At 35.2% G+C, this 57671-nt stretch carries 44 protein-coding genes and 1 pseudogene (2 of these 45 cut by a window edge); 16 read left to right on the forward strand and 29 right to left on the reverse strand.

Features of this window, described 5'->3' with window-relative positions:
• The 7 genes in view from H602_RS0114455 to H602_RS19720 are tightly spaced (at most 24 nt apart) and all read right to left on the reverse strand, a layout consistent with a single transcriptional unit that may run on beyond the window.
• Positions 1–207, reverse strand: partial view of an alpha-ketoglutarate-dependent dioxygenase AlkB family protein gene (locus H602_RS0114455; protein WP_026978646.1) — the start only. The gene continues 411 nt to the left of window position 1, outside the view; the window shows 207 of its 618 coding nt (coding positions 1–207); its start codon is at positions 205–207; its stop codon lies off the left edge, out of view.
• A 6-nt stretch (positions 208–213) separates the two neighbouring features.
• Positions 214–3651 (reverse strand): BREX-1 system adenine-specific DNA-methyltransferase PglX, encoded by a 3438-nt coding sequence (gene pglX / locus H602_RS0114460; protein ID WP_026978647.1) that lies wholly within the window; start codon positions 3649–3651, stop codon positions 214–216.
• 24 nt (positions 3652–3675) lie between these two features.
• On the reverse strand, positions 3676–4719 hold the full coding sequence (locus tag H602_RS0114465) for a hypothetical protein (protein WP_026978648.1): 1044 nt from the start codon (positions 4717–4719) through the stop codon (positions 3676–3678).
• Positions 4716–8222: a BREX system P-loop protein BrxC gene (brxC, locus tag H602_RS18955; RefSeq protein ID WP_051224566.1), complete on the reverse strand. Its 3507-nt coding sequence runs from the start codon at positions 8220–8222 to the stop codon at positions 4716–4718. Before brxC ends, H602_RS0114465 begins: the two co-directional genes overlap by 4 nt.
• Positions 8219–8803, reverse strand: a complete 585-nt coding sequence (locus tag H602_RS0114475) for a DUF1788 domain-containing protein (RefSeq protein WP_026978649.1) — start codon at positions 8801–8803, stop codon at positions 8219–8221. The genes brxC and H602_RS0114475 overlap by 4 nt, the downstream gene beginning before the upstream one ends.
• Before the next feature lies 1 nt (position 8804).
• Positions 8805–9410, reverse strand: coding sequence for a DUF1819 family protein (locus tag H602_RS0114480; protein ID WP_026978650.1), 606 nt, complete (start codon positions 9408–9410; stop codon positions 8805–8807).
• Positions 9410–9586, reverse strand: coding sequence for a helix-turn-helix domain-containing protein (locus tag H602_RS19720; protein WP_084404265.1), 177 nt, complete (start codon positions 9584–9586; stop codon positions 9410–9412). Before H602_RS19720 ends, H602_RS0114480 begins: the two co-directional genes overlap by 1 nt.
• 486 nt (positions 9587–10072) lie before the next feature.
• Between H602_RS19720 and H602_RS0114490 the strand changes: the two genes are divergently transcribed.
• The 4 genes and pseudogenes from H602_RS0114490 (at position 10073) to H602_RS0114505 (ending at position 16280) form a co-directional block, all read left to right on the forward strand.
• Positions 10073–11482: a hypothetical protein gene (locus H602_RS0114490; RefSeq protein WP_157505091.1), complete on the forward strand. Its 1410-nt coding sequence runs from the start codon at positions 10073–10075 to the stop codon at positions 11480–11482.
• Between the two features lie 82 nt (positions 11483–11564).
• The gene (locus H602_RS0114495) at positions 11565–13322 is read left to right on the forward strand and encodes a recombinase family protein (protein WP_026978652.1); all 1758 of its coding nucleotides are present in this window, start codon (positions 11565–11567) and stop codon (positions 13320–13322) included.
• A 16-nt stretch (positions 13323–13338) separates the two neighbouring features.
• Positions 13339–13608 (forward strand): annotated as a pseudogene (locus H602_RS0114500) (DUF2400 family protein); the annotation flags it as partial.
• Between the two features lie 173 nt (positions 13609–13781).
• Positions 13782–16280, forward strand: a complete 2499-nt coding sequence (locus H602_RS0114505) for a cation-translocating P-type ATPase (RefSeq protein WP_026978654.1) — start codon at positions 13782–13784, stop codon at positions 16278–16280.
• 84 nt (positions 16281–16364) lie between these two features.
• Here the strand turns inward: H602_RS0114505 and H602_RS0114510 are convergent, their stop codons facing one another.
• Both H602_RS0114510 and H602_RS0114515 read right to left on the reverse strand, forming a co-directional pair.
• Positions 16365–17150 carry a sulfite exporter TauE/SafE family protein gene (locus tag H602_RS0114510; RefSeq protein WP_026978655.1) on the reverse strand — a complete coding sequence of 262 codons (786 nt, stop codon included), beginning with the start codon at positions 17148–17150 and terminating at the stop codon, positions 16365–16367.
• Between the two features lie 121 nt (positions 17151–17271).
• Entirely contained in the window at positions 17272–19311 is a 2040-nt protein-coding gene (locus tag H602_RS0114515) for a dipeptidyl-peptidase 3 family protein (protein WP_026978656.1), read from the reverse strand.
• Positions 19312–19521: 210 nt separating this feature from the next.
• On the opposite strand from H602_RS0114515, the gene H602_RS0114520 reads away from it, so the two are divergent.
• The 6 genes from H602_RS0114520 to H602_RS0114545 all read left to right on the forward strand — a co-directional run bounded on the left by H602_RS0114520 (position 19522) and on the right by H602_RS0114545 (position 25411).
• Positions 19522–19989, forward strand: a complete 468-nt coding sequence (locus tag H602_RS0114520) for a hypothetical protein (protein ID WP_026978657.1) — start codon at positions 19522–19524, stop codon at positions 19987–19989.
• A gap of 10 nt (positions 19990–19999) precedes the next feature.
• Positions 20000–20518, forward strand: coding sequence for a hypothetical protein (locus tag H602_RS0114525; RefSeq protein ID WP_026978658.1), 519 nt, complete (start codon positions 20000–20002; stop codon positions 20516–20518).
• A gap of 2 nt (positions 20519–20520) precedes the next feature.
• Positions 20521–21006, forward strand: coding sequence for a nuclear transport factor 2 family protein (locus tag H602_RS0114530; RefSeq protein ID WP_026978659.1), 486 nt, complete (start codon positions 20521–20523; stop codon positions 21004–21006).
• A 66-nt stretch (positions 21007–21072) separates the two neighbouring features.
• Entirely contained in the window at positions 21073–23334 is a 2262-nt protein-coding gene (locus H602_RS0114535) for an acyl-CoA dehydrogenase family protein (RefSeq protein WP_026978660.1), read from the forward strand.
• Between the two features lie 78 nt (positions 23335–23412).
• Entirely contained in the window at positions 23413–24807 is a 1395-nt protein-coding gene (pepT, locus tag H602_RS18960) for a peptidase T (protein ID WP_084404266.1), read from the forward strand.
• Positions 24808–24949: 142 nt separating this feature from the next.
• A complete protein-coding gene (locus H602_RS0114545; protein WP_026978661.1) occupies positions 24950–25411 on the forward strand; it encodes an Lrp/AsnC family transcriptional regulator in 462 nt (153 codons plus the stop codon).
• Position 25412: 1 nt separating this feature from the next.
• On the opposite strand, the gene argH is transcribed toward H602_RS0114545, so the two are convergent.
• From argH to H602_RS0114630, 17 genes are all read right to left on the reverse strand, one after another.
• Entirely contained in the window at positions 25413–26726 is a 1314-nt protein-coding gene (gene argH / locus H602_RS0114550) for an argininosuccinate lyase (RefSeq protein ID WP_035759742.1), read from the reverse strand.
• The gene (locus tag H602_RS0114555) at positions 26723–27784 is read right to left on the reverse strand and encodes a M20 family metallo-hydrolase (protein WP_035759745.1); all 1062 of its coding nucleotides are present in this window, start codon (positions 27782–27784) and stop codon (positions 26723–26725) included. Before H602_RS0114555 ends, argH begins: the two co-directional genes overlap by 4 nt.
• The gene (gene argB, locus H602_RS0114560) at positions 27781–28572 is read right to left on the reverse strand and encodes an acetylglutamate kinase (RefSeq protein WP_026978664.1); all 792 of its coding nucleotides are present in this window, start codon (positions 28570–28572) and stop codon (positions 27781–27783) included. Before argB ends, H602_RS0114555 begins: the two co-directional genes overlap by 4 nt.
• A gap of 2 nt (positions 28573–28574) precedes the next feature.
• Positions 28575–29525, reverse strand: coding sequence for a Rossmann-fold NAD(P)-binding domain-containing protein (locus tag H602_RS0114565; protein WP_026978665.1), 951 nt, complete (start codon positions 29523–29525; stop codon positions 28575–28577).
• An 8-nt stretch (positions 29526–29533) separates the two neighbouring features.
• Entirely contained in the window at positions 29534–30658 is a 1125-nt protein-coding gene (locus H602_RS0114570) for an aspartate aminotransferase family protein (protein ID WP_026978666.1), read from the reverse strand.
• Positions 30659–30678: 20 nt separating this feature from the next.
• Positions 30679–31647, reverse strand: coding sequence for an N-acetyl-gamma-glutamyl-phosphate reductase (gene argC, locus H602_RS0114575; RefSeq protein WP_026978667.1), 969 nt, complete (start codon positions 31645–31647; stop codon positions 30679–30681).
• Entirely contained in the window at positions 31634–32848 is a 1215-nt protein-coding gene (locus H602_RS0114580) for an argininosuccinate synthase domain-containing protein (protein ID WP_026978668.1), read from the reverse strand. Before H602_RS0114580 ends, argC begins: the two co-directional genes overlap by 14 nt.
• Positions 32827–33432 carry an N-acetyltransferase gene (locus H602_RS0114585; protein ID WP_211224093.1) on the reverse strand — a complete coding sequence of 202 codons (606 nt, stop codon included), beginning with the start codon at positions 33430–33432 and terminating at the stop codon, positions 32827–32829. Before H602_RS0114585 ends, H602_RS0114580 begins: the two co-directional genes overlap by 22 nt.
• 414 nt (positions 33433–33846) lie before the next feature.
• Complete coding sequence (gene acs / locus H602_RS0114590) at positions 33847–35754, reverse strand: acetate--CoA ligase (protein ID WP_026978670.1); 1908 nt, start codon at positions 35752–35754, stop codon at positions 33847–33849.
• A gap of 46 nt (positions 35755–35800) precedes the next feature.
• Positions 35801–37702, reverse strand: a complete 1902-nt coding sequence (locus H602_RS0114595; protein ID WP_026978671.1) for an AMP-binding protein — start codon at positions 37700–37702, stop codon at positions 35801–35803.
• 60 nt (positions 37703–37762) lie between these two features.
• Positions 37763–38125 (reverse strand): response regulator transcription factor, encoded by a 363-nt coding sequence (locus H602_RS0114600; RefSeq protein WP_026978672.1) that lies wholly within the window; start codon positions 38123–38125, stop codon positions 37763–37765.
• Between the two features lie 20 nt (positions 38126–38145).
• The gene (locus H602_RS0114605) at positions 38146–40857 is read right to left on the reverse strand and encodes a sensor histidine kinase (RefSeq protein WP_035759748.1); all 2712 of its coding nucleotides are present in this window, start codon (positions 40855–40857) and stop codon (positions 38146–38148) included.
• Positions 40850–41044 carry a hypothetical protein gene (locus H602_RS0114610; protein ID WP_026978674.1) on the reverse strand — a complete coding sequence of 65 codons (195 nt, stop codon included), beginning with the start codon at positions 41042–41044 and terminating at the stop codon, positions 40850–40852. Before H602_RS0114610 ends, H602_RS0114605 begins: the two co-directional genes overlap by 8 nt.
• 171 nt (positions 41045–41215) lie before the next feature.
• Entirely contained in the window at positions 41216–42970 is a 1755-nt protein-coding gene (locus tag H602_RS0114615) for a sodium:solute symporter family protein (protein ID WP_026978675.1), read from the reverse strand.
• Between the two features lie 40 nt (positions 42971–43010).
• Positions 43011–43268 (reverse strand): DUF4212 domain-containing protein, encoded by a 258-nt coding sequence (locus H602_RS0114620; RefSeq protein ID WP_026978676.1) that lies wholly within the window; start codon positions 43266–43268, stop codon positions 43011–43013.
• 23 nt (positions 43269–43291) lie between these two features.
• Positions 43292–44671 carry a hypothetical protein gene (locus H602_RS0114625; RefSeq protein ID WP_026978677.1) on the reverse strand — a complete coding sequence of 460 codons (1380 nt, stop codon included), beginning with the start codon at positions 44669–44671 and terminating at the stop codon, positions 43292–43294.
• Positions 44672–44775: 104 nt separating this feature from the next.
• On the reverse strand, positions 44776–45195 hold the full coding sequence (locus H602_RS0114630) for an IS1/IS1595 family N-terminal zinc-binding domain-containing protein (RefSeq protein ID WP_026978678.1): 420 nt from the start codon (positions 45193–45195) through the stop codon (positions 44776–44778).
• Between the two features lie 344 nt (positions 45196–45539).
• On the opposite strand from H602_RS0114630, the gene H602_RS0114635 reads away from it, so the two are divergent.
• Positions 45540–48080, forward strand: coding sequence for a zinc-dependent metalloprotease (locus H602_RS0114635; protein WP_026978679.1), 2541 nt, complete (start codon positions 45540–45542; stop codon positions 48078–48080).
• A gap of 142 nt (positions 48081–48222) precedes the next feature.
• On the opposite strand, the gene H602_RS0114640 is transcribed toward H602_RS0114635, so the two are convergent.
• The 3 genes from H602_RS0114640 to H602_RS0114660 all read right to left on the reverse strand — a co-directional run bounded on the left by H602_RS0114640 (position 48223) and on the right by H602_RS0114660 (position 51649).
• A complete protein-coding gene (locus H602_RS0114640) occupies positions 48223–49470 on the reverse strand; it encodes an FAD-dependent oxidoreductase (protein ID WP_026978680.1) in 1248 nt (415 codons plus the stop codon).
• A 195-nt stretch (positions 49471–49665) separates the two neighbouring features.
• The gene (locus H602_RS0114645; protein WP_026978681.1) at positions 49666–50118 is read right to left on the reverse strand and encodes a ferritin-like domain-containing protein; all 453 of its coding nucleotides are present in this window, start codon (positions 50116–50118) and stop codon (positions 49666–49668) included.
• 1105 nt (positions 50119–51223) lie between these two features.
• Positions 51224–51649, reverse strand: a complete 426-nt coding sequence (locus H602_RS0114660) for a response regulator (protein WP_026978683.1) — start codon at positions 51647–51649, stop codon at positions 51224–51226.
• Between the two features lie 277 nt (positions 51650–51926).
• Here H602_RS0114660 and H602_RS0114665 point away from each other — a divergent pair, with 277 nt between their 5' ends.
• The 5 genes from H602_RS0114665 to H602_RS0114685 form a co-directional block, all read left to right on the forward strand.
• Complete coding sequence (locus H602_RS0114665; protein WP_157505093.1) at positions 51927–53720, forward strand: DUF4209 domain-containing protein; 1794 nt, start codon at positions 51927–51929, stop codon at positions 53718–53720.
• 315 nt (positions 53721–54035) lie between these two features.
• Entirely contained in the window at positions 54036–54575 is a 540-nt protein-coding gene (locus H602_RS0114670) for an REP-associated tyrosine transposase (protein ID WP_026978685.1), read from the forward strand.
• 439 nt (positions 54576–55014) lie between these two features.
• A complete protein-coding gene (locus tag H602_RS20240) occupies positions 55015–55374 on the forward strand; it encodes a hypothetical protein (protein ID WP_157505095.1) in 360 nt (119 codons plus the stop codon).
• Positions 55375–55546: 172 nt separating this feature from the next.
• Positions 55547–56425, forward strand: a complete 879-nt coding sequence (locus H602_RS0114680) for a DUF3891 family protein (RefSeq protein WP_084404267.1) — start codon at positions 55547–55549, stop codon at positions 56423–56425.
• A 276-nt stretch (positions 56426–56701) separates the two neighbouring features.
• Positions 56702–57671, forward strand: the 5' portion of a protein-coding gene (locus tag H602_RS0114685; protein WP_026978688.1) for an MBL fold metallo-hydrolase. It continues 449 nt past the right edge of the window; only the first 970 of its 1419 coding nucleotides appear in the window; its start codon is at positions 56702–56704; its stop codon lies beyond the right edge, outside the window.

Below are 57671 nucleotides of genomic sequence, written 5' to 3' on the forward strand. Positions count from 1 at the left end.
TGAAGTAAGTCTGGGAAACAACACTTGCTTTCCATACATATTCATGCTTTGTTGTTGCCATTCAATATTGTTTTTGAATGCCTCTAAATAGCGGTCAGCAGTTTTTGTGCCTAAGAAATTTGGAATGTAAATGTATTCTCCGTTTTGTAATACAGTGCTGTCTCCGTTATTGGGAGTTTCTTCTCCAAACATATCTAACTGGCTCATATTTTTCTATTTTATCATTGTTACATCAATCCAATCAAACTCCCTAACCTTCTTCTTTGTTTTAGCATCATTCAATCCAGCAACTGCTTTAATTGCAGTTCCAAACTTATTGTAATTCACCAAAACACCGTCATCTAAATCAATACTAATACGGTCAATGGCAAGCGGACGAATTACATCACGCTCATAATCGATGAGCTCGATGATGACCAATTTAATTTTGTCTTTTTCCTTTTCTGCTTTTATTTTTTCAACAGAACTTCCCGTAACTATCACATGGTCCAAGTGCTCGATACGTGTATTTAGTTTTTCACGATACTGAATCAAATAACTGTTTAGTATTTTATTTAGTGTATCTGGAGTGTAACGGTGCATATACACCAAGACATTAAACGAACCTTTCGGTGAAGAGAACATCCAGTAAATAGGTCTTTTCTTGTAGCGTTTAATGTGGTCTACATAAAAGTCTTTTACAAAATATTTGCGAATATCTTTACCCAAACATTCTTCTACAAAAGCCAAGTTCTTATCAAAATTTGCCGTACCAAAACTCGCTTTTAAAAACGCATAGAAACGACCTGTAATATCATCTTCAAACCATTCATCATCTAGAACAGGAATGATGTTGTCTGCATCTGGAGTAAAACTTAATTGGTCTTTTGATAAAACTACTTTCTCTAAATAATCCTCAAGTGTTTCCCCTTGGTTAGCCAAAATTAAACCTTCTTTATCTAAAGAATAACGACCAAACATACAACCCACAGCATAACTTATAAATTGAGCAAACACTTCATTGGCATCAAACACCAATTGATTGTTAACTATACTGGTTTCTTCTTTTAGAATAGTTATATCTTTTAATGGAACATCTGGGGTTAACTCTTCTTGTAAACCATAGATTTCAATAAACTGACGGTTGAGCTCTTCTTCATTTTTGTGAAGTTGAAAGAATTTATTTTTCCAATATTGTTGGTATAAATCATAGGTTTCTTCGAGGTCTTGAGATTTATGATTATTTAATTCATTTTTTAGGAAACCCCAGGTGTTTTCTTTTTGAAACCATTCCTTTTTTGAGATTTCTATATTATCAATAACTAAATCTTTTATAAAGTTCTGTTTTGCTGAATTCTGAATAATTGGAAGACGGTTAATATCACCCACTTGAAAAGCTAATGTAGGATTAATTATTTTTAAAAATTCGTGTGAGATTTTTGATGATAAAAAGCCTAAGTAATATTCTTTTTGAATATCATCATTTAATAAAAACATACTCATACCATTTACGTCAAAGACAGCTCCTTCGTCTAAAGTTCTTACCCCAAAATATGATGAACTTAATAATGTCCAAGTAATGCCTTCTTTAAAATAAAAGTCAGTATTTCTTAATATTGATTTTTTATATTTTTTAATTTCTGAACCATTATGTTTCCAATCAAGAACATCTATAATGTTTCCGTACCATTTTCTAAAATCACCACCCTTATTGTATGGCACCCACTCATTAATATATTTTGAGGTATCATTTTTACTTTTTCTCGAAAGGTTCAAATATTTGTTATTTACTTCAAACCATTTCTTTAAAAATTTATCGTTTAAACCTGTTGTCATACCATTTCTCGAAGTTGTTGACTTAGAAATAGAAACATTCTTTTCAAAAATTGAAAAAATATTTTCAGTCAACCAATATCCAATTGGACTACCAAGAATTTTTTTAAAATTCTTTTGATTAGCTTTATAAAACCAACCACATTTATTGTTTTTAATAGCCTCAAGTGTTTTTGGTGCTTGATTTTGTGAACCTTTAAAATCACTCAAACGTATGTAACTCCCTTTTGCATTTTCAACATTTCGATGTCTTAATGTGAATGTGCAAATTGGTACTGTTGCACCATCAAAACCAGAATATTCTAATTGAATAAGGTTATTAATGAAATGCTTATCAATAATTATTTCTCTTAATTTTTCATAACTTGAAATAAACATCCATACAAAAGGTGTCATGTATCCTGTTAAGCCATCGTCATTACATAACTCCAAACAACGTAAAATGAATGTAGCAAATAAATCAGATTTAGTTTCTGGATAGATTGCTTCTACATATTGTTTCAAACTTCCTTCCATACGTGATGAACTGATGTAAGGTGGATTTGTAACCACTACGTCATAGCGTTGTCCTAATAGTTGATACAATTTCTTAACTTCTTCTTGTCTCTCACCAAAAAGCGAGTTTTCGTCAACAACTAAATTTTTCAAATCTTCAGCATCCACTCTAATTAAAGAACCTAAAGCGGTTGCGTTTTTAAATTTGTTATCAAATTCAAAGTCTTGGTAGTACGAAATATTAGGTTGAATATTTTTGGTTTCTACAGCACGAAGGAAGCGTCTGTTTTTTTGCCTTCCTTTCATTACCAAGACAAACGAAGCTAGTTGAGAAGCACGTTGGTCGATATCAACACCAAATAAGTTTTTTGTGATGATGAGTTCTGGAATCTCTGTTGGGTTGTAACCTTGCTCTTCATAGATTTTGTAAAACACATCAAAAGCGTAAGCTAAAATGTGTCCAGAACCCACACAAGGTTCAAAGAATTTTACTTCTTCAATACTTTTGATTTCTCGTTTTTGAACTTGCTCCAAGTAGGCTGGTTTGATGTAAAACTCTAAATCAGCAGTTACTTTTGTTGCTGGATTTAATTCAGACCAAACTTGACCAAGCGTATTATCCACCATGTATTGCACAATCCATTTTGGCGTAAACAATTGTGATGCTGGTGCAAGTTCGTCTTTTTTATAGACCTTTTTGGAGCTAATCAATTCTTCATTCTTCTCTGAAATATAAAATTGATACAACCAACCAATAATTTCTACTTCAGCACAATCTTCAAGGGTCATTCCATCACGAATGTCTTGAAGGATGGAAAGTTCAGAAGTTAAATCGTCTGGTAAAAGTAATTCGGTGTAATCATTGATGCGTTCAAACAAGAAAGGTAAAACTTGGTTCAAGTGGTTACAAGCTCCAATAAGCAATTCTCTAAACGCTTCGTTTTGTCCGTTCGTACTTGGAATTTTACCATCAATTAAATCAAAAATTCGTTGGCGGTTTACTTTCAGTTCGTCATTGACATGACCTTGTTTGGCATCATCTAAAATTTCAGGAAGTGTATAACCGTCCTTTGGCGTAATTACTTTTACTCCCAAAGGTTGGTATTCATTCACATCCATAAAACGCAACGCCATGAATCGGTTGAACCATGTGTAAGCCACCTTATCAACCAACTGCTTTTTTGTAGTTTGCGTTAAGGTTTCTTTCAGTTTTTTAACCTGTTCTGCTTTCTCACGAAGTTCTGGAGTATCGGAATGAAGTACAAATTCAAGCTTGGCTTCAATCTGGTCTAGAAGTTTAATACGAGCTTGCTGGGCGAATCTTTTAAGTAAATTTGTATTCATTTAATTCTTTTCTTATTTTAGGTTTTAATAATCTTCTAATCGACAATGTCTTACATACGGACGAGATTCGAATAAACCTGAATTATGAGATTGATGATGTTGATTTGAGAAACAAGCATATTCATTTCTATAATAATGTCGCATTTTAAGTCCATTAGAATGAGCAACCACACAAGATTTAACATTATGCCAATTCGCATGATTAGTAAAATGAGTTCCATGATGAGCTGATAAAATAATCTCATACTTAAATGGATTTTGGAATTTCGCATCAAATAAATTCCATAAAGCTCTTCTACTCAAATCTCCTAGTGATAAAAATTTATATTCAATATTTTGAAAAGCTAGACAATTGTCATTTGCAACATTTATTAATCTTGCGTTTGCATTTTTTAGCAATAATCTTTGACTTTTCGTTAGTTTTATTTGAAAGGGTCGTAACTCATCTAGCTCTTCCACAACAACATTATCAATCTCTTCATTAAGAAAATCCGATTCTAATACCTCATTGTAAAATGTATTAAACTCATCATTTTCTTCTAATATGATTGCAATATTTGTAACAGCAATTTTTACCGATGGAATATTGCTAATAAACATAGGGTCAGGCCAAATTACATCGAATTCAATATTTGATGCCATAAAAGAATCGTTAAGACGTCTTCTATTGACAATAAAATTGATTCTGTTTTTTCGTTTTATAATATTTAATACATCAGTTTCATAAAATCCTGTTTTTTCAGCAAGATAGAAAAGTTGAATAGCCACAAATGACTTTATTCCAATTGCCATCAAAGCATCAAAAGGTAATTTAGGAATAATTAAGCTTTCAATTCCTAAACTCTTGTCATTAATTTTACTTAAACCATTAAAATGGTCTCTGTGAAAATGACTAATTAGTAATGTTTTTGAGTCAGAATATTCACTTGAATTAACTCCTCTAAATAAACCTGCATTTGAATAGCCAAAATCAAAGATGCTTTTATATTCAACCGCAGTATTTTCAATTCTATTTAAAAGCACAGACAATAAGGCATCACCAACTTGAAAAACTTTATAATTAATCATAATGAAATCCTTTTATTGTCTCTAATCTTCTCTAACAGTGCGTTTTTGAGTGCTTCTATATATTCGTTTACATCTTCCTCGGTACGAAGTTCTGATTTACGGAAATTTGCTTTGATAGCGTTGTTTCTAATATAATGCACCACTGGCTCATTTACAACGTCATCATCATTATCATCTTTTGCGGGAGTAGAGAGAGTCATCATTTGATTCAACTGCTGTTGAAATAATTGTTCAGTTACATTTCTTGTTACATTTCGCATGTTACCAATGTAGCGTTGCGAATGTAATTTTTCTATTTCATTTCTAAAAGGCTCGGTAAGCTTGCTTTGATTTGTTTTATCCAAAGTCTTAAATTCTTCCTTTTCTTGAATGTTTTCAATTACATCCTGAATCTTTGTAATCGCTTTGCTTTTTTCTTCTGCAATTTTATCCAGAACGTTTTTAGACAAGGCATCAAGAGCTGACTTTGCATCCCGAATTATAGTTCCTTTATAAGGTGCTGGATTTTCAAGCGTCTCCTTCATCAATTTGAATTCTTCGCCTTCTACGTAATCCAAATTAGAAAGGTCACCTTTTACAAAAGCATTGATATTTTCGTAAATTTTGATTTGGTCACCAGTAACAAATCGTTTTATAGGGTCCAGAATTTCTTCTTTGGTATCCAAAATTACATCTTCAAAATCTTTAAGATTAGAAAGGAAGAAACTGTAATCACGGTCGGTCCATTTACCCAGTTTTTCTTTAAAATCAGCTAACGAAGCAACGAATGGAAGTGAACTTTTGCGAGCAAGTAGTTCAGATACTTCTTGATGCATGCCTTTCAATTTTTCCTTGAAGGCATTAGCAACATCTTTTGCATCGTTGAAAGGACAAGTTTCGTCAAATGCATCCGCATAAACTTGTTTTAAGTCTTTGACTAATTTAGGGTCGATAACCGCTTGAGGCTCAATTAAAACATTCGCATAATTTGCAGAGTTTAATAGAGCTTGAACCACATCCATATCTTCAAGGATGTTAGAATCTTTTTTGATTTCTATTTTTCCTCTTTTATAGAGCTTGGCTACGATAGTAAAGACAGCATTCTGATACCAACCGTAAGGTTTCTTTGCAAGAACAGTCTTTAAATCGTTTAATGAAGTTCTATCCGATTGATTTTTTCTACGGTTGACAAGCGTCAAAATTTCTGATTCGGCTTCGCTCATTGTGGCATCGTCTCCACCAAACAAGCCGTCCATATTACCAGCAACTACTCGCTTGAAAGTGTCTTCGCTAAATTGAGTGGAACCTAACATTCTTAAATTGACGTAAACCGTTTTAATTAAGTTTTGAAATGCATTTACCACCAATGTTTTTCCATCAGAAGAACTACCAGTGTGTATTTTTTCACCATTCAAATATACATCACCAGAAGCCAAAGCTTTGTTCGCTAGAAGGAGTAAATTTCTTCTTCGCTCAGCGTTCTGAATCACTTTTTCCTGAAGGATTCGTTTGACTTCGTTTCTGTTGGATGTGGATTGATTTTGTTTGTTGTATTTATCCGTTCTCAAATACATTTTCAAATCCTTGATGAAAGTTGCATCTGAAGGCAACACAATCTTCATCCCCGAACTACCAATAGTTTGGGATTGAATGAAAGTTAGATTCGAATAATCGGTATAGTTTTCTGTAAGGATTTCAATTTCCAACTCCTTTTCACGACCTAAAATTACTCCATCAATCTTGCTGGTAAATTCGTAGTCTTGTTTATTTTCTAGGTATTTTATCTTATTGTCACGGATGATTTCATCAAAGAAAATTTCCTTTAATAAATTCGTAACCGCTTGTTCATCAATGTCGGTGTTTTTGATTTCCTGCTCAACATCTTTTTCGTCATCAGTCAAAAACTCATAGATGTCACCGCTTCTTTGAATGTAGCTTTGATTCTCCAGTAGGTTTAAAGCTTCATCGATATTTTGCTCATGTTTTTTAAGGTCAATATCAATGGCATCAATCATTAGCACTGATATGTTTCTTTTAGTAGTTTTGAAATTACCAAAGTACTTCACCAGAAACAGGGCTTTCAATAGTTTAATCGCAAATTTATCATCTATCTGACGTTCTGCGAGAGTAATAGTATTTTGAATTTGTCCTTTCAATTCATTTCGAATTCCATCGAACATCATATCAAAACTTACTATTGATTTTTCGCCACGTTCTTCTATGTTTTGGATAACCTGTTGGAATACACCCAGCATGCTTCGTTCTCCAACAGAGGCATGTTTTCCTTGAAATGCATTGTGAGATGCAAGTGCAATCCTACACTGCTGGAATAAATCAAACTGGTAGGGCACAAAAGGAAGTTTATTGGCAAAATCAGTTTCGTTTTTAAATCCTTTAAATTGCACCCCTGAATCAGAGAAGCTCAACAAGGTATCTAAAAGAGCACTTTCATTCTTGAAAGAAGAAGCCAAATGAGATTGTGCTGAAGGACTTTTTTTCAACAATCTCTTTTCAATAACTTCGTCAACGTTTGCAGAAGTCAACGGCACTTTAATCTGGAATCGAGCTTGAATACGAGAGAAGTCATTTTGCTGGCTTCTGTTCATGTCGCCAACCACTTTTTCCATGTCCTCTTGCGAAGTAACTAGAATCCAAGAACCACCTCTAGTTGTGGTTGCTAACGTTTCAGCGATTGTCTGAAGGTTTAGCATTAACTTGGTGTTGTCAGAAATGTATTGACCCACTTCATCCACAAAGAAGTTTAGTCTGAAACCTTTTGGTTTCATTTCAATGTAATCCTGTACTCGTTGACAGAAATCTTTGATAGACTGCTTTTGTTTATCTTCTAATGAATCAAGTATCGTTTCGTATTTGGATGCATCTGTGTTGAATATTTCACCTAAAACATTGGCAACAGAAGATGTAACCATTGGGTCAAAATAATCCACTCGAGCATTTTCCCAAGAACCACTAAATTCAGATTGAAACTTTTCTTGGAATAAAGAATACTTGCCTTGTTTGTCCAACCACATTTCAAATTCAGCCACGTGCGGTTGAAAACCGTAGTAGCCCAGATGGTCGTAAAAAACTTTGTAAAATACCGAAAGGATGGCATTAGCATCTGTTTTACTTGTAATCTGTGCTTGTTGGTCAATGTTAAACAAAATTGATTCCGATGGAATCCGTGTTGCCGACATTACATCAGCTCGGAGTAGCTCGTCATCTTCAATTTTTTCAGCGAACAGTTCACCGCTTTTGTACCCATTGAATTCTTTGTTCTCTAAGACATAAGAAATAATTTTTAGCAGGTGGGATTTACCACTTCCAAAAAAACCAGAAATCCAAACTCCGTTTGCACCGCTGTAATCGGTATAATTTTGAAAGAGCTCTCGTATCTTCTTCGCAATCTCTTTGGTGATTACGTATTCAGCCACCTCTGTTGAAATATTATCTCTATCGTCTGCTTTTATTACCGTCTCAATGGTACGGTTAATGTCATTCTCGAAAAAATCTTTGATTATCATGCTTTTGGGTCTATATGGTCTATATTGAATGCTCTATAATAATTGTCGTCTTTCATTAATCCAAAAAGATTAAGTGAATGACCGTTGTATTCCCCTGGAAAAAAAGTAACCGTTGGTGAATCCTTGGCTACGTTCTGAAGGTTGTTTAAAATGTTGTGGGAACGAATATAAGGAAAAACCATTCCGATTCCTGTCAAGAAATAAACTTTTGATGGATTATCGGCAATCATTTTCTGAATTTTCGGCATTAATATTTGATGGATGTTTAATGTGGATTGTAAAGCACTCAAGAATTTATCCTTCGATTTTACCTTTTCAATCTTAGCCATTCTGTCTACGCCACCTTTTTCTTCAAGAATATCACACACTATATCATAAAGATTCAACTCCAGAACTGAAACACCGTTTGTTTCTAATTTGTTTTTCAATAGCTTAATTCCATCGCTAACTTGTAGCTCTTGTTTGGCATCATAAGCAGTAATAAAAAATGGTATTTCACCACCCAATGCTTCCTTTTTCAAAAATCTTTGAGTTGATATCACATCGTATAGATGCGAGAACTTCTTTGTAATATCTTCCATTTTACTTCATTGCTTTTTTAATGTCCATATCTGAGACCAGAAGGACTTTTAACCAATTGGGATTATCATTGATAAGAACTTTAATGAGATTTTCATCCAAAAACTGCGGTTGAATAATGCGTTCCTTGATGTTATTTATGATGCCAGATTGCTCTAAGATTTTGAAGGTTACTTGCTTGATTTTCTTTTGAGTAAGCTCCGTTAACTTCTCCATTTCATCATGTAGCTCCGTCTTTCTCCTGTAGAAAGAAATGAAATCACCATCCGAGATTTTGTAGTCATAAACGAGTAGCTTCTCTCTAACAACTTCTATGATGAAATCTCTAATAAAAGCGTAAGCTTTGCAAACAGCAACCAGTGCAATTTGCCTTCGAGTAGTTAAATCGCTTTGGACCAACGTAGTTAATTGAGCTGGAGTAAGAAACGAAATTCTCTTGTTAAACTCCGAAAGCATTTTTCTTCCAGTTGCAGATTTTCCACCGCCCAAATCGTTTACAAAATCAACTTCTTTACCCTCTGTCGTTGCAGTAGCAACAACCACCATTTCATTTAACCTCAGTGAAGAAGTGGTGAATGAAAAGTCGTATTTTTCTAGTTCTTGGGTCATTAATTTATTATTTCTTTTGGTGAAATGTTCAGTACTTCACACAATTTATCCAAGTGCTTTTGCGATGGAACAGTTTTTTCTTTTACCCAGTTACTTACTGTTACTTCGCTAACACCAACTTTAGATGCAAGCCATTTTTGCTTTACACCTTTGGTTTTCAATATCTCTTTTAGCATTTGTTCTTTAAAAAAAATTAAAGTTTTCCTTCTGGTAAATTTAACAAAAAAAGCCTTGGATTAAATTTTAATCTGAAATTTTACCAGCAGTGAACGAGACACTTCATTGATGCGTGATGTAAGTAATTGATTACCAGCAATTCAGTTCTAATACTTCCCTGTGCTTTACGGGGGCATCACGATAATGTTTTGTACGTAAAAGTGATAGTAACTGGGGTTTTTTCTTCATTATAAAGAACACCCAGTAGGTAGAAATACCAGTTTTATGTTGTTAGTTCTACTCTGTAATTCGGATGTAATTCCTTTTTTTTTTATTTTATTTTCACTTTCTTTTCCGATTTTACTTGATTTTTTTTATTCTGTTAGTATATTTATCTGGATTGGTTTTCGGGTCAGTCTGCTGGGTTCCACTTGAGTTGCTTCTTGTGGTTCTCGCCCCAGCTTAATCAAAACGAGACAACCATAACAAAGCGAGAATACCTATTAATGAAAACGAAACCCAAAACAACCTATCAAAAGTATAGGACCTTTATTCTACCAAAAGAAATGGTAGACCTTCTGCTTGTCACATCAAATCAATCACCACTCAATTCTGAAAATAGGAAAGCTGAAGTCACCATTGGTTTATCCATTATCAATGAAATTATCACCAAATCATCCATGTTCAATCGAGATGAAGATTATCCATTTCATTGTATTCCGATGCACTCTAAGTATCTTAAATTGAAATATGGTGATGATTATTCACCTTATTTAAAGTGGTTAGTTATCCATTCTGTACTATGGAAAGATTTCTACCATAAAGGGTATAGTAATCATTATTATCTTCAATCAATTCCTACCTGCGTGAGCTTGATAAAATCAAAGTTAATGGATTTAGAAGAAGATATAAATAGTATAATAACTACCTATTGTGTATTGAGTAGTACTAATATTACTCTTGAAATCCACGGTATCACTGATTCAAACGCAGATGCAAAAGATGGGATATTTTACGATTGGTATAGAATTCAGATTCCAATAGATAAAGAAAATAAGAGATACTTAACAACAGATTATGAGAAGGATTCGAAATACATAAACAATTCAGCAAAACATTTAAAGAAGATGGGAAGCTATTTCAGAAATATAGATATAGATTATGAAGCAGCGATAAATCATACAAGAAATAGATTCAGTGAGCAAGTTTTAAATGCAATAAACGAAGACTATAAATATAAGGCTCATCGAGAATATTCCAGTAGAATCGCTACTATACATCAGTTTGTAAATGGTCGAATGAATAAAACATTACGCTTCCACAGGAACTCAACAAATAATAGGTTAGATACGAATCTCACCAACATGGCAAGTGATTTAAGGCCATTTATAGTAGGTTTTAAAGACATGGTAAATCTTGACCTAGTTAATTCTCAGCCCGTGCTTTTTAACGTCATGTTGAGGAGTTATAGGAAGAATGCTTCAGATGAAGAGTTGAAGGAACTAGACTTATATTTGGAATCCACAACTAGCGGAAACTGGTATGAAACCATAATGGAAATTTACGGTATTGATAGAGCCAAGGCAAAGAAAATTTGGATGGAGTTAGCCTATAGCAAGAACAGTTCCTACAAGTCTGAGAAAAACATATTCAAAAAAGAATTCCCTTTCATTTACAAAATTATAGAGGATAAAAAAGAAAAGTACCATGCTGCCTTCTCGGTAGAGCTTCAAAAAATTGAGAGCAAGGTTTTCATAGATAAGATTTGCAAAGACCTTGTTGGTGAAGGAATTATTCCACTTACTCTTCACGATGGGTTACTGGTCCCGAAAAAAGATATGGAGCGAACGAAAGAGATAATGTTGTCGAATTTGGTAAAAGTGATTGGAAGGGAGCCACAGATAAATGTGGAGTAATGCAAATCAAACAAGTATATTTTAATCTGCCATCCTATTTACCCGTAGCAGTCTATTTATTATATTTGTAAAAAATATATTTATGCTTGCAATTTATTGCCGTACTTCAAAGAATAAAGAAGAAGGAACTGATTATTCAATTGAAACCCAACAGCAAGGCGGATTAAAATTAGCTGAACAATTGGGTATAGAACATAAGTTCTATATTGATGAAGGAATGAGCGGAACTTTAGCTATTGAGGATAGACCTTCACTAGCTGATATGATGAGTGATTTAACAAAAGGTATTCTAACTTGCGTTTATTGTTTTGACCAATCTAGGATTGAACGTAACACATTAGTTTGGGATATTTTCTCTGCTGAATGCATTACGCATAAGTGTAAATATTATCCTAATGGGAACGAATTTGATTTGACGAACGAAGAAAGTGTTTTCAATTCAAAACTTATGTCATTAGTAAATTCATACTATGCAAAAATTACATCAAGGAAAGTAAAACTAGCTAATCATAATAAAACTTTAAAGGGTAAAACACATGGTATGAAACCTTATGGTTATAAACGTGATATGGAAAATAATTTTGAAATTTTTGAGGAAGAGGCAAAGTATGTTCGCAAAATGTTTGATTTATCACTTCAAGGAGTTGGTACTTATACAATTGCTAATATTTTAAACGAGGAAGGGGCACCAACCAAATTTAATAGGTTCAAAGGAAAAATAAAGAGGAAAGACGAATATACTAACGCCATTACATTTTATGAAAAAAGCGATGTTAAATGGAGAGGTAATGTTATTCACGACATTTTAAAAAACCCAATCTATAAAGGAATTCGTGTTTGGAATAAAAACAATATAGAAAGAAGAATCGAAGTCAAATTAAATGTTCAAATACTTAATGATGATTTATGGGATAAGGTAAATGAGAATCTATCCAAAAATATTAAGAATGTTGGTAAGAGAGCAGTGTACAAATATCTATTAAATGGAATAATCATTTGTGGCCACTGCGAAAATGAAGTATTGGGTAAGAAGAGACCAAATGGAAATGATAACTCCTATAAATGCAAAGGAAAGAGACCACCACATAAAGATTGCCAAAATAGTAGGGCAATTTCACTTCCTAAATTAGAAAATTTTATTATCCACCATTTATTCAAAACAAAAAACTTAAAGGAATTGTTGATTGAAGCTCCAAAAAGCAGTGCCTCAATTCCGCTTCGACAAACGCTCGAAGATAAAAAAAGTGAACTAATTTTTTTAGATAAGCAAGTAAAACATTTAGCAAAACTTATAAAAAACCCTGATTTAGCGGACGATGAAACGTTCATAAAGGACTATAAAATTTCAAAGGAGAAAAAAGAGAAAACAGTAATATACGTCAATGAGTTGCAAGCTAAAATTTTAGAAATTGAAAATGAGACAAGGAATGATAGAACCAAAACATTGATAGAAAGCTATACTGATAATATACAGTTTGATGAAATTAAAAGGTTGGTGCATTCATTGATAGAGAGTATAACGATAAAGCATACGGAAGAAAATAAATCAGGATTTTACTCATTAATAATCAAGTATAAAAATTACTCTGAATACTCGGTTTTCATGACAAATTGGAAAGCTCTAGATTGGCTATGGCATTCTTACTATCGAGAAAAAGCAGTTTCAGAACAACAACTTGCCGAAGACATTGAAGGTTTAAGAGCTGCATTTGCCTTTAAAGGAATTCCATTTGATGAAGAAAAAGATTTAATTGATTACGAAGGAGACGAAATAGTATCTTCCATGCTTGGTGATGACGGTATCAAACTAAACCCAGCTGAGTTTATATTATTTGATTAATGCCATCCTAATTACCCGTACTTACATGTTTCTCCGCTGGATGGTCAGAACTGATAACGCTGGCGTAGATTTTGGCCTTTGGAAAACTGTTTCTCCGGCTTATCTCTCGTGTCCACTTGATGTGCATTCTGGAAATGTAGCTCGCAAACTTGGTCTGCTCACGCGAAAACAAAATGATGCTAAAGCCGTCTTTGAATTGGATACGCAATTGCGCATTTTAGACCCAAATGATCCTACAAAATATGATTTTGCACTGTTTGGATTAGGCGTTTTTGAAGGTTTTTAATTTCAGCAGAAACATACGCTATTTAGAAACTTTAAAGATTCATTTTTAACTACATTTGATTGACATTGCGAATTCGCAGTAAAAATAGATTTTGGATTGAAGCATTATACTAAATAGGTTTGATGTGAACTATCTTGTAAATGAAAAGCTAAATTCTTTAAATTTTTTTGGTCATGTCTGTAAATAATTTTGATATCAAAGGTTTAACAGATGAAGAAATACTTCAGTCACGAGAGAAATTTGGTAAAAACGAACTGAATTTTAAGAAGGAAAATGGTTTCATCGAAGCGCTAAAAAGTCTTGCTAAGGAACCCATGATTATTCTTTTGCTCCTTGCCGCACTAATTTATTTTATAAGCGGAGATCATGGCGACGGATTATTTTTACTTTCTGCAATACTTATTGTCTCCGTAATTTCATTGTATCAAGATTCAAAAAGTAGAAATGCGTTACAGAAGTTAAAAGATTTCACGCAACCCCATTGCACCGTAATTCGGAATGGCGCAACTATTCAAATAAAAAGTGAAGATGTAGTCCTTGGCGACAGCTTAATTGTAGAAGAAGGAACCTCCATACCGGCCGATGGAATTATCATTCATTCTAACGATTTTTCTGTTAATGAATCGATCCTGACAGGCGAATCCTTTGCTGTTTTCAAAGATAAACTTCAAGATGATCATGCGATTTACAAAGGAACAACTGTGGCAACTGGTCTCGCAATTGTAACAGTAACGCATATTGGCAATCACACCAAGCTGGGGAAAATTGGCGAAAGCCTGGAACGCATCCAAGTTGAAAAAACACCTTTAGAAATTCAAATTAACAGTTTTGTAAAAAAACTCGTGATCGCTGGAGCAGTTGTTTTTTTAATTGTTTGGGCTATCAATTACTCTAACTCGCATCAATTTCTAGATAGTTTACTAAAAGCCTTGACATTGGCTATGAGTATTTTACCCGAAGAAATTCCGATGGCATTTACGGCCTTTATGGCAATTGGAGCTTTACGTTTAATGAAAATGGGCGTTGTAGTAAAACAAATGAAAACAGTGGAAACATTGGGGTCTGCAACTGTTATTTGTACCGATAAAACAGGTACAATCACCGAGAATAAAATGACGCTTGCTAAAGTTTTTGCTCTTGAAACTTTGAAGATTTCAAATCCTGAAGATGCGGACAAGGCTGAAAAAGAAGTACTGGAATTAGCAATGTGGTCTAGCGAACCCATCCCTTTTGATCCGATGGAAATGGCCCTTCATCAGGCTTACGCCAAATTTATGCAAATAGATGACAGGCCTAATTTTCACATGATTCATGAATATCCATTAGGTGGAAAACCGCCAATGATGACGCATCTTTTTGAAAATGAAAAAGGCCAAAGAATCATTGCTGCAAAAGGAGCTCCGGAAGCTATAATGAATGTCTCCAATTTAACAGCAGCCGAAGTAGAACAAATAAATAACGCAATCAAGTCCATTACTTCTCAAGGCTATCGTGTTTTGGCTGTTGGTAAAAGTACTTTTTCTGGATTTGATTTTCCAAAAACACAGCAAGAATTCAAATTTACATTTAAAGGAATCGTCGCTTTTTACGATCCACCAAAGCAAAACATAAATCAAGTTTTAAAACAGTTTTACAACGCAGGAATAAAAGTCAAAATTGTAACCGGCGATAATGCAGAAACTACTACAGCAATTGCAAAGCAAATTAATTTTAGAGGTAGTGAACACAGCATGACCGGTGATGAACTGATGCAACTTTCTGACGCTGAATTACAAGAAAGAGTGAGCGTTACAAACATCTTTACTCGCATGTTTCCTGAAGCAAAATTGCGCATCATTAACGCTTTAAAAGCAAATAACGAAATCGTAGCAATGACAGGAGATGGCGTTAATGATGGTCCTGCTTTAAAAGCTGCACACATTGGCATTGCCATGGGAAAAAAAGGTACTGAAATTGCCAAACAAGCCGCTTCTTTGATTTTAATCGACGATGATTTATCCAAAATGGTCGATGCAATTGCAATGGGAAGAAGGATTTACACTAATTTAAAGAAAGCAATTCAGTACATAATTTCAATTCATATTCCGATAATTTTGACGGTTTTTATCCCGCTTGCTTTAGGTTGGATATTTCCAAATATTTTGACTCCTGTACACATTATTTTTCTAGAATTAATTATGGGACCTACGTGTTCTATTATTTTTGAAAATGAACCGATGGAGGAAAATACAATGTTGAACAAACCGCGACCTTTTGTCACATCATTCTTCAATTGGAGTGAATTAACCACGAGTATTATTCAAGGATTGGCAATTACTGTTGGAAGTTTATTCATGTATCAATATGCGGTTTATCAAAATCTTGGAGAAGATGAAACTAGGACATTGGTTTTTCTTACTTTAATTTCAGCAAACATATTCTTAACGTTAGTCAATCGCTCTTTTTATTATTCCATTTTGACCACATTGAAGTACAAAAATAATTTGGTACCATTAATGATTGGCATCACAATCTTAATAACTTCCTTGCTTATATTTGTTCCAGCTCTACGCACATTTTTTGGATTTGCAGCACTTGATTTAATGCCTCTTTTACTTTCTATTTTAGTGGGATTTAGTACTGTAATTTGGTATGAAATTATAAAAATCAAAAAGAGATCGACTACTAAATAGCTCTTGATTTTTTAGTAATAGCAAAAAAGTTATATATAAATAGGAGTATTTTTTGAAAGACAGAATAAATATTTTTTTAAAGTTTTAAAGGAACAGCTCTTTGGCAATGATATAGATTCCCATCACCAAAACAAACCATCCAAAAATAGGTTTGAGTTGTGCTCCATCCATTTTTTTTGACAAATAAGTTCCAATGAAGATACCAATTCCAGCGATGAAAGCAATTGTCAATAAGAACATGTAATCAATTTCTACACCATTAAGAACGTCTCCGGCAAATCCTAAAAGCGAATTAAATGCAATGATTAATAATGAAGTTCCTACGGCTTGCTTCATCTGCATTTTTGCAAAAAAAAGTAATGCTGGTATTATGAGGAAACCTCCACCCGCACCTAAAAATCCAGTTATAATTCCCACTGCAGCTCCAATAAACATTAATTGAATCGGCTTAATTTGACTCAAGGTATTCACGAAATTTTGCTTTTTAATCATCGAATATGAAGCCAAAACCATTAAAATTGCAAATAAGACCATAATCAGTAATCCGCGATTTACAGTGTAAGAAGATCCAATTGGAATCAATTCTGGAATACGAAGTAAGATGATTTTTCGTACTAAAAGCAGTGTAATTAAAGAAGGAATTGCAAAGTACATTGCCGACTTTACTTTAATATTTCCCATATTATAATGTCGAATTGCACCAAAAGCAGCCGTCAATCCCACAATAAATAAGGAATAGGTTGTAGCTAATTTTGGATTAACATCAAACAAATAAACTAAAATGGGAACGGTCAAAATACTTCCGCCTCCACCGATTAATCCGAGCGAAATTCCAATAAATAAAGAAGCAATGTAACCTATAATTTCCATAATGGCTTTTATTAAATGAATTATACAAAGATGCGTAAAGTTTTGCGCTTGTTCTGTCACTTTTATTACATAAAAAAAGGCAAACCGAAGTCTGCCTTTAATTGCACTCTATAATTTGATTTTAATTATCCATTGGTAAAAAACTGAAGTTTTTAGAATAATACAACATTTGTTCTGCAAACGACTTTGGTTGTGTTACTTGGATATCAATAATTTTTCCGCTGTCATCCATTTTTGGCACCAATAAAGGATTAATGAAACCACTGTATGGAGCCGATTTGAATTTAGCATTACGCTCCAAAACCTCTTTGTGTATTTTCTGATCTACTTTTACTCCGTAGGTATCTACTAAAGCTTTACCTGCTTTATAATCACCTTCAGATTTAATGCGTTGGGTTTCTTTCAATAATTGGCCAAATAAACCATGTAGTTTTTCATAGTTTGTTATGTTGAAATAGGTTTTTCCATCTCTAACAATTTTCTCAATTACATTGTCCTTTTTTCCTTTTTCAAACACCCAAGCACTTACCCATTGACGGTTTCTCATGTGCGATTCCTCAATGTCAGCTCCTGGCTCTAAACGAACCAATTGCGTCATCAAACCGTTTCTGATGTAACTATCATAGGCTGCCATTCCAGTATTTTTCCAATTGTCTGTCAATCCCAACTCTTGAATTTTAGAATTATATAAATAAAATAATCCGACTAAATCTGCTCTTCCTTCTTCCAAAGTTGAAGCGTAACTTTTTAAAGTTTCGTTGGTGGTTCCTACTCCAGAATTAATTTGTCCCGAAGCATGACCGACAACTTCATGCAAAGCCGTATGTAATTTATCCGCTTCCTCACCGTACTTTTCCTCCAAGGCAATTTCTTCTGCATCATTGGCAAATTCCTTTAAACGATCTGAACCACCCACATTATTGTAAGCTTCAACAATATTACCTAAAGAAACAGATTTTGAACCGTGTTCCGCACGGATCCAATCTGCATTTGGTAAATTAACACCGATTGGCGTACTTGGTGAAGAATCCCCACCTTCTCCAGCAACAATAACCGTTTTATAAGAAACGCCTACTACTTTTTTCTTCTTATGTTCAGGAAACAATGGAGAATTGTCCTCGAACCATTGTGCTTCGTGACCAATTTTTTCCATTTTTGCCGACATGTCAAAATCTTTAATTTGCACTACACTCTCGTAAGAACCTCTAGCTCCTAAAGGATCATTGTAGACTTCAATAAATCCGTTGATGTAGTCAATATTTCCTTCCGTAGCTTGTAACCATGCGATATTATAATCGTCCCAAGTTTTCAAATCTCCCGTTTTGTAATACTGAATTAATAATCCTAAAGCATCGCCTTGCTTCTGATTTTCAGCAACCGTTTTTGCTTTTTCCAGCCAATAAATCACCTTATCAATTGCAGGACCATACATTCCGCCGCTTTTCCATACCTTCTCTTCAATTTTTCCAGCCGCATTTCGAACTAGTTTTGAATTTAATCCATAAGAATAAGGACGTTTTGGATCGATAGGTTTTATTGCTTTATAAAAATCTACCGCTTCCTTATCAGAAATTCCGGCATCATAAAAATTGATAGCAGATCCAGCAATCAATCCTAAATCTTCGTTTAAGTTTACTTTTTTACTGTCTTTATCATTAAACAATACGGCAACTACTTCTGAATTTAAAGAAGTTTTGGTTTCTTTTAAAAGTGTTTCAAAATAGGCTTGGCTAAAATCTGGTTTAATTTTTTCCATGGAATAGTGATGGTGAATTCCATTAGCAAACCAAACTCGCTTTAAATAAATCTCAAAATTCAACCAATCTTTATTATTTTTATCGCCCGAATACGTTTGATAAATTTGCTCTAAAGCAGCACGAATTTTCAAATTGTGCTTGTAGTTTTGATCCCACATCATATCACGTCCTGCAGTTCCAGCTTGCGTCAGGTAGTAAACCAATTCCTTTTCTTTGAGTGTCAAATTTTCAAAGTTGTTGATTTTGTAACGCAACACTTTAATGTCTGCAAATTGTTCTGCAACATAATCAAAGGGCATTTCTGACGTAGTATTCTGATCATCCGCTTTCTTGCTTTCTTCTTTCTTACAAGAAACAAATAAAGTGGCTGCTGCAAAAACGCCAGCAATTGTGTGTAATTTCATAATGTAAAAGTGTTTTTTCGATAATTAATAGAATACAAATATAGTTAACTTGCCGCACGGAACATATTTATGAGTTTAAGATTTCTTATCTTGGTGCTGCATTTACATCAGTTAAGGCTATCTATTCACAAATAAAAGTTATAAAATAAGTATTCACGCGGTCTTCAATCAAAATAGTATACATTTAGAAGATCTAAAACTCACATGAACATGAGAAAAGTTTTAATTATCGGTTGTATTTTTTTATTAATAGGTTGTAAAACAAAGCAAAGCGCTACGTCCACATCTTCACTTTCAGGAATGTCTGTGGTTGCGACAGAAGAAATTCCTGCAGATTTAAAATCCAAAGCGTATTCTTTAGGTAAAAGGGTTTTAATGACATGCAATACTTCACGCTTTAAACCTTTTACATCAGATGAAGCAACGGCTTCTGTTATTAAAAATACCACTCAAGAACGTTTATCCAAAGTGTGCCATAAATTCAGAGTAAAATATGGTGACTTTAAAGAAATCAATCTTGCCGAAGTGATAAAAAATAATGACGATGGTAGCTACATTTTTCGATATAAGGCAACGTACCAAAGAGATTTTGCCAATAAAGAATTACGCGTTACTATTGATGAAAATAAAAAAGTGTCAGCTATTAAATCTACAGATTGGGTTGACATTATGAATTAAATTAAAACAAATGCCAAAAATTTTTATTTCAATAATCTTATTACTACTAACGTCAACTATTTTTTCTCAAGAAAAAATGCTGGTGAACGATCAAAAAACAATTGAAGCTACAGAATTGTGGAGCTTTTCAAACGACACATATACGTATTCGGGTGATTTAAAAGTCCAAATTGGTAATAACGGAAACGGTGGAACATTACTAATTCAAGTTGAAACATCAGATCCCAGCTTTAAAATCAGTGGCACAGTCTATTTATTTTTAGATGACGCAAATGTCATCACCTGTACGGACAAAAATAGTAGAACTGTTTCGGGCAAGATGATACAGTCGTTCTATATTTTAACAGCTTCGGAAATTAATTTGTTGAAGAAAAATAAAATCACCGACGTGCGTTTCAGAATTACAGGTAATGAGACCCAGTTTTCAAGTCCCACGGGCTTTTTTACAGCAAAAAACAAAATATTGAGCTTTAGTTCAATACCAAAGAGTTATGATACAGTTTCTGCAATAAATCAAATTTTTAAGTAAATATGAGGAATCTCCATGAACAAATAATAGAGGAGTTTTATTCTGGGTTTGCAGATGCAAACAGTACTACAATGAACAGTTGCTACCATAAAGAGGCAACTTTTGAAGATCCTGTATTTGGTCTTTTGGAAGGCGATGACGTTCGAGATATGTGGGAAATGTTGATTGAAAAGAGCCAAGGCCAACTGAAAATTTGTTTTTCAAATGTAGCTGCTCCAGGCACCAAAGGATTTGCGGAATGGAAAGCCAGCTATATTTTTAGCAGTACAAACCGACCCGTGGTCAATGTCGTTCAAGCTACATTTGAATTTAAAGACGGTCTAATTGTCAGTCACAAAGATGCATTCGATTTATACGAGTGGTCCAAACAAGCTTTAGGTTTAAAAGGAAAATTATTCGGCTGGACGTCATTTTTTCAGAAAAAAATCCAGCAGAAAGCGGTGCAATCTTTACGTCATTTTCAAAGTCAGAAATATAAAAATCTTTAATTAACAGTTCTTTAAAATGGTTAAACAAATTATTGTGTAATTTTAAGCAACACTAAAATTACACCGATGTTTACTTCCAAATCACGACTGTTTTTACCGCTACTTTATATTGTTTGGTCTGATGACTTACTAACGGCAGATGAATTTAATACACTTTCTACTTTCATAAAAAATCAAGCTTGGCTTTCCGAAGATGAAAAATCATTTTTGGAAAGCCATCTCAATTTAAGCATACCTCCTACCCGATCTGATCTAAATGCGTGGCGTAAAGAAATTGCCGAGATGGTGGCTGTCAACCCTACTTTTTTAAGTTTTTATGATTTACAATTAAAAGTTTCCGCCGATACTTCTTTAGACCAATACAAATCACTTTTTGAAAAACTAGAACAAGATTTAGGTATTCTAGGTTCGGAAGCATTACTTAATTTTACAAAAAATAATACCAATCAGACGTATAATTACGAAACCAATTCAAGCTTTGACGTTGTCAAAATGACTGCAATTTTGGATGGAAACGTCGCAAATGCAATTAACGAAGTAAAAAAGGTAATCAGTTCACCTGAATTTGCTTATGAAAATACGACTGATGTTCACGTTTACAGAGAGAAGGTATTGGAATGGTGTCATATTTTAGCACAGAAAAATTTAGGAAATAGAGCGTATCCCAAAAAATACGGAGGTGGAGAAAATCTAGCAGAATATTTTGCCATTATGGAAACTTTGAGTTTTCACGATTTAAGTCTGGTCATAAAATTTGGCGTTCAGTTTGGGCTTTGGGGGATGAGCATTCAATCTTTGGGTACAGAAAAGCATTATGAAAAATACTTAAATAAAGTTGGAAAATTAGAGCTTCCAGGTTGTTTCGCTATGACGGAAACCCACCACGGTTCCAACGTTAAGGGGTTGCAAACTACTGCAACTTATAATCACGACGACCAAACATTTACCATCAATACACCAACGCCAAAAGACCAAAAAGAATATATTGGTAATGCCGCAGCACATGGTCAAATGGCGACGGTTTTTGCAAAATTGATTATTGACGACACCGATTATGGTGTCAATGCATTTATTGTTCCTATTCGGGACAAAAATAATAAATCCTTGTCAAACGTTGAAATCAATGATTGTGGCTTGAAAATGGGTTTAAATGGTGTAGATAATGGTACTATTTCTTTTCACAAAGTGGTAATTCCGAAAGAAAATATGCTTGACAAATTTGCATCTGTAAATAAAGAAGGCGTGTTTGAAAGTCCGATTCCAAGTGATAACAGACGTTTTTTTACCATGTTAGGCACATTAGTTGGCGGCAGAATTGGCATACCTCGATCGGCTTTGGCTGCAGCCAAATCAGGATTAGCCATCACCATAAGATACAGCGATCAACGCCGCCAGTTTGGACCGGAAGGTGGTTCAGAAATTCCGATTTTGAATTACAGAATGCACCAGCGAAGATTAATTCCACCAGTAGCAAAAACCTATGCTTTTCATTTTGCACTTCGGTATTTGACCCAACGCTATATCGACAAAAAACCAGAGGAAATGCAGGAAATTGAAGCGCTCGCTGCAGGATTAAAAGCGTACACCACGTGGCATACTACAGCTACTTTGCAGGAATGCAGGGAAGCATGTGGTGGAAAAGGGTATTTATCCGAAAATAGAATTGACCGTTTGAAAAATGATACCGAAGTCTATACCACCTTCGAAGGTGACAATACAGTTTTAATGCAGCTGGTAGCCAAGAACCGTTTATCCGTTTTTAGAAAATCGGTGTCTGAAATGGATTCCATGGATAAAGTAAGCTATGTTTGGAATCAAACAAAAGTTTATTTATCCGAAAGAAATCCTTTTGCAACTCGCGACACAAGCGATACCCATTTATTAGATGCTGCTTTTCACTTGAATGCTTTTTACTATCGAGAACACGAAATAACGGTTTCGGCAGCCAAAAGAATTAAGAATTTAATTGACTCAGGTTTAAATGCTTACGATGCTTTTAATGTAGTACAACATCAAATGATTGATGTGGCCAAAGCGTATCTAGATCGCGTAGTTTTAGAGCAGTTTTTACATAAAATTGAAACCATCAAAGAAGTTGCTACAAAGTCAATGTTGCAAAAATTAGCACAAGTATTTGCCTTACATAAAATGGAAGAAAATAGAGCGTGGTATTTGGAAAACAATTACATGGAAGCAGTAAAGTCAAAAGCGATTCGGAAAATGGTGAATCAGTTGTGTTGGGAAATCAGACCTGATGCAGTAGCTTTAGTCGATGCATTTGGAATTCCAGAATCCTGTTTGGCAGCTCCGATTGCAAAGAAAATTTGATAATCTTAACATCCTTAAACCGCTGATTGTGTATCTTTGTACTTCAACAACATTATAACTATTTTTAACCTTATATTTATGCAAAATTTAATCGACCGTTTTATCAGCTACGCTATTATTGATACAGAAGCGGATCCAAATTCGAATACCACACCAAGTTCAAAAAAACAACACGTTCTAGCTGATTTATTGGTAAAAGAATTAAATGAAATTGGCATGACCGACGTTTCTAAAGATGCTAACGGTTATGTAATGGGAACTTTAGAAAGCAATGTAGAACATGAAGTTCCTACCATTGGTTTTGTTTCCCATTTTGACACAACTCCTGATTTTACAGGATTAAATGTAAAACCACAAATCGTTGCGAATTATGACGGTGGCGATATTATTTTGAATGCAGCACAAAACATCGTGCTTTCTCCAAATTATTTTGAAGATTTATTGATGTACAAAGGGCAAACCATTATCACTACAGATGGAACAACGCTTTTAGGTGCAGATGATAAAGCGGGATTGACAGAAATTGTTTCAGCGATGGAACATTTAATTAAAAATCCACAAATCAAACACGGAAAAATTAGAGTTTGCTTTACTCCCGACGAAGAAATTGGCCGAGGAGCTGATTTATTGGATGTAGAAAAATTTGGTGCAAAATGGGCTTATACCATGGACGGAAGCCAAGTAGGTGAATTGGAGTACGAAAATTTTAATGCTGCTGGAGCCAAATTGACTTTCAAAGGAAAAAGCGTTCATCCAGGTTATGCCAAAGGTAAAATGATCAACTCGATGTTACTTGCCAACAAGTTCGTCAGTAAATTACCAAAAGGAGAAACACCAGAACAAACTGCTGGTTATGAAGGATTTTTTCACGTTCATCATCTTGACGGTAGTTTGGAAGAAACAGTGGTTCAATTAATCATTCGTGATTTTGATGCAAAAAGCTTTGAAAAAAGAAAGAAAACCGTTCAGAAATTAGCCGATAAGATCAATGAAAAATACGCAAAGCAGTTTGGCGAGAACATTGTGGATGTAGAAATTACAGACCAATACTTTAACATGCGCGAAAAAGTAGAGCCTGTAAAATACATTGTAGATTTGGCTGAAATGGCTATGAAAGATTTGGGTATCAAACCGCTTATTAAACCAATTCGTGGAGGAACAGACGGTTCTAAATTGTCTTACATGGGATTGCCTTGTCCTAATATCTTTGCAGGTGGACATAACTTCCACGGAAAATACGAATATCTTCCAGCAGAAAGTATGCAAAAAGCAATTGATGTGATTATCAGAATTGCAGAACTGACCGCTTCAACTGATTTGGAAGCTTTACAAGCCAACAGCAAATTGGACGAGAAATCTTCAAAAGACAAAAAGTCCAAAGGCAAAAAAGATAAGAAAACGAAAAGTGAAAAGAAAGATAAAAAATCAAAAAATAAAAAGAAGTCAAAAAAAATGATTTTGAAAAAGAAATAGTTTATCCTATAATTTTAATGCATTTAGCGTGAAGGTCTTAAAATCTTTGCGCTATTTTTTTGATATAATAATAAGAATTCAAAAGTGTAGATTACAAGTGCTTTTCTATAAAATTTCTTACATTAGCTGAAATAATCATGTCATGGATAAGTTAGATCTAAAAATTCTGAACATTTTACAGAGAAACAGCAACATTCCGGTTAAGGAAATCGCTGCTCAAATTGGTTTATCCTATTCGCCAACCTACGAACGCATCCGTGTGTTGGAAGATACGGGTGTGATAAAGTCACGAGTGGTAATTTTAGATCCTAAGAAAGTGGGTATCAAACTTTTTGTGTATTGTAACATCACTTTAAAAGAACAATCCATTCAGTTTTTAAAAGATTTTGAAAAATCGGTGATGCAAATTCCAGAGATTATGGAAGTCAGTAGTTTATCGGGATCTTACGATTACATGATAAAAGTAGCCACAACAGATATTGAAACGTATAATGACTTTGTTATTACTAAAATAGCCAGCATCCCCAACATTGGTCAGTACCACAGTAATATTGTGATGAGCATGGTTAAGGATGAAACGGCTTACTTTATTGAAGAAGAGTAAATTACTCTAAAATTTTCGAAATCCTTTTGTTGAAAACTGCAGCGATTTCTTCGTTGCACAAATTACCAATACTTCCTTGATGGGTGTGATTTACAATCATTTGACTGTCAAAAGCATCGTCTTCAATTAATTGTGCGACTTGCTTGTATGCTTCTCTAAACGGAATGCCAGACAACGTTAATTCATTCACTTTCTCGACGGTGAATAAATTTTTGTACATCTCATCTTTCAAGATATCTTTTTTAATTACAATGTTTTCAAGCATTAAAACGGTCAGTTCCAGGCAGTCTTTAAAATCAATTAGAGCAGGAAACAAACATTCCTTTGTCAATTGCATATCTCGGTGATAACCGGAAGGCAAGTTATTAATGAGTAATGTCAACTCATTAGGCAATGATTGAATTCTGTTACACTTTGCCCGAATTAATTCAAACACATCTGGATTTTTTTTGTGAGGCATAATGCTGCTACCTGTTGTCAATTCTTGTGGAAATGTAATAAATCCAAAATTTTGATTCATGTACAAACACACATCCATAGAAAATTTAGAAAGTGTTGCAGCAATTCCCGCTATAGCAACAGCTGTTATTTTCTCTGTTTTTCCTCGAGTCATTTGCGCATAAACTACATTATAGTTCAAACCTTCAAATCCTAAAACTTTGGTTGTTTTTTGTCGGTCCAGAGGAAAGGAAGATCCGTAACCAGCTCCTGAGCCCAGAGGATTTTTATTGGTAACATTATAGGCAGCAATCAACAACTCTAAATCATCACTCAAACTTTCTGCATACGCTCCAAACCACAGTCCGAAAGAGGAAGGCATAGCAATTTGCATGTGCGTGTAACCCGGCATTAATTCGGATTTATGCTCATTGCTTAAAGAGATGAGTTGATCAAAAAGGTGCTTTGTTAGCGACGCAATTGCTTCAATCTCCTTCTTTATAAACAGTTTAATATCTACTAAAGATTGATCATTTCTAGATCTTCCGCTGTGAATTTTTTTGCCTACATCACCTAAAGTTTGGGTTAGGAGGATTTCTATTTGTGAGTGCACGTCTTCCACACCTGCTTCAATTGCAAAGGAACCGTTCTTTATAGAATCTAAAATAGTATGTAATTCTGATTTTAATTCTAAGAATTCATTTTGTGTGAGTAAATCAATTGATGCTAACATTTCGGCATGCGCCATAGAGCCCAAGACATCGGCTTCCGCCAAATATAAATCCCATTGCTTATCACTTCCAATGGTAAACGTTTCAATTTTAGATTGTAAATCGGATAGCGCACTTACTGTTTCTTTTTGCCAAAGTTTTTTCATAATCGGTTGAATGTATTTAGTAATTTGATGTAAAGTGCAATGCCATCATAGATTTCGTCTACGAAAATAAATTCGTCAGCCGAGTGTGAGCGTGCTGAATCTCCAGGTCCCATTTTAAAAGTTGAAAAAGCCATTAAAGCCTGATCTGACGTGGTGGGCGAACCGTATAATTTGCAGTTTAAGTCGTTCCCAATTTGCACCAGTGGATGATCTGAAGGAACAGATGACGGATTGAGTCGAACGGAACGGGGTTTAATTTCCGCCGAAACATGCTGCCGAATCACTTGTAGGACTTCCTCGTTATTGTAAGAATCTGTAGTTCTAATATCTACAATAAACTGACACTTTTCAGGTACAATATTGTGTTGCAATCCTGCTTGAATCATCGTAACGGACATTTTAACGGATCCCAAAGCTTCTGAAACAATTGGAAATTTATAATTTTTAAACCACTGAATGTCTTTTAACGCCTTATAGATTGCATTTTCGCCTTCTTCTCGTGCAGCGTGTCCCGTCTTGCCGTGAGCTACACAATCTATGACCAGCAACCCTTTTTCTGCGATGGCGATATCCATTTTTGTAGGTTCGCCCACAATTCCAAAAGAAATGGCACCCAAATGAGGCAATAATAGCTCAACACCATTTTTTCCTGAAATTTCTTCTTCTGCCGTTGCCGCTATAATGAGATTGAATTTTAAATCTTCCCTTTCGTAGAAATGTAGAAAGCACGAAATCAGTGCTACTAAAGGGCCTCCGGCATCGTTGCTACCCAGACCGTACAATTTGCCGTCTTCGATAACAGGTTCAAAAGGATCTCTGGTATATTGACTATTGGGTTTTACGGTATCGTGGTGTGAATTTAGTAGAATGCTTGGTTTTGAGGCATCAAAATGTTTATTTTTTGCCCATATATTGTTGCATAAGCGCTGTGTAATAACTTTTTTACTAGCAAAAAAAGATTCAATTAAAGTGGCTGTTTTATCCTCGGTTGTGCTGAAAGATTCTATAGCAATTAATTGTTTTAGCAACGCTAACGCTTCACTGTTTAAGGTAGTCATGATGATATAATTTGAGTACCAATTAAATTTTTATCTACTGAAGAAAGATTTTGAGCATGGCAAATGCTAACGTTTTTAACGTTTTTTTCAAGCGCTTCAAAGGCATTATCTAACTTGGGAATCATGCCTTTTGTAATTTTTTCTTCTTGCTTTAATTGCTCGTATTTCGTTTTGTTTAATTTTGGTAAATAGGAATAGTCATCGTCTACATTACTTAAAACGCCATTTTTTTCGAAACAGTACGTCAACGAAACCGTGTATTTCTGAGCAAGTGCTGATGCAATTTTCGACGCCATCGTGTCAGCATTCGTATTTAGTAAATTTCCATCGCCATCGTGTGTGATCGCACAAATAACTGGTGTTAAACCAGCGTGTAAAAGGTGTTCAAATTGTGTAACATTTACTCCCGTTTCAGAAATATCGCCTACATAACCAAAATCAATTGAGGGATGAATTCGCTTCGTACTTTTTACTAAATTTCCATCAGCACCACTAAAACCAACAGCGTTGCAATTTTGCGCTTGCAGTTTTGCCACGATATTTTTATTTATTAGTCCGGCATATACCATTACGGCAACATCTAGCGTTTCTGCATCTGTAATGCGACGTCCGTCAACCATTGTTTGTTTAATGTGAAGCGAATTCGCCAGATTTGTAGCTTGTTTTCCGCCACCATGCACTACTATTTTAAGTCCGTCAATTAAATGAAAGTCAGATAGAAATTTCGTCAGCGCTTGGGAATCATCAATGATATTTCCTCCTGTTTTTATGACATGTAGCTTTTTCATACTTAGAAATTTGCTTCCAAAATTTTCTTCAAAACGACTTGTGCGGCATAAATTCTGTTTTCTGCTTGCTGCAAAACCAGCGCGTTATCTCCATCTAATAGTTCATCTGAAACTTCTAGATTTCGTCTTACAGGGAGGCAATGCATAATTTTCCCACCATTGGTTGTTTCCATCTTTTCATCAGTAAGCATCCAATCGTCGTGACCTACAGCCACTTTTCCGTAATCCTTATAAGAGGACCAGTTTTTAACATAAACAAAATCAGCATCTTGTAATGCTTTTTCTTGATCGTATTCTACCGTAGCGCCATTGGTAAATTCTTCGCTTAGTTCGAATCCTTCAGGATGCGTGATTGTTAAATCATACCCGGCTTTTAAAACCCACTGTGAAAATGAATTTGCTACCACTTGAGGTAATGCTTTTATATGAGGCGCCCAAGTCAACACAATCTTGGGTTTATCTGTTTTTTTATGTTCTTGAATTGTGATTAAATCTGCCAAACTTTGCAGCGGATGCAATGTGGCCGACTCTAAACTTACAATTGGCTTGTTTGAAAATTTAATAAATTGTTGCAAAACCATTTCGCTATAATCGGCAGTTCTGTCTTGTAAAGAAGGAAAACATCGAATAGCAATAATGTCACAATATACTCCAATTACAGCCGCTGCATCTTTAACATGCTCCACCGATGTGCCGTTCATTACCGTTCCATCTTCATATTCAAGAGCCCAACCTTCACTGCCAATATTCATTACCATGACTTGCAACCCCAAATTCATAGCTGCCTTTTGCGTGCTCAAACGCGTACGCAAACTTGAATTGAAAAATAATAAGCCAATGGTTCTGTTTTTCCCCAATTCTGGAAAATTATATGGATTTTGCTTTACTTGTAAAGCTTCTTGTACTAATTGGTGTGGATTGACACTATCGTGAGCAGATATAAAATGTTTCATGACGTAATTTAATTTAAAGAGTGTTCTAAAGCAGTTACAAAAGCATCAATTTGCTCCTTTGTTACGGCTAATGATGGCAAGATTCGAAGTACATTTTTATTGGATGAAGCACCAGTAAATATGGAATGATTAAACAAAATTTTCTTTCTTGTTTCGGCACAGGGTTCAAATAGTTCAATACCAATCATCAATCCTTCGCCACGCACTTCTTTTATTTTTGAAAAGGAAGTAAGTTTAGATTTCAAATAAGCACCTTGCTTCAACGCGTTTTGTATTAAATTCTCTTCCTCAATGATGTCCAATACAGCGATTCCTGCGGCACAAGCCAAATAATTGCCTCCAAAAGTGTTTCCTAGTGATTCTTTGACCGCTTTAAATGCAGGGGAAATTAACAAACCGCCAATTGGAAAACCATTTCCCATCCCTTTGGCCACAGTGATTATATCGGGTTTTATGTTTGCATATTGGTGAGCAAAAAATTTTCCAGTTCGACCGTATCCCGATTGAATTTCATCTAAAATTAACACAACACCGCTTTCAGTGCAAAGTGCTCTTAATTTTTGTAAAAAATCTGTATTGGGAATATTTATTCCACCCACTCCTTGTATTCCTTCAATTATCACGGCACAAATGGTTTCGTTGATCTCTTTTCTTATGGCTTCAAAATCATTGATTGGTAAAAAGGTGATGTTTTCGTTTTGATTTACAGCAGCAACAATTTTCGGATTGTCTGTTGCGGCAACGGCCAGCGAAGTTCTTCCGTGAAAGCCCGACTTGAAGGCGATGATTTTTTTTCTTCCGTTTTGAAAAGATGCCAACTTAAATGCATTTTCATTAGCTTCGGCTCCAGAGTTACATAAGAATAAGTCGTAGTCATCGTATCCTGACAAACGACCCAATTTTTTGGCCAATTCATTTTGCAAATTAATAACTACAGAGTTGGAGTAAAAAGCAATAGCATTTAATTGTTTCGTAATCGAACTTACGTATTTAGGATGACTGTGACCTACAGATATAACTGCATGGCCGCCATATAAGTCCAAATATTTCTTTCCGTTTAAGTCCCACAAATCAGCACCGCTCGCTTTTGTAATTTCAATATCAAAAACAGAATATACGTCAAATGATTTCATCAATTATTAATTTAGGTGTTTTAAAATGCCGAAGCTTTTAATTGTAATCCTGCTTTTTCGTCAAAACCGAACATCAAATTCATATTTTGTACGGCCTGCCCTGAGGCTCCTTTTAATAAATTGTCAATTACACTTACAATGAGGAGTTGCTCTTTGTATTTCTCTATATAAAGCACACATTTGTTGGTGTTTACTACTTGCTTTAAATCAATTGCTTTATCACTTACATGAACAAAGGGATGATCTCTATAATAAGCTGCGTAAGTGTTTTTTAACGCTTCGATTGAAAGCGAAGTGGTTAAAGTGACGCACGCCATAATACCTCTCGTAAATGTGCCACGTTGCGGAATAAAAAGCATGTCAGCAGAAAATGACGCTTGCAGAAAAGTCAAACTTTTATTGATTTCGGCTAAATGCTGGTGTTCAAAAGGCTTGTAGACCGAAGCATTATTTTGCCTCCAAGTAAAATGCGAACTACTACTTAGTCTTTGTCCAACGCCTGTTGAGCCGGTTGTAGCATTGATTTGAATTCCTTTTGGCAATTTATTTTCTGAAGCCAACGGCAATAAAGCCAATTGAATTGCTGTGGCAAAACAACCGGGGTTTGCTACATTATGCGCTTTTTTTATTTGCTCTTTGTTCAGTTCTGGTAAACCGTATACAAACGGTCGACTTTGCTCAGAATTCAATCTAAAATCTTGACTCAAGTCGATTACTTTGACCTTCTTGCTAATTGAATCAACTCGTTTAATAGATTCTCCATGACCCAAACATAAAAAAACTACATCTACGGACTCGTCTGTTGCATTTACAAACTTCAGATCGGTATCACCTAAGAGATCTGTGTGCACTTCATACACGAAATTTCCCGCATTGCTGTTGCTGTGAATGTATCCAATTTCGACAAATGGATGATTGATTAGCAACCGAATCAGCTCTCCGCCTGTATAACCAGCTCCACCTAAAATTCCAACTTTACATTTTTTCATCGCTTAGATTTTTATTTACTTGATGATAAATTGCAGTTTGGTTTCCAAATATCTTTGTAAAACCTTTCACGTCATTTCCTGTCCAACTGTTATTCATTTCGCCATAAGAGCCAAATTCCGCAGCCATTAAATCATGTTTGCTTTCAATTCCATTGAGTACAAAGCGGTGCGGAAAAAGCGTAACGTGCACTTTTCCAGTTACGGTTTTCTGTGTACTTATAAAAAACGCTTCCATATCGCGCATAGTAGGATCTAACATTTGGCCTTCATGCAGCCAATTTCCGTAGAAGGAAGCTTGCTGCTCTTTCCAATACAATTGCCATTTCGTGAGCACATGCTTTTCTAATAAGTGGTGCGCTTTAATTATGATAATTGGTGCAGCAGCTTCAAAACCTACTCGGCCTTTAATCCCAATAATGGTATCGCCAACGTGGATGTCTCTTCCGATGCCAAAAGGTTGTGCCATATTTTGTAAATATTCGATAGCTTCAACTGGATGATTAAATTTTAAATTATCGATTCCTATTATTTCCCCTTTTTCAAAATGCAGTATTAAGTCCTTTTGGTTGGTCTCAGTAATTTTTGTGGGCCATGCTTCTTCAGGTAAATTGTGAGTTGAAGTCAATGTTTCCTTTCCACCAACAGAGGTTCCCCAAAGGCCTTTGTTGATACTGTAAGTTGCTTTCGCAAAATCATATTCTGCATTATGCGCTCTTAAAAATGAAATTTCTGCTTCTCTACTTAGTTTTTCATCTCTAATTGGCGTTACGATATTTACTTCGGGCATTAAATGACTAAATATCATATCAAATCTAATTTGGTCATTTCCTGCACCTGTACTTCCGTGAGCAATGGTGGTGATGTTTACTTCTTTTGCATATTCAACAATAGAAATCGCTTGAATAATTCGTTCGGCACTAACACTTAATGGATATGTTCCATTTTTTAAAATATTTCCAAAAATCAAATACTTAATGCAATCATCATAATATTTTTTTCTGACATCAATGCATTTAAAAGAGGTTACGCCTATTGCGTAGGCTTTCTTCTCCAATTCCAACACATCTTCGTCCGTAAATGCACCTGTGTTTATAGTAACGGCATGCACTTCATAATTTTTTATTTTATTCAGCATTACTGCACAATATGTTGTGTCTAGACCTCCACTGTAGGCTACAATTATTTTATCTTTTGCTTCCATTTTTGATTTTCAATTATTTGAAGTTTCATATGCTCTTTTATTTTGGCTAACCGCTTTAAGAAAGTTGTAAACTTTGACTCTAACGTTATATCAGTTGATACTATTACCTTGTTTTTTGCAGGATTGTCACTGCAAATCATTGCTGTGCACAAACAATTTTTAAAGTCTTTACTTGTTAGAATAGAATAGTTTACGCAACTCTTGCAGCCGTTCCAGAACTGTTCGTCTGTAGTTAACTCAGAGTAGGTAACAGGTTTGTAGCCCAATTCAGAATTTATTTTCATCACTGCTAAACCGGTAGTTAGACCAAAAATTTTTGAATTCGGATATTTTGTTCGGGAAAGAAGCAGTACTTGTTCTTTGATTAATTTGGCCAAACCTAAATTTCTGAAAGGTGGCGCTATGATCAGACCTGAATTCGCCACATATTCACCCGATTGCCACGTTTCGATATAGCAAAATCCCGCCCATTTCTTTTTTGAATCGAAAGCAATAATCGCTTTTCCTTCCATCATTTTCTGCTGGATGTATTCTGGCGTTCGCTTGGCAATACCCGTACCTCTAACTTGTGCAGATGCCTGCATTTCTTGAACAATCGTGTTGGCATATTCTAAATGATTCTCGCCAGCAAGGATTACTAAAAATTTATCCACCCTTAAATATTTTGCACAAAGATAGATTATAAAGATATATCATCTGCAAAATAAAATTAAAAAAGATATATATTCTTATGAAGATCTTTTAATCGGACGAATTATTTGTAATTCCCATTGGATGACGCAATAAAATTGCTATTGGTCATTATGATAAATAATTGATTATCCGTTAATTGTCTATTCATCATTTATTTCGCTTGTTGTTTCTATAAAATGCAAAAACACAGAACAAGTGGAAAAAAAACAATTGTGATAAAAACTTATCTATAAATACTTTGTTTTAAGACAAAAAAAAAGTGCTGTATAATACAATACAGCACTTTTTAGAAAACGATTAAAAGTTTAAACCTTACCTTCTTTAATTTCCTCTACAATTTCAGGATTCAATAAAGTACTAGTATCGCCAAAATTAGAGAAGTCACCTTCTGCTATCTTACGTAAAATGCGTCGCATAATTTTACCAGAACGCGTTTTTGGCAATGCCGAAACAAACTGAATTTTATCCAATTTTGCAATCGGTCCGATTTGGTTGGAAATCATTTCGTTAATCTCTTTTTCAAGGTTATTACGATCTCGGTATTCACCCGCTTCTTTTAAAATTACGTATCCGTAAAGTGCACTTCCTTTAATTTCGTGTGGAAATCCAACAATCGCAGACTCGGCTACAGCAGGATGTTCGTTAATAGCATCTTCAATTGGAGCTGTTCCTAAATTATGTCCAGAAACAATAACTACGTCATCTACGCGACCCGTAATTCTATAATAGCCAACTTCATCTCGTAGAGCACCATCTCCTGTAAAATATTTTCCAGGAAAAGCAGTAAAGTACGTTTCTTTATAACGCTGGTGATCGCCCCAAATGGTTCGAGCAATTCCAGGCCATGGAAATTTTATACACAAACTTCCTACTACTTGATTTCCTTCAATTTCATTGCGACGATCGTCCATTAAAACCGGCTGAATTCCCGGTAATGGTAAAGTGGCATACGTTGGTTTTGTTGGCGTTACAAAAGGAATTGGCGAAAGCATGATTCCACCCGTTTCGGTTTGCCACCAAGTATCAACTAAAGGACAACGTTTTCCTCCTACGTGGTCGTTGTACCAGTGCCACGCTTCCTCATTAATGGGTTCGCCAACGGAGCCGATGACTTTAAGGGATGACAATGGAAAACGTTCTACGAAATCTAAACTTTCTTTTGCTAATGATCTGATCGCTGTTGGAGCCGTATAAAATTGACTTACTTTATGTTTTTCAATCACTTCCCAGAATCTACTGAAGTCTGGATAAGAAGGAACGCCTTCAAAAATAACGGTTGTCGCACCATTTAAAAGCGGACCGTATAAAATGTACGAATGTCCCGTAATCCAGCCAATATCTGCAGTACACCAATACACATCATTTTCTTCATAATTAAAGACATTTTTAAATGTATAAGCCGTATAAACCATATATCCTGCCGTAGTATGAACCATACCTTTAGGTTTTCCGGTAGATCCTGACGTGTATAAAATGAATAAAGGATCCTCAGCATCCATGATTTCGGCCACGTTATTATCAGATGCTTGGTCTAATAAAGGCTGTAGCCACATATCTCTATCTTCCACCATTTTAATTTCAGCATTAATTCTCTTTGCAACCAATACTTTGGTAACTGATGGACAATTGGTCAGTGCTTCATCAATAATTCCTTTCAGGTCAATGGTTTTGTTTCCGCGAAAACCTCCGTCCGAAGTAATAACCATTTTACAGTCCGAATCATTGATTCTCGCTGCCACAGCACTTGAAGAAAACCCTGCAAAGACCACAGAATGAATTGCACCAATACGAGCACAAGCTAAAATGGAAACCGCTAATTCTGGAATCATTGGTAAATAAATACAAACACGGTCTCCTTTTTTAATACCTTGCTCCTTCAGGACATTTGCCATTTTACAAACCCGTTGGTGCAAATCATTATATGTAATATGTTCCGCGGCTTCTTTTGGGTCGTTAGGTTCAAAAATGATTGCAGTCTTCTCGCCTCTTTTGGACAAATGACGGTCAATACAATTTTTAACGATGTTAACTTTTGCACCGCTAAACCACTTAATTTCAGCTTCTGCCATATCAAATTCCACTACTTTATCCCATTCTTGGTACCAAGTAAAATTTTCAGAAGCAATTTTGCCCCAAAATTTTCTCGGCTCGCGGATGGATTTATTGTAATGTTTGAAATATTGTTCTAAATTTTTAACTTGATAATAACTCATAATCGTATGTTTTAATTATTTTGGTCTTCTTATTCTATTTTATAAACTATTCTGCTACTTTTCCCACTTTTGCATTTTCAAATGCCAATCGGATTTCATCGATAATTGCTTCGTCATCAATGGTGGAAGGAATTTGGAAATTTTCGCCATCGGCAATACTTCGCATCAGTTTCCGAAGTGTTTTTCCGGAACGAGTTTTAGGCAATCGGTCTACCACAATTACATTTCGCAACGACGCAACCGCACCAATTTGAGCGCGAACCAATTGGACCACTTCATATTCCAATTGAAAACGCTCCATGTCATTTCCTGCCTTAATTACTGCCAAAGCTACGGGAATTTGTCCTTTTAACGCGTCATTAATTCCAATAACTGCACATTCGGCAACGGCTTGATGTGATGAAACAATTTCTTCCATCTCTGCTGTTGATAATCGGTGTCCGGCTACATTTATCACATCATCTACTCTTCCTGTAATAAAAACATAGCCGTCATCATCCACAAACCCACCATCTCCTGACAGGTAATAACCGTCAAATTTCTTAAAATAACCCGACTGAAAACGTTCTAAATTGTCCCAAAGTCCAATCATATTTCCGGGTGGCAAAGGCAATTTTATAACTACTAAACCCTCTTGATTTGGTCCCAACTCTTCTCCTTCTTCACTGAATATTTTCAAGTCGTATCCACAAACGGGTTTTGTTGCCGAACCCAATTTGACGTTCATTTGCTCGACACCTAATGGATTAGCCACCATTGGCCAACCTGATTCAGTTTGCCACCAATGATCAATTACGGGAATTGGAATGTGCTGCTGAAACCATTCGATTGTAGCAGAATCACATCTTTCACCTGCTAAAAACTGATTGCGCAAGCAAGATAAGTCGTATTGCTTGATGAATTCGCCGTTTGGATCTTCTTTTTTAATGGCTCTAATTGCGGTTGGAGCTGTAAACATCGTAGACACTTTATGTTCTGATATCATTCTCCAAAACGTACTGGAATCGGGAGTTCGTATTGGTTTTCCCTCAAAAATAATGGTCGTATTTCTGTTTAAGAGCGGTCCGTATAAAATATAGCTGTGTCCAACAGCCCAACCCATATCGGATGCCGACCAAAAAACTTCGCCAGGTGTGGTATTGTAAATGTATTTCATCGAAAATTTTAGCGCAGTTGCGTAACCACCTGTATCCCGAATAATTCCCTTTGGCTTTCCAGTCGTACCCGAAGTGTATAAAATATACAACGGATGATTGGAAGCAACCGGAACATAATCGGCTTCTTCAGAACCGTAAACTAAAGCATCGTAATCCACATCGCGTTTCTTGAACGGAACTCGTGCACCCAATTTTCTGTTGAAAATAACTACTTTTTTAGGCTTGTGTTCTGCCAATTCAATTGCTTCGTCAACTAAGGGTTTGTAGGCAATCAGTCGGTCGATTTCAATTCCAGAAGATGCAGTAATGATACCACGCGGTTTGCAATCGTCAATTCTGATCGCCAATTCGTGTGGTGCAAATCCGCCAAAAACTACAGAATGGATGACTCCAATCCTCGCGCAAGCCAACATGGCAAAGGTGGTTTGCGGAATCATTGGCATGTAAATAATGGCCGTGTGTCCTTTTTTGAAACCCAAGGAAAGTAAACCTCCGGCTAATTTAGCCACTTCTGTTTTGACCTCATTAAACGTATATTTTTTTACCGTTTGCGTCACTGGCGAATCGTAAATAATGGCAATTTCGTCACCAAAACCTTCATTAATATGTTTGTCTATCGTTAAATAAGACATGTTTAACGTGCCATCTTCAAACCAAAGTGGATAGCCGTTTTCGTCCTTTGAAAGTATGTTTGTTGGTTTTGAAAACCATTCAATTTGCTCTGATTGCTCTTGCCAAAATGAAGCAGGATCTTTTATGCTTTGTTCGTAAAATTCATTATACTTATTCATAACTGTATTATTTGGTTGTGTGTTGGTTTGATGTAATTGATTTAATTATATTTTGAAAAATTATTTTATTATTTCATTGACTTGTTCTACTAATTTTTTAACTGAAAAAGGCTTCGTCATGTACAAATCTGCTCCAAGTGCCAATCCTCTTTCAATGTCTTTTTCTTTATTTTTTGCCGAAAGGAAAATGACTTTTGTATGCTCTAAACGCACATCACTTTTTATTTGTTCCAACGTATTGTAACCGTCCACGTTGGGCATCATCACATCCAAAATAATAATATCCGGCAATGCGTTTTTTAAAATATCTAACGCTTCTTGTCCGTCTCTAGCGATGAATACTTCAAAATTATTTTTCTTAAAAGTATATTCTAAAGACATGACAATGTTGGGTTCGTCGTCAACAATTAGGATCTTTTTCATAGGCTATCTTTCACTATTATTTAAGTATTTTTTTGATTTAATCTACTGTATTTAGGAATGGTAAACGTAATTCTTGCTCCCGAATTCACACTGTTTTCCGCCCAAATCCTTCCGTTATGATGTTCTATTATTTTTTTACAAATTGCTAAACCTAAACCACTTCCTACAGGTTTCCTAATGTTTTGATTGGACGACTGATAAAACTTTTCAAACACTGCTTCGAAGTCATTTTCGTCAATTCCTTTGCCATTATCTTCAATAGCAACTTCAATGATTTGCTCCGTTTCTTTAACAAAAATGGCGATTGTTCCATCTTGATTTGGGCAAAATTTTATTGCGTTTGAAAGCAAATTATTCAACACTTGCGTGATGCGATCTTCGTCATAAAATGCTTTAACAATATTCTTTTGAGAAATCAGATCTATAGTTATTTTTTTGTTGTCAATAAGCTGCTGCAATTGATTAATCGTTTCAGAAATAGTGTGGTAAATATTATTTTTAGTTACATAAATTTTCTGCATTCCTGAATCAAATTTTTCTAAATCAAGTATTTTTGTAATCAAACGGTTCAATCGGTCGGATTCTGTAATAATGTTGGATAGAAACTGTTTCTTCATTTCTTCCGGCACGTCATCATTGTCGTGTAAGATTTCTGTCGCTGCACGAATGGCGGTGATTGGCGTCCTTAATTCGTGAGAAATGGTATCTAGAAACTCGTCTTTCTGCTTGTCTTTCAAAATTAAATCGGCATTCGCCTTTTTCAATTGTGCAGTAATGGCATTGAGTTCCTTGGACGTTTCCGTCAGCTTTTTATTGATTAAAATATTCTCTTTTGATTCTTCCAAAATTTTCATTACCTCGGGAAGCGTGATTTTTTCCTCTTTTACCACACTTGAAATCAAGATTTTGGCGGAAGCCGTACCAATATGTCCCGTTAATAAATTCTCGGCAAATTTGATCAATCGTGCATCAGCCAATTCTTCGATTTTTTCAACTTGATATTTTAACCGGAACAGGTTCAAAGCTCGTTTAGTTCGTTCTTCGCCTAAAAACCGATTCAGTACTTTTTGGATATCAGTGGTGTTTGCCGTTCCTTTCCAGATGAAGTTACTTTCATTGGTAGCCATGTATTGGTCAATATCCACGTACATCTCAGCGTAATTTCGTTCTCTATAATTTCCAGTAAAGCTGACAGAAACTGCCAAATACGACATGATATTGAACAACATACTCCAGAATAAAGCTTGAGGAACCGGTTCTAAATAATCAATTCCAAACAATTGAAAAGGTCTCAAAAGTTCTATTCCAAAAAGTCCGTTGGTTATAAAACTGCTATCAAAATCACTAATTCCAATCGCATACGGAATTAATAAAGTATACATACAGAATATAAATCCAATGATCATTCCTGTAATGGCTCCTTTTTTAGAACCTCTTTTCCAAAGAATTGCTCCAAAAAAAGCAGGAGCTAATTGTGCAATAATTACAAATGCAACCATTCCAATCGAGAACAAATTGTATTCTAAAACAAACACTCTATAGATAATATACGAGAGAATTATTAGTGAAAATATGCCGACTTTCCGAATGTTTACAATTTTCTTGTTGTTGGTTTCCTGAAAATCACTTTGCAACCGACCTAGAAATCCGTAAGGAATTAGTAAATTATTACTCAACATGGTAGATAATCCAATGCACGAAACGACAATCATCGAAATTGCCGCAGAAAAACCACCTAAAAACACTAAAACAACAATGAATTGATTATCAAACAATTGCGGAATTAATAATGAGTACGTATCTGAATTCACCGATTGTCCTTCAAAAAGAATATTTCCGCCCCAAGCTACGGGATAAACAAAAATATTGAATAATACTAAATACAACGGGAAAAGCCAAACTGCTGTTTTGATGTGACTTTCACGATTATTCTCCACTACAGACATTTGAAATTGCCTTGGCAAAAGGAAAATGGCAAACAATGATAAAACACATAAAAAGAGCCAATTTATAGCTTGCGGAATTCCACCAATCGTATTTTTCTCCTTGAAATGTTCGAGAATACTTGCTTGTGCATAAATATCGTCAAAACCATCGAATACGAAAAAAGTCACATAAATACCCAACAATAAAAAGAAGAATAATTTCAGCACAGATTCCATCGCCACGGCGGTAACAATGCCTTTTCTTTGTTCAGATGCATCCACATAACGCGTTCCATAATAGGATGCAAAAAGTGCCAAAGCAATGGCTACATAAGTTGTAGTATCACTAAAAATATTGGAATCTCCGGTAGTCTTTGTAACCACATGAAACGTTTCGGCAATGGCTTTTAATTGCAAAGCGATGTAAGGCAAAATTCCGAAAATGCAAATTAGAGTAACTAATGCTCCTAAAAATCGACTGTTTCCATATCGAAGTGAAATAAAATCTGCAATGCTGGAAATCTTATTTATTTTTGAAATCCGAATTATTTTGCGCAAAACAATCATCCAGACTGGTATGATTATAATTGGTCCGATATAGATTGGCAGATAATTTAGCCCAGAGTTCGCGGCAACACCAATACTTCCGTAATACGTCCAAGCGCTACAATATACCGCCAAAGACAAGGTGTATACATAAGGATTATTCACCCATTTTGAATTGGCACGCTTTTCGGCAAAATGTGCTACTCCAAAAAGAAGCGCCAAATATATTGATAATATGACTAGTAAAGCTATGCTACTCATAATATCTTTTTATTACCAATAATGAAATGAGAATTGACACTACACAAAGCGAGAATAAATACACGTAAATCACTGGAATTCCACCTACAGAACTTGCACTGTCAAAGAGCAACAACAGTGGCATGTTGAAGCAAAGCAACAAGGTAATGGTTAAAATGATTAGTTTTTGTTGGTGTCTTTTGTTCATGATTTTTATATGGATTTCAATTAGATAGAAATCAAAATAAAATGGTTAGCAGCTGGCTAAATGTATAAAAAAAATGTGATTCTATAAGGTATAATTCGAAAGATTAAATTCAAAAGCTGCTGCATTGTTTGGAACAATACAGCAGTCTTGAATTACCAACAATTAAATCTATTAATGATCTACTGCTTCTCCCGCACCCGATGGAATTCGGATGTTTTCCACAATATCTTGTACTTCTTGAGGAGGATCTGGCGTGAATGTTTTTATGGTCAATGCTACTGCAAAGTTGGCAAGCATAGCAACCGTTCCAAAACCTTCTGGCGAAATTCCAAACCACCATTTTGCTTCTAAACCAGCCACAGCTTCTTTTCCTCCGTCGAAAATTCCGAATTTGAATTTTAACATGTAGAAAATCATCAATAACATTCCGACAACCATTCCGGCAACCGCTCCTTCTTTATTCATTTTCTTGTAGAAAATTCCTAAAATAATAGCTGGGAAAAATGACGCTGCTGCAAGTCCAAACGCTAATGCGACGACGGCTGCCACAAATCCAGGAGGATTAATACCAAACCAACCTGCAATTACTACAGCAACAGTTGCAGCTCCACGAGCGGCCCATAATTCGCCTTTTTCAGAGATGTTTGGGTTGATCATTTTTTTAATTAAATCATGCGAAACCGATGCAGAAATTACCAATAATAGTCCAGCAGCGGTAGAAAGTGCAGCGGCTAAAGCACCAGCGGCAACTAAAGCTATTACCCAATTTGGTAAATTTGCGATTTCAGGATTTGCCAAAACCATAATATCATTGTCAATGGTCAATTCGTTTCCTGCAAGACCTTTAGCGGCAGCGGCTGCTACAAAAGCTTCGTCTTTGGATTTGTCATTATAATAATTGATTTTACCATCTTTATTTTTGTCATCAAAAGTCAGCAATCCAGTCGTTTCCCATTTTTTGAACCATTCTGGCATGCTTGAATATTCTTTATTACTTACAGTCTCAATTAAATTTACTTTAGCAAAAACCGAAACAGCAGGAGCCGTTGTATATAAAATTGCGATTAAGAACAAAGCCCAACCGGCAGATTTTCTGGCGTCTTTTACCTTTTTCACCGTAAAAAATCTTACAATCACGTGAGGTAATCCAGCTGTTCCAACCATTAATGCTAATGTAATTGCAAAAACATCGATCATGCTTTTCTTACCTGCAGTATATTCTGCGAATCCTAAATCGGTTGAAAGTCCGTTTAATTTATCCAACAAATACACATCTGACCCAGATACTGTTCCACCCATTCCCAATTGCGGGATAGAATGACCTGTAGCTTGAATCGAAATGAAAATTGCAGGAACCATGAAGGCAAAAATCAACACGCAATATTGTGCTACTTGTGTGTAGGTAATCCCTTTCATACCGCCTAAAACTGCATAAAATAAAACGATAATCATTCCGATGATTACACCAGTATTAATTTCAACTTCTAAAAATCTAGAGAACACCAATCCTACACCTCTCATTTGTCCAGCCACGTACGTAAAAGAAACAATCAAAGCACAGAAAACGGCAACGGTCCGCGCTGTTTTTGAATAATAACGATCGCCAATGAAGTCCGGCACCGTAAATTTTCCAAATTTCCTCAAATAAGGCGCTAATAATAAAGCCAATAAAACATATCCTCCAGTCCAACCCATCAGGTAAACAGCGCCATCATAACCCGCAAAAGAAATGATTCCTGCCATTGAGATAAAAGATGCGGCAGACATCCAATCGGCAGCCGTTGCCATTCCGTTTGCTATAGGTCCAACACCTCCGCCGGCTACATAAAATTCTTTTGTAGATCCAGCACGTGCCCAAATTGCAATTCCAATGTAAAGAGCAAAAGTTACTCCTACTATAATGTAGGTCCAAGTTTGTACATCCATTTTGTTTATTTTTTAAAGTTTTAAATCTTGTTTTTTCTAACTATTCTTCGTCGTATCCGTATTTCTTGTCTAGCTTATTCATCAATCGGATGTACACTAAAATCAAAACGACAAACACGTAAATGGATCCTTGTTGTGCAAACCAAAAACCAAGTGGAAATCCTGCTAATTTGATTTCATTCAATTGTTCCACAAATAAAATTCCGGCACCGTAAGAAACGGCAAACCAAATGGCGAGAAGTATAAACACATATTTGATGTTTTCCTTCCAATATGCTGTAGCATTTTCTTGACTCATTTTATGATTTTTTTAAAGTTGATTTATAAATAAATTTGAAGTTGTACAATGAATTCACCTAAATAACTGTCAATATTTTGTGGCGTTGTATAGACCGGTCTTGTAGAATATTGTGCTGTTAATTTAGCATGATGACCGTCTAAAAATAAATTTGTTCCGATATCAAATTGACTGCTTGCTTTTTCCAAAGCATCAAAATTTTTGTACGTATAGGCGGCAAACGGCTGGATTCTCACTTTAGGTTTTTCTTGAGAAGTAGGAAGCAAAACACCTGCTTGTGTGTACCAGATATTTCCAGAACCAATTGCAGGTTGTAAATTTCCCGCACCAGCTAAAGCACGATCACCCGCAAAATTAGGATCTGCAACTCCCACGTTCATAATAGAAATATTTCTTAAGTAATTGGGGCCAAAGTCATAATTATAAAAGACACTGTATGCGGTTAGAGCCATTTTCTTTTCGGGATTGCCAATCGGCATGTCCAAAAATGCATCTGCAGAAAGTAATGTGATATCGTGCTTTTCTATGGCACCTGCAACAGAAGATTTGGTAGCATCAGGTGCGTTATAAAATCCAGCTCCTAGATTAAACACTTTCTTTGTTCCCAAGTACGAACCAACTTTGTAAGGAAGTAGATTGGATTCGCCATCTAAAAATTGGTATTCAAAGTATCCTGCTTTAGACCATTTTGTATTTCCACTGTTGTCCACTGCTACTGCTAAATCAGAAGTTGCAACATCTGTAGGAGTTAGCGTTGTTGCATAAGGTTTATTATAGCTCAAGCGGTATTCAAATTTTCCGTATTTTCCTTTAGCAAATAAACCCATTTGGCGTGCAAACTGGTCCGAATTTTCGATAAGTGGCCAATTGAATGTCGGCGAGTCAACTGCTAAAAAATTTAAAGTCGAAGCCATCGTAAGTCGAGAAAGTCCCATGTAATAGTGCAAACCACCCCCTATAGAAAGGCTGAATTTTTTGTCGGCTTGAGGCAAAACCATCGCGTATTCATTCCACGCATCATGAAAGAAAAGTCCTGGCTTTTTTCCTTGTCCATAACCCCCCGTTCCTGTACTTCCTAAAGCCCCACCGTTGGTAAACGTCTGGTTGTTAACCCCAAAGTGTGTAACAATCATGTAACGTGGTGAAATTTGAGCGTACATTAAAACACGGAGTCTACGATTGCCAATATCCGTGCTAGAACTTGCTTCCTCGCCATTGATCATAGTTCCTGGATTCATTTCGGTAGAACGCAACCAAATTTGATTCCAAGCGATGAGGCGTAAATACTTTGAGCCATCGTCGTTCAATTTGAACTTCAATCCTGCTCCATATTCGGGCGAACCTTGCGAGAAGGCACTTACCGAAAGAAACAAGGCAGCTGCAATTAGATAAATTTGTTTCATAAATATGCTTTTTGGTTTGTGGTTAATGTTTTTCAACACTGCCAAATTGCATAATTGTAATGAAAAAGTAATAATTTAATATATCTAACTGTAAAGTAGTATAGCTAATCCCGGAAACGTTCCCATTTTATAAGCATAAACTTGTCCCCTAACTCCGTAATAATCATACCTGCACCAGATAGTTTTTCCTTGTTTTTTAAGTATTCTATAAGCTCTAAATGATTAAATATCTTGTAAGTAGGATGATAATCGGCATGACTGGGCTTCTTGACATTAAATTCTTTTATCCAATTGCTCACGGTAACGTGGGAAACCCCGATAATACGCTCAATTTCTCTAAAACTCAAGCCTTCTAAATACAGTTGCAATGCTTTAGTGACATAGTAATTATCGATCTTTTTACCTATTTTGTTTACTGTAAAATAGTAATTGCATTTTTTGCACAAATACCTTTGTCTGCCTTTGATGACACCACTTTTTACAATGTTATTGTCTTGGCACTTTGGACATGCTAAAATCTCCATGTATATAAATTTTGCATAAATATACTAAATTAGCAAATATATAATCGAGGATATGGCAAATTATCTCAATTATTTTTATGAAGTACCTAATTTAACAGCGAAATAAATACATATTATCATTTTATTCCATTTAAAGTTCAAAAGCACCTAATCCTCTCTCAACACTTAGTATGAGTCTGTAAGGTGACATATAAACCCATTTAAAATTCATTTTATTGCTCCACAATCCATCAACAAATCATAAAATTGTTAAATAAATCTAATTTTTAGGATGAAAAGTGGAGATTCTGTACAATTTAAAATAGTTTTGGTAATTGATTTATAACTATTAACTCACCCAATTTATGTTTAAAAAGATTACACTATTATCAACATGCCTTTTGCTGTTGTTTTGTGTCGATGGTTTTGCACAAAAAAAAGACAGAAAGAAAAAGTCGAAAGACAAAACTGAAGTTGTCGACAAAAAACCAGAAGAGAAAAAAGGTCCAAAACCTTACAAATCAGTTATTGATTCTGCATCTACAGTAACGCAGAAAGGATTGATTGACATCCACAAAACCAAAGACAAATTTTTATTTGAAATTTCGGATTCCTTAATAGGAAAAGAAATTATGACCACAACACGATATTCCAAAACACCAGCAGGTGGAGGAATTTTTGGAGGTGAAGAAATCAACCGCCAAGTGGTACGCTTTGAAAGGGGAATGAAGGACAACATCATTCTTCGCTCTGTTACTTACGTAATTACAACTCCTGACGTGGACAAACCCATCAGTCAGGCAGTTAAAAATTCGAGTGCAGATCCAATCATCGGAAATTACGACATTTTAGCTTACAAAAAAGGGGCTGATGGTAAATCAAATGCAGGATACGTAATTGACATGAATTCAAGTTTTGATGCAGATATGCAAACATTTTCTTTGAGTCCTGTCAATAAGCAATTGCTAAAGATTCAATCGTTTCAAAAAGACAAATCGTTTATTTCTGACATCAAAAGTTTTCCTATTAATGTGGAAATTAGAAGTGTAAAAACATTTTCAACAGAACCAAGAAAAATTTCAAGAACACCTACGCCTCAAATTGGTGTGGATTTCCCAGCAGGACTTGATGCAGGTGTAGTAACAGTTGAGTTAAACACGTCTCTTTTACTTTTGCCAGAAGTGCCGATGCGTAAAAGAACATACGATCCTCGTGTAGGATATTTCGCTAACGGATACGACGTTTTTGAAGACGAATCATTGAAATCCGATAAGTCAATTTTTGCAGTTCGTTGGAGATTAGAGCCCAAAAATGCAGAAGATGCTGAAAAGCAAAAAAGAGGTGAATTAATTGAGCCTAAAAAACCTATTGTCTATTATATTGATCCTGCCACTCCAGAAAAATGGAGGCCTTTTATCAAAGCAGGTATTGACGATTGGCAAGAAGCATTTGAATTTGCAGGTTGGAAAAATGCAATTCGTGGTGAATATTGGCCAGAAAACGACCCAACCATGAGTCTTGAAGATGCTCGTTTCTCTGTATTGAGGTACTTTGCAGCAGATATCCAAAATGCTTATGGACCAAATGTACACGATCCACGAACAGGTGAAATTATGGAAAGCCACATTGGTTGGTACCATAACATCATGAGTTTATTGAGAGATTGGTATTTAATTCAAACTGGAGCAGTAGACGAAAAAGCGCGTGCTAAGAAATTTGACGATAAATTAATGGGCGAATTGATTCGTTTCGTTTCATCGCATGAAGTAGGTCACACACTTGGACTGCGTCACAATATGGGTGCGAGTAATGCAACGCCTGTTGAAAAATTAAGAGATGCTGCGTTCCAAAAAGAGAAAGGACACACGTCTTCTATTATGGATTATGCACGTTTTAATTATGTAGCGCAACCCGAAGACGGCGTTACTGATTTATTTCCAAGAATTGGTGATTATGATAAATGGGCCATCAAATGGGGTTATGCTTACTTTCCAGATGCTACTTCTGAAAAAGAAGAAAAGGATTTGTTAAATGAAATGACTAAAGAAGCGTATAAAGACAGACGTTTATGGTTTGGAACAGAATCCAGTCCATACGATCCAAGATACCAAACAGAAGATTTAGGTGACAATGCGATGAAGGCTTCAGCATATGGTATTAAAAACTTGAAACGCATTCTTCCACAACTGAATTCTTGGAGTAGAGAAGATGGTGAAGATTATTCGGAATTAGAAGGTTTATACAATTCTCTTACCGGTCAATTTAGAAGATATATGGGCCATGTAACTAAGAATGTAGGTGGAATTTACTACAATCCAAAGACTACAGAAATGGCAGGTGATGAATACGAGGTTGTGCCAAGTGCTATTCAAAACGAGGCAATTGATTTCTTACAAACACAATTATTCAAAACGCCAATATGGTTATTGGATCAATCCGTGTTAACTAAAATCAATCCAGACAGTGGCGTTGAAGCGATGAAATCATTGCAAGGCGGAACATTAAATAGTTTGATGGCAGGAGATCGTTTGATTCGATTGATTGAGACTTCGTCTTTAAGCAAAAAGAATTATTCGGTTGATGAGTTGATGTCTGATTTAAGAATTGGAATATTCTCAGAATTAAACAGCAATGCTCCAATTGATATTTACAGAAGAAATCTTCAGAAAATATTTGTCAACAACTTGATTGACGCTCTGGATAACGAGGGTAAAAAATCAGCTAGAGGATTGAACAGAACACCGGTACAATACAGCGAAACAGATATTCCATCCATCGCAAGAGGTCAATTGAATCAATTGAAAGCAAAACTTAAATTGAGTGCGGCATCTACTGCAGACCGTTTGAGCAAGTTTCATTTATTGGATTTAGTGGCTAAAATTAGTATGGCTTTAGATCCAAAATAATGTTAATGCTTTTATAATCCAAAAGAGGCTGTTTCGTAATTCGAAACAGCCTCTTTTTTTAGATTAAAACTTTGATTTAGTACAATTAAAATACGCAATAATTTTCGATCAATCTTATCCAATTTTCAAAATACCGAACGTTTTAATTTCCTTTTACTACCTCAACAATTCCCAAAGCAGCGCGTTCTCCCGCCAGCATTGCAGCATTTAATGAGCCGTTCAATTGGGTGTCTCCGGCAAGAAAAATAGCATCTGAAAAACGGGTATCAGCAGGTTGCATTTCATATTTTAAATTTGCCAATTTCGGAAGCGCCTTAGGAATACAATAGTGTTTTAAAAATCGTAGGTGATCGATACCACAAAATTGTTTCAATTCAACTTCTACTTGCTTTTGCAATTCTTCGCTATTTAAATTATGTGCTTTGACAACTGTAACAGAAAGCAATTCTTTGGCTCCAGCCGCTACCGACTCCAAACTGGTAGGGTAAAATATATTATTGATCAATGCATTTTTATCCGCAATTAGACCAATTAACTTTTTATCAATGACTCTTGAATCGACTTCAAAATAAAGTGCATCACACGATTTCCACGCTATTTTTTGCGTCAAATTACCACGAATCAAATCACTATTTTCAGCAGCGATAATCGTGTAATCGCTTTCCAATTCCGTTCCGTCGGCAAGTAGTATTTTAGTTTCCTCCACCGATTTCACTTTAGTATTGAACACAAATTTTGTGTTTTTCAAATTTGATTTCAACTGTTTCGGAATCGCTTCCATTCCTGCTTTGGGCAATGCGGCTGTACCGTCGCCAAACATTTTGTACACAAATTCAAACATTCTGCTGGACGTTTCTAACTGATTTTCCAAGAAGATGCCGCTGAAAAAAGGTTTAAAAAAAGTGGTAATCATGTCTTCTGAAAATCCAAAATCAACAAGATAATTGTAGGTAGTTTTTTCCGGTTTTGCAAAAATATCCTGAAGTGCAGTTTTCTTTAAGAGCAGGTTCAACTTCAATATATTCATTTTATCAGAAATACTTCCAATTCCTGATGTCAGAGTCGGTAGTAATAATGACAAATCACGCAATGGATCACCAAGAACTTTTTGTTTTCCATTTTGAAACACAGCCGCTCCGGGAAGAAAATGTTGCAATGCTAGTGCTTCATAATTCAAGTATTTTTGTGCAGCAGGATAGGAAGTCAACATTACTTGAAATCCATGATCCAACTGATATCCATCCACATTATCGGTTTTTACTCTACCTCCTACCCGATCTGTAGCTTCAATTATAAGAGGACAAAACCCATGATCTTCCAGCACTTTTGCTGCTACAAGTCCGCTTACTCCTGCTCCAATAATGTGTATTTTGTACGCTTGATTTTCCATTTTAAATTTTTGCTGTTGCAAAGATAAGCAATAGAAGTTGGGAAATGCTAAAATGCAACGCCCACGTAAAGTCCAAAATTACGCAGCAACCCTTTTCCTATAAATCGTCTTGATCTCCACAAAGTAGTATAAAAACTAAGCCTCAATACAAATTGCATTGAGGCTTAGTGCCATTATATAAATAGTATACATGTACTATTTGTTTTCAGCATCACGCAAAGCTTTTACTTTATCGTGATCTGCTCGCAAAGCGGTATGTTGTTTTTGAATCAACGCCACGTGTGAAGGTTGAAAATTCTCAGTATTTTCAAGCGCATTTTGGTACGCTTCCAAAGCCTTGTCTTCGCCAAGCTCGCATGAATCTAAGATAGTACCTCTATCGTTTCCAGTAAGTGCCGCTTTTACATCCATCCAAACTCTAAAGAACTTGCCCGTTGTACGTGTTCCTTCTTCTACTTCTCCACCCATGCGCAACACCTCTGCGCGAAGCTCGGATAAGTTGCTTTGACTGGTAGTTTGCAATGCTGCAAATAATCCTTTCAAGTCCAAATCCTCTGTTTCTTTTGAAGCAGTATCGTAGCCTTCAATTCGGTCGTTATTAATTACAATTAATTCGTTTAATGCTGAAATTTGATCACTTGTGTTCATAGTTTTTTTTTTTAGTTTTAATACTTATCCAAAGTTCGGAATTGCAATTAATATTAATTTTATAAAATCTCTATTGAGTTTTATAGGTTTTTTAAAAGGAGGTTTTGCAGCTGATTTTTCACACAACTGAACTCTAAAATAACTTCTTATTTTCATTAGTACGGAAGCCATAATGCTAGTGTGAAGGCCAAATTTTCAATAGATTTCGGTTAATTTAAGGAGGTGAACTGTACTTCTGCTTATTCTTAAAAAGTAATATTGTTTCTTAATTGGAATTTAAAAAAAGTTGCATATACTTGCTGATAATTATTACTGAGCAGCAATTTCATTGGAAGTTGCTTAAAAAAACATAAATATGTTAGATAAAATTTACGCTTCTAAATCTGTTAAAGATTTGAAATCTCTACATAAATTATATACTGCACTATTAATTGTGTCAGTCAGCTTACTATTAATTTTGAATGGAATTAGTTATTTTCTATCTAGTAATTTCCAAAAAAATCCTTCTATATTACTTTTAATAGTACTTTTTTGGAGCGCTTTAAATGTTGATTATTTGAAAAAGAAACTATAAAGTAGTTTTAACCTGAAAGCGCGAAAATTCAACTCGAATAAAATGAGTGCTCTACAAACATCTACCGCTAATTACGAAGATTTCCAGGATACCTTAAATACTAATTTTGATTGAATTAAGGATTTAAATTTGTGAATAAATCCTATGGTAAAAGGCAATCTAAATTTCGATAAGTTGCCTTAATAAAATAAAGATTTTAACCAATGCAATGAACTAATTGCCATTACATGTCCTAAGATTACATATTTAAATCTGAAATAATACGAACCAATGGTATATCAAGCAGTACTCGTAATAGATTACGAGGCGTATACTCAGGATTTTTATCCTTATGCATTTTCTGACAAAAACTGAGATGGATTAATTAGCAAAGAAAAATTTGATTCTGCTTTAGTTATAAAATGTATTTCCACGTTCTTTTCGTGAGATTGTAGATTTTAATGCAGTATGAAATTTTGAGAAGCGCCGGTCGCAAATTTCTTAAATGTTACCAGCACGTCTTACTGTGTTTTCAATTGGATCTGGTACCAACTACCGCACATAATGAGGCGATTCGCAGCGCTCCCAATACTCTACAATACATTTTATGGTGCTTTTTAAAGTCTCAAAACTTCTGGGCTTAACAAAAAATCCTTGAATGGATTTAGAATAAGCGTCAATAACCGATTCTTGTTCGGCACTCGTGGTAAAAAACAAGTACGGAATAGTCCTCAATCGGATATCTTCGTTTTCAATAATTTTGTTGCGCAACTCAATGCCGTTCAATTTTGGCATATTGATGTCCGAAAAAACAATAAAAGGTTCACTGGTCATGGTAGTCAAATACGCAAGCGCTTCTTGTCCGTCGCAAAAAAAAAGAATCTCATTCTTGTACTTCAACTCGTCAAATACTTCACTAAAAAATAACCGATCGTCTTCATCGTCCTCTACAATTATGATTGGGCCACTTTTATTCATTTATTTTTTTATTTTTGGTAGTCAAATGTACACTAATAACCGCTTTAATTGCAAAAACCACAATTATTATCTGTTTAATCTACGGTAAACTGTAACCACAGTCGGATGCGGAGGATATTGTGGTTTTTAAGGACTGTAAGAAAATATTTAGATTTATGGTTTAAGAATAAAGTAAAAAGTACTTTTGAATTTTAAATGAGTGGAAAAAATTATAAATTAAAAAAAGTTACATGTACTTGCGTATATTTACTAGTTGGCCGTCAGTGTGAAAACCCGCGTGAGAAAAGAAATCTATATCAAACATCAAATGAATTTTCAAAACTTAGAAGAATATTATGAATATCTTGAAAACGACACTAATTTTAAACATTTAGATTTAAACACTTACAAGTATATTACGGATTTAAGAGATAGAACAAATGAGGAAAGGTTAAAAAAAATCTGTTCTTATGAATTATTTTTCGCTGACTTTTCAATAGAAAATGGAGTACATATTCCAAAATTTCAAGTTGGTGCAAACACTTATCCAAAATTAGAATTATTTGAAGATAACTTTGATTACATCAAAACAAGAGCAAGCGAAGCAATCAACCCTAAGTATAAAGCAAAATACAATCATTTACTATGGTTAAGTCCTGTTAAACATATTGATTTTGCAGAACAGGCAATTGAAAACTACTTGTTGCTTTTACAAAACTCTTCGTTTCCCGTTGATGATAATTTACAATGCTATTCTTTTGGGAATTATTTCAAAAATATTTTTGTGTTGAGCCAAAAAGTAAACTACAAAAAAGACGAAGTCATAGATTATTTAGTATCACTTTTAGATATTGATAAAATTAATGATTTTACTAAATATTCATTAATGGATTACATTATTTCGAACGAAAAAAAAATCAATTCTTCGATAACGCAAAAATTTTACGATTATTCGAATAATGTAATTGCAAATTTAGAATCAAGGGTTTTAGAAAGCTACCTAAATTTGCTTGTTACTTTAAGTCAAAAGCTAAATCGATCAACAAGTGAATTTCACGAAAAATTAGGAGATTATCATATATCACAACTCAAAACTGAAAAAAATCAAGGCTTTATAGCTCATCGCTATTATACTGACGCTTTAGAGGAATACAAAAAAGGAAACAATAAAAAAAAGATTGAGCAAACAGCAGTTTTACTTGAACAAGCAAAAAAGACTATTGACCTTAAAAAAGTTTCTTTTGAAGTTAAAGACGAAAAAATAAATCAAGCTTTAAATCAATGGTGGGATTTTACTAAGGAAAAAACTAGCCATCTAATTGATAATGGAAATGATAATGATATCTACGGATATTTAATTTTAGAAAACTTATTTCCTAAAGCTTCTACCTTAAACGAAGAAATCAAGCCAGTAATATTAGATTTAGTTTCTTGTATGACATTTGACATTAATAAAAACATTAGCAAAAACAAATCAGGTGTAATAAATCCATATTCAATACATATAAATAACTTTTCTATTAATCACATTTGGCTTGTTGTTTCAAAAGGAATTAAAAAAGGTAAAATTTCATATGAAAGCTTAATTGAGTATTTAAAGAACAATTCTTGGTATGGTCAAGATTTTACTTATTTGGACACAAACAACGAAACCCAAGGTTTCAATTGGATTGAATTACTTTCTCCAGCCTTACAAAGTTACTTTATTCAGACTGAAATTGATATAAAAACAAACAACCATAATACACAAGGCTACATTTTGGCAATAGATAGTTTAGTATTGAAATTTGAAGGTCTACTCCGTGAATTTTCAAGAGTGATTGAAGCTCAAACAATAGAAATAAAAGAAAATGGAACAGAGGAAAGAATTAATTTTGACAAATTATTAGATAACGAAAAGCTAAAGGCATTAATTCCAGAAGACGATATTGCTTTTTTTAAATTTCTATTTACATCAGAGGGAATGAATTTAAGAAACAATATAGCACATTGTTTTTTCAACACAAGAAAATATACATCAGCAGTTATGCTTTTGTTAATAATTGCGTTATTGAGACTTGGAAATTACACACTTAAAAACAGCAGAAAATGATGAATAATATACATATTATAAAATAAAAAATAAAAAGAAAAAAGAACACCGATAGGGCGGATTTGCAACCAGATAGCGCGGATTTGCAATCCGTGCCCAATCACGCAAAACCAAAACTTATTCTACCTAAATTATGTATCATGCCAGATAGCGCGGATTTGCAATCCGTGCCCAATCACACAAAGCCAACACTTACTCTACAAATTATTCTTCATAAATTATGTATCATGCCCGATAGCGCGGATTTGCAATCCGTGCCCAATCACAGAAGCCAACACCTACTCTACCATAATTATTCCTCATAAATCACGTATAATGTCCACAAAATATAAAGCCAATACTACAGAAGAAGCCTATTTTATTACAATAACTACGGTAGGCTGGGTAGACATCTTTACGCGACTAAATCAGAAATATTGTATTACAAATGCTTTGCGGCATTGCCAAGAGCATAAAGGTTTGGAAATTTATGCCTACGTAATTATGAGCAGTCACCTACATCTGCTTTGTAAAGCGGTCGATGGTTTTGTATTATCTGATGTGATTAGGGATTTTAAAAAATTTACTTCCAAGAAAATTATAAAAACCATAATGGAGGAGCCTGAGAGTAGAAGAGAATGGTTGTTGGAACATTTCAGAAAAGCATGTCAACATTTAAAAAGAGAACAACAATTTAAAGTATGGCAGGATGGCTATCATGCGATACACATATATAGTAATTCATTTATAAAGGAGAAAATAGCCTATATTCATGATAATCCTGTAAAAGATAAATGGGTCACTTTGCCTGAAGATTACTACTTCAGTTCTGCCCGAAATTATGCGGGTTTAGAACATGAGATCGAGGTTGTTTAATTGGAGTTGTTTTGAAAGTAAGTGGGCACGGATTACAAATCAGCGCTATCGGAATCGCGGTATTGGGTTGTATTATTGGAGTTGTTCTCAAATAAGTGGGCACGGATTAGAAATCCGCGCTATCGGAGTCGCGGTAATGGGTTGTTTTATTTAAGTTGTTCTCAAAGTTAGTGGGCACGGATTACAAATCCGCGCTATCGGAATCGCGGTAATGGGTTGTTTTATTGAAGCTACTAAGTGGGCACGGATTACAAATCTGCGCTATCGGAATCGCGGTATTGGGTTGTTTTATTGGAGTTGTTCTCAAAGTAAGCGGGCACGGATTACAAATCCGCGCCCTCAAATTACAACGGCATTAAAAACACTCAATAAAGAGATCGACAATTCGGTGGCTTTTGTAAAGGGATACCTTGCAGAAAAGTACAAAAAAGATCCCTCTTTGAGTTATTATCCTGCTTTTGGAATCAATTATGAAAATAAAAAATATGCAATACCGATGGATCAAAGTAATCGCGAAGACGCACTGGACTTGATGTTGGAAGGCATTCAAAACAACGGTTTTGAGGACAGAACCTACGGACTTGAGTATTGGACGGCTATCAAAACTAATTTTGTAGACCTCGTTACTCAGGCCCGAGCATTAGACGGCGGTATTTCCCAAAAAGTGGGCGATAAGAATGAGTTGAAAATGACTATTAAAAAAGGCTTGAACGCAGTGATTAATGCTTTACAAGCAAACTATCCCGATACTTACAAACAAGAACTCCGACTTTGGGGATTGCAAAAAGACAAATACTAAACTTGACATCACTATTTACATGCTCTACATATTTAGAGCATTTTTTTTGTTGCCTATTAGATGAATTTGTGCTTACTGCACAACGTAAAGAATTAATAACCATCAATAGCAGATTGTTTTTGACGTAAAGTCAAAATTTTATAAACGTCCTGTCCAGCGCACCTAAGTTTTCATGAAAAAACTATATTGCTCTTTAAGTTCCAACATGGTTTTGACGCAAAGTCAAAATTTTATATATTTGATACTCCCTTTTATTCACGGGATCAATTGTTTTAATAGCTACAATAAAACCACTTTAATTCAGAACAGTATGATAGTTGCTTCACATCAAAAAGGATGGAAAATCATCAACCAACGTTCGCATGGACTTCTCGCTGCAATGTTGGCGTACCAATACAACATTGACTTGCCTAACGAAATCATTGTACCCACGCTCATAACCATTGCAGAACATGATGACGGTATAGCTGAAACTAAGGAAAGTAAAAATCTCACAGACGCGGGTGCTCCAAAGCATTTCTTGGCACCGGGTGGCTCCAAAAAAACCGATTTGAAACAGCATTATAATGTGATGGAAATTGCAACTTCAAAGTGTCAATTGAATGCTTTGCTAACTTCGATGCACATGGATTTTATTTTCAGTGATAAAAAGCCAGGCGAAGATAAAGAGCTGGATGCCTTTTTAAAAGAACAGTCAAAAAATCGCAAGCACATTCTGAAGCATCTGGATATGGACCAGAAAATGGCTGACCGCTTGTATAGTTTTGTAGAATGGTGTGATGCGTTTTCGCTGCTTATTTGCATGGACAAAATCCAGCCTGAAGGACGAAAGATGGAAATTTCGGAAAGTCCTGAAGGCATCATGAGCCAAACGTATTACAAGTCGGATGATGTTATTTCGGTCGATCCATGGCCTTTTAAAACGGATACGTTCAAAGTGTTTTACGAATATAAAATCATTGAACAATTACAATTTAAATCTGTAAAAGAATTTGATACAGTCTGTTCCCACACCGAAGTCCAAAGGCACGAGTTTATATTTAAAAAATAGATGGAATATCTTCAAGTATAACTGATTTAGCTGATCGTTTTAACTTTGAAAACTCCCTAACATAGCATGAAAAGCAGAAGGTTCTTGACAACGTTCTCTAATTTTAGCACCCTACATTCTTTACTCTCTGCTCTATTTTCTATACTCTCTACTCTATTTTCTATTTTCTATACTCTATTCTCAACAATTTCCCCTTCTTGTAACTTTTGTCACACTACAACTCATTTTTGAATTGTATATTTGTATATTGAACACATATTAAAAAGAACAGTACCTATGAAAATAGAACAAATTTATACAGGATGTTTAGCGCAAGGCGCTTATTATATTACATCTAATGGCGAAGCTGCTATTATAGATCCACTTCGCGAAACCCAGCCGTACACCGATCGTTTAAAAAACGATAATGTCAAATTAAAATATATTTTTGAAACCCACTTTCACGCGGATTTTGTTTCCGGACATGTGGATTTAGGCAAACAAACCGGTGCATCTGTGGTGTACGGACCAAATGCGGCACCCGACTTCGAATTTATTTCTGCCAAAGACAACCAGGAATTTAGCATTGGAAATATTAAAATAAAGGTGTTGCATACTCCTGGTCACACCATGGAAAGTACGTCCTACTTGCTACTTGACGAAAACGGAAAAGACCATGCACTTTTCTCCGGAGATACTTTATTTATTGGCGATGTAGGTCGTCCTGATTTGGCTCAAAAAGCGGCATCGATGACGCAAGATGATTTGGCTGGAATTTTATATCATTCATTGCGTGATAAAATCATGACTTTGGCAGATGATGTAATTGTCTATCCGGCTCACGGTGCAGGTTCGGCTTGTGGCAAGAACATGAGTAAAGAAACCGTTTCTACCATTGGCGAACAGAAAGAAAAAAATTACGCCTTACGTGCTGATATGACCGAAGCTGAATTTATTGCTGAGGTAACGGACGGTTTATTGCCTCCTCCCGCCTATTTCGGAATGAATGTGGCTATGAACAAATCGGGTATTGAAAGTTTTGATACCGTTTTAAATAATGGAATGCGTGCCATTTATGCCTCCGAATTTGAAGTAGTTGCTCAAGAAACAGGCGCGCTGATTTTGGATACACGAAGCAATGTTGATTTTGCAAAAGGATACGTTCCACAGTCTATAAATATTGGTATCGCAGGCGATTTTGCTCCATGGGTAGGAGCTTTAATTGGAGACGTAAAACAACCCATAATGCTGGTTACTGATGCGGGAA

The sequence above is a fragment of the Flavobacterium tegetincola DSM 22377 genome (assembly GCF_000425485.1).
GTDB lineage: Bacteria > Bacteroidota > Bacteroidia > Flavobacteriales > Flavobacteriaceae > Flavobacterium > Flavobacterium tegetincola.

What these genes read in the sequence shown, in the direction of transcription:
- pglX (WP_026978647.1), bottom strand. Translation starts at nt 3,651, where the DNA reads ATGAATACAAATTTACTTAAAAGATTCGCCCAGCAAGCTCGTATTAAA.
- H602_RS0114465 (WP_026978648.1), bottom strand. Translation starts at nt 4,719, where the DNA reads ATGATTAATTATAAAGTTTTTCAAGTTGGTGATGCCTTATTGTCTGTG.
- brxC (WP_051224566.1), bottom strand. Translation starts at nt 8,222, where the DNA reads ATGATAATCAAAGATTTTTTCGAGAATGACATTAACCGTACCATTGAG.
- H602_RS0114475 (WP_026978649.1), bottom strand. Translation starts at nt 8,803, where the DNA reads ATGGAAGATATTACAAAGAAGTTCTCGCATCTATACGATGTGATATCA.
- H602_RS0114480 (WP_026978650.1), bottom strand. Translation starts at nt 9,410, where the DNA reads ATGACCCAAGAACTAGAAAAATACGACTTTTCATTCACCACTTCTTCA.
- H602_RS19720 (WP_084404265.1), bottom strand. Translation starts at nt 9,586, where the DNA reads ATGCTAAAAGAGATATTGAAAACCAAAGGTGTAAAGCAAAAATGGCTT.
- H602_RS0114490 (WP_157505091.1), top strand. Translation starts at nt 10,073, where the DNA reads ATGAAAACGAAACCCAAAACAACCTATCAAAAGTATAGGACCTTTATT.
- H602_RS0114495 (WP_026978652.1), top strand. Translation starts at nt 11,565, where the DNA reads ATGCTTGCAATTTATTGCCGTACTTCAAAGAATAAAGAAGAAGGAACT.
- H602_RS0114505 (WP_026978654.1), top strand. Translation starts at nt 13,782, where the DNA reads ATGTCTGTAAATAATTTTGATATCAAAGGTTTAACAGATGAAGAAATA.
- H602_RS0114510 (WP_026978655.1), bottom strand. Translation starts at nt 17,150, where the DNA reads ATGGAAATTATAGGTTACATTGCTTCTTTATTTATTGGAATTTCGCTC.
- H602_RS0114515 (WP_026978656.1), bottom strand. Translation starts at nt 19,311, where the DNA reads ATGAAATTACACACAATTGCTGGCGTTTTTGCAGCAGCCACTTTATTT.
- H602_RS0114520 (WP_026978657.1), top strand. Translation starts at nt 19,522, where the DNA reads ATGAGAAAAGTTTTAATTATCGGTTGTATTTTTTTATTAATAGGTTGT.
- H602_RS0114525 (WP_026978658.1), top strand. Translation starts at nt 20,000, where the DNA reads ATGCCAAAAATTTTTATTTCAATAATCTTATTACTACTAACGTCAACT.
- H602_RS0114530 (WP_026978659.1), top strand. Translation starts at nt 20,521, where the DNA reads ATGAGGAATCTCCATGAACAAATAATAGAGGAGTTTTATTCTGGGTTT.
- H602_RS0114535 (WP_026978660.1), top strand. Translation starts at nt 21,073, where the DNA reads ATGTTTACTTCCAAATCACGACTGTTTTTACCGCTACTTTATATTGTT.
- pepT (WP_084404266.1), top strand. Translation starts at nt 23,413, where the DNA reads ATGCAAAATTTAATCGACCGTTTTATCAGCTACGCTATTATTGATACA.
- H602_RS0114545 (WP_026978661.1), top strand. Translation starts at nt 24,950, where the DNA reads ATGGATAAGTTAGATCTAAAAATTCTGAACATTTTACAGAGAAACAGC.
- argH (WP_035759742.1), bottom strand. Translation starts at nt 26,726, where the DNA reads ATGAAAAAACTTTGGCAAAAAGAAACAGTAAGTGCGCTATCCGATTTA.
- H602_RS0114555 (WP_035759745.1), bottom strand. Translation starts at nt 27,784, where the DNA reads ATGACTACCTTAAACAGTGAAGCGTTAGCGTTGCTAAAACAATTAATT.
- argB (WP_026978664.1), bottom strand. Translation starts at nt 28,572, where the DNA reads ATGAAAAAGCTACATGTCATAAAAACAGGAGGAAATATCATTGATGAT.
- H602_RS0114565 (WP_026978665.1), bottom strand. Translation starts at nt 29,525, where the DNA reads ATGAAACATTTTATATCTGCTCACGATAGTGTCAATCCACACCAATTA.
- H602_RS0114570 (WP_026978666.1), bottom strand. Translation starts at nt 30,658, where the DNA reads ATGAAATCATTTGACGTATATTCTGTTTTTGATATTGAAATTACAAAA.
- argC (WP_026978667.1), bottom strand. Translation starts at nt 31,647, where the DNA reads ATGAAAAAATGTAAAGTTGGAATTTTAGGTGGAGCTGGTTATACAGGC.
- H602_RS0114580 (WP_026978668.1), bottom strand. Translation starts at nt 32,848, where the DNA reads ATGGAAGCAAAAGATAAAATAATTGTAGCCTACAGTGGAGGTCTAGAC.
- H602_RS0114585 (WP_211224093.1), bottom strand. Translation starts at nt 33,432, where the DNA reads ATGCAGGCATCTGCACAAGTTAGAGGTACGGGTATTGCCAAGCGAACG.
- acs (WP_026978670.1), bottom strand. Translation starts at nt 35,754, where the DNA reads ATGAGTTATTATCAAGTTAAAAATTTAGAACAATATTTCAAACATTAC.
- H602_RS0114595 (WP_026978671.1), bottom strand. Translation starts at nt 37,702, where the DNA reads ATGAATAAGTATAATGAATTTTACGAACAAAGCATAAAAGATCCTGCT.
- H602_RS0114600 (WP_026978672.1), bottom strand. Translation starts at nt 38,125, where the DNA reads ATGAAAAAGATCCTAATTGTTGACGACGAACCCAACATTGTCATGTCT.
- H602_RS0114605 (WP_035759748.1), bottom strand. Translation starts at nt 40,857, where the DNA reads ATGAGTAGCATAGCTTTACTAGTCATATTATCAATATATTTGGCGCTT.
- H602_RS0114610 (WP_026978674.1), bottom strand. Translation starts at nt 41,044, where the DNA reads ATGAACAAAAGACACCAACAAAAACTAATCATTTTAACCATTACCTTG.
- H602_RS0114615 (WP_026978675.1), bottom strand. Translation starts at nt 42,970, where the DNA reads ATGGATGTACAAACTTGGACCTACATTATAGTAGGAGTAACTTTTGCT.
- H602_RS0114620 (WP_026978676.1), bottom strand. Translation starts at nt 43,268, where the DNA reads ATGAGTCAAGAAAATGCTACAGCATATTGGAAGGAAAACATCAAATAT.
- H602_RS0114625 (WP_026978677.1), bottom strand. Translation starts at nt 44,671, where the DNA reads ATGAAACAAATTTATCTAATTGCAGCTGCCTTGTTTCTTTCGGTAAGT.
- H602_RS0114630 (WP_026978678.1), bottom strand. Translation starts at nt 45,195, where the DNA reads ATGGAGATTTTAGCATGTCCAAAGTGCCAAGACAATAACATTGTAAAA.
- H602_RS0114635 (WP_026978679.1), top strand. Translation starts at nt 45,540, where the DNA reads ATGTTTAAAAAGATTACACTATTATCAACATGCCTTTTGCTGTTGTTT.
- H602_RS0114640 (WP_026978680.1), bottom strand. Translation starts at nt 49,470, where the DNA reads ATGGAAAATCAAGCGTACAAAATACACATTATTGGAGCAGGAGTAAGC.
- H602_RS0114645 (WP_026978681.1), bottom strand. Translation starts at nt 50,118, where the DNA reads ATGAACACAAGTGATCAAATTTCAGCATTAAACGAATTAATTGTAATT.
- H602_RS0114660 (WP_026978683.1), bottom strand. Translation starts at nt 51,649, where the DNA reads ATGAATAAAAGTGGCCCAATCATAATTGTAGAGGACGATGAAGACGAT.
- H602_RS0114670 (WP_026978685.1), top strand. Translation starts at nt 54,036, where the DNA reads ATGTCCACAAAATATAAAGCCAATACTACAGAAGAAGCCTATTTTATT.
- H602_RS0114680 (WP_084404267.1), top strand. Translation starts at nt 55,547, where the DNA reads ATGAAAAAACTATATTGCTCTTTAAGTTCCAACATGGTTTTGACGCAA.